The organism is Rhizobium sp. BG4, from assembly GCF_016864575.1.
Classification (GTDB): Bacteria; Pseudomonadota; Alphaproteobacteria; order Rhizobiales; family Rhizobiaceae; genus Rhizobium.
In genome coordinates, this window is the sequence record NZ_CP044126.1 from 803,412 (window position 1) to 859,151 (window position 55,740).

Annotated in this window: 53 protein-coding genes and 2 pseudogenes (2 of these 55 running past the window's edge); 29 read left to right on the top strand and 26 right to left on the bottom strand. The window is 63.1% G+C overall.

Annotation, left to right across the window (positions count from 1 at the left end):
• The 3 genes from F2982_RS23865 to F2982_RS23875 form a co-directional block, all read left to right on the top strand.
• Positions 1–93 carry the 3' portion of an ABC transporter permease gene (locus F2982_RS23865; RefSeq protein WP_112712492.1) on the top strand. It extends 708 nt beyond the left edge of the window, so only the last 93 of its 801 coding nucleotides appear in the window; its start codon lies off the left edge, out of view; the stop codon is at positions 91–93.
• Positions 94–109: 16 nt separating this feature from the next.
• On the top strand, positions 110–1,144 hold the full coding sequence (locus tag F2982_RS23870; protein ID WP_112712494.1) for an extracellular solute-binding protein: 1,035 nt from the start codon (positions 110–112) through the stop codon (positions 1,142–1,144).
• Between the two features lie 62 nt (positions 1,145–1,206).
• Positions 1,207–2,238, top strand: coding sequence for a histone deacetylase family protein (locus F2982_RS23875; protein WP_203430134.1), 1,032 nt, complete (start codon positions 1,207–1,209; stop codon positions 2,236–2,238).
• A 22-nt stretch (positions 2,239–2,260) separates the two neighbouring features.
• Here the strand turns inward: F2982_RS23875 and F2982_RS23880 are convergent, their stop codons facing one another.
• The 3 genes and pseudogenes from F2982_RS23880 to F2982_RS23890 all read right to left on the bottom strand — a co-directional run bounded on the left by F2982_RS23880 (position 2,261) and on the right by F2982_RS23890 (position 5,469).
• Positions 2,261–3,436 carry an MFS transporter gene (locus F2982_RS23880; RefSeq protein ID WP_203430135.1) on the bottom strand — a complete coding sequence of 392 codons (1,176 nt, stop codon included), beginning with the start codon at positions 3,434–3,436 and terminating at the stop codon, positions 2,261–2,263.
• A 149-nt stretch (positions 3,437–3,585) separates the two neighbouring features.
• Positions 3,586–4,221, bottom strand: a complete 636-nt coding sequence (locus tag F2982_RS23885; RefSeq protein ID WP_203430136.1) for a PQQ-binding-like beta-propeller repeat protein — start codon at positions 4,219–4,221, stop codon at positions 3,586–3,588.
• A gap of 28 nt (positions 4,222–4,249) precedes the next feature.
• Positions 4,250–5,469 (bottom strand): annotated as a pseudogene (locus F2982_RS23890) (helix-turn-helix domain-containing protein).
• 110 nt (positions 5,470–5,579) lie between these two features.
• Here F2982_RS23890 and F2982_RS23895 point away from each other — a divergent pair.
• Together F2982_RS23895 and F2982_RS23900 are read left to right on the top strand one after the other, a co-directional pair.
• Entirely contained in the window at positions 5,580–6,374 is a 795-nt protein-coding gene (locus tag F2982_RS23895) for a DUF899 family protein (RefSeq protein WP_203431160.1), read from the top strand.
• Between the two features lie 4 nt (positions 6,375–6,378).
• A complete protein-coding gene (locus tag F2982_RS23900) occupies positions 6,379–6,654 on the top strand; it encodes a hypothetical protein (protein WP_348652521.1) in 276 nt (91 codons plus the stop codon).
• A 14-nt stretch (positions 6,655–6,668) separates the two neighbouring features.
• Here the strand turns inward: F2982_RS23900 and F2982_RS23905 are convergent, their stop codons facing one another.
• Positions 6,669–7,370 (bottom strand): YafY family protein, encoded by a 702-nt coding sequence (locus F2982_RS23905; protein WP_203430137.1) that lies wholly within the window; start codon positions 7,368–7,370, stop codon positions 6,669–6,671.
• Between the two features lie 98 nt (positions 7,371–7,468).
• On the opposite strand from F2982_RS23905, the gene F2982_RS23910 reads away from it, so the two are divergent.
• From F2982_RS23910 to F2982_RS23925, 4 genes are all read left to right on the top strand, one after another.
• Entirely contained in the window at positions 7,469–7,867 is a 399-nt protein-coding gene (locus F2982_RS23910; protein WP_203430138.1) for a VOC family protein, read from the top strand.
• Positions 7,868–8,053: 186 nt separating this feature from the next.
• A complete protein-coding gene (locus F2982_RS23915; RefSeq protein ID WP_203430139.1) occupies positions 8,054–8,275 on the top strand; it encodes a hypothetical protein in 222 nt (73 codons plus the stop codon).
• A 139-nt stretch (positions 8,276–8,414) separates the two neighbouring features.
• Positions 8,415–9,458: a catalase family peroxidase gene (locus tag F2982_RS23920; protein ID WP_203430140.1), complete on the top strand. Its 1,044-nt coding sequence runs from the start codon at positions 8,415–8,417 to the stop codon at positions 9,456–9,458.
• Complete coding sequence (locus F2982_RS23925) at positions 9,455–9,991, top strand: cytochrome b (protein WP_203430141.1); 537 nt, start codon at positions 9,455–9,457, stop codon at positions 9,989–9,991. The genes F2982_RS23920 and F2982_RS23925 overlap by 4 nt, the downstream gene beginning before the upstream one ends.
• Positions 9,992–10,116: 125 nt before the next feature.
• Here the strand turns inward: F2982_RS23925 and F2982_RS23930 are convergent.
• From F2982_RS23930 to msrA, 4 genes and pseudogenes are all read right to left on the bottom strand, one after another.
• Positions 10,117–11,397: pseudogene (locus F2982_RS23930) on the bottom strand (methyl-accepting chemotaxis protein); the annotation flags it as partial.
• A gap of 510 nt (positions 11,398–11,907) precedes the next feature.
• Positions 11,908–12,141 (bottom strand): hypothetical protein, encoded by a 234-nt coding sequence (locus F2982_RS23935; protein ID WP_203430142.1) that lies wholly within the window; start codon positions 12,139–12,141, stop codon positions 11,908–11,910.
• Between the two features lie 591 nt (positions 12,142–12,732).
• The gene (locus F2982_RS23940; RefSeq protein ID WP_112712516.1) at positions 12,733–13,173 is read right to left on the bottom strand and encodes a response regulator; all 441 of its coding nucleotides are present in this window, start codon (positions 13,171–13,173) and stop codon (positions 12,733–12,735) included.
• Between the two features lie 229 nt (positions 13,174–13,402).
• Entirely contained in the window at positions 13,403–14,098 is a 696-nt protein-coding gene (msrA, locus tag F2982_RS23945) for a peptide-methionine (S)-S-oxide reductase MsrA (protein ID WP_203430143.1), read from the bottom strand.
• A gap of 202 nt (positions 14,099–14,300) precedes the next feature.
• Between msrA and F2982_RS23950 the strand changes: the two genes are divergently transcribed.
• The 6 genes from F2982_RS23950 to cueR all read left to right on the top strand — a co-directional run bounded on the left by F2982_RS23950 (position 14,301) and on the right by cueR (position 28,067).
• On the top strand, positions 14,301–19,775 hold the full coding sequence (locus tag F2982_RS23950; RefSeq protein WP_203430144.1) for an alpha-2-macroglobulin family protein: 5,475 nt from the start codon (positions 14,301–14,303) through the stop codon (positions 19,773–19,775).
• Positions 19,775–21,856: a penicillin-binding protein 1C gene (pbpC, locus tag F2982_RS23955; protein WP_203430145.1), complete on the top strand. Its 2,082-nt coding sequence runs from the start codon at positions 19,775–19,777 to the stop codon at positions 21,854–21,856. The genes F2982_RS23950 and pbpC overlap by 1 nt, the downstream gene beginning before the upstream one ends.
• Before the next feature lie 90 nt (positions 21,857–21,946).
• Positions 21,947–22,510 (top strand): dihydrofolate reductase family protein, encoded by a 564-nt coding sequence (locus tag F2982_RS23960; protein WP_203430146.1) that lies wholly within the window; start codon positions 21,947–21,949, stop codon positions 22,508–22,510.
• Between the two features lie 95 nt (positions 22,511–22,605).
• Positions 22,606–25,047, top strand: a complete 2,442-nt coding sequence (treY, locus tag F2982_RS23965) for a malto-oligosyltrehalose synthase (RefSeq protein WP_203430147.1) — start codon at positions 22,606–22,608, stop codon at positions 25,045–25,047.
• Positions 25,048–25,142: 95 nt separating this feature from the next.
• Positions 25,143–27,662 carry a heavy metal translocating P-type ATPase gene (locus tag F2982_RS23970; RefSeq protein ID WP_203430148.1) on the top strand — a complete coding sequence of 840 codons (2,520 nt, stop codon included), beginning with the start codon at positions 25,143–25,145 and terminating at the stop codon, positions 27,660–27,662.
• Positions 27,663–27,671: 9 nt separating this feature from the next.
• The gene (gene cueR, locus F2982_RS23975) at positions 27,672–28,067 is read left to right on the top strand and encodes a Cu(I)-responsive transcriptional regulator (RefSeq protein ID WP_130280131.1); all 396 of its coding nucleotides are present in this window, start codon (positions 27,672–27,674) and stop codon (positions 28,065–28,067) included.
• Here the strand turns inward: cueR and F2982_RS23980 are convergent.
• Positions 28,064–28,495, bottom strand: a complete 432-nt coding sequence (locus tag F2982_RS23980) for a type II toxin-antitoxin system VapC family toxin (RefSeq protein WP_203430149.1) — start codon at positions 28,493–28,495, stop codon at positions 28,064–28,066. The two genes, cueR and F2982_RS23980, sit on opposite strands and share 4 nt — an antisense overlap.
• Positions 28,495–28,734 carry a type II toxin-antitoxin system VapB family antitoxin gene (locus F2982_RS23985; RefSeq protein WP_112712534.1) on the bottom strand — a complete coding sequence of 80 codons (240 nt, stop codon included), beginning with the start codon at positions 28,732–28,734 and terminating at the stop codon, positions 28,495–28,497. Before F2982_RS23985 ends, F2982_RS23980 begins: the two co-directional genes overlap by 1 nt.
• A gap of 116 nt (positions 28,735–28,850) precedes the next feature.
• Between F2982_RS23985 and F2982_RS23990 the strand changes: the two genes are divergently transcribed.
• Genes F2982_RS23990 through F2982_RS24000 form a run of 3 tightly spaced genes read left to right on the top strand, consistent with a single transcriptional unit; the run spans position 28,851 to position 30,882 of the window.
• On the top strand, positions 28,851–29,390 hold the full coding sequence (locus F2982_RS23990) for a sigma-70 family RNA polymerase sigma factor (protein ID WP_203430150.1): 540 nt from the start codon (positions 28,851–28,853) through the stop codon (positions 29,388–29,390).
• The gene (locus F2982_RS23995; protein ID WP_130280139.1) at positions 29,377–30,144 is read left to right on the top strand and encodes an anti-sigma factor; all 768 of its coding nucleotides are present in this window, start codon (positions 29,377–29,379) and stop codon (positions 30,142–30,144) included. The genes F2982_RS23990 and F2982_RS23995 overlap by 14 nt, the downstream gene beginning before the upstream one ends.
• Before the next feature lie 21 nt (positions 30,145–30,165).
• Positions 30,166–30,882, top strand: a complete 717-nt coding sequence (locus tag F2982_RS24000) for a Bax inhibitor-1/YccA family protein (RefSeq protein ID WP_112712540.1) — start codon at positions 30,166–30,168, stop codon at positions 30,880–30,882.
• A gap of 148 nt (positions 30,883–31,030) precedes the next feature.
• On the opposite strand, the gene F2982_RS24005 is transcribed toward F2982_RS24000, so the two are convergent.
• The 3 genes from F2982_RS24005 to F2982_RS24015 all read right to left on the bottom strand — a co-directional run bounded on the left by F2982_RS24005 (position 31,031) and on the right by F2982_RS24015 (position 34,349).
• Entirely contained in the window at positions 31,031–32,149 is a 1,119-nt protein-coding gene (locus tag F2982_RS24005) for an RHE_PE00001 family protein (protein ID WP_203430151.1), read from the bottom strand.
• Between the two features lie 77 nt (positions 32,150–32,226).
• Positions 32,227–32,943, bottom strand: coding sequence for a histidine utilization repressor (gene hutC, locus F2982_RS24010; RefSeq protein WP_203430152.1), 717 nt, complete (start codon positions 32,941–32,943; stop codon positions 32,227–32,229).
• A gap of 59 nt (positions 32,944–33,002) precedes the next feature.
• A complete protein-coding gene (locus tag F2982_RS24015; RefSeq protein ID WP_203430153.1) occupies positions 33,003–34,349 on the bottom strand; it encodes a formimidoylglutamate deiminase in 1,347 nt (448 codons plus the stop codon).
• A 116-nt stretch (positions 34,350–34,465) separates the two neighbouring features.
• Here F2982_RS24015 and hutI point away from each other — a divergent pair, with 116 nt between their 5' ends.
• Genes hutI through hutU form a run of 3 tightly spaced genes read left to right on the top strand, consistent with a single transcriptional unit; the run spans position 34,466 to position 38,935 of the window.
• Positions 34,466–35,716, top strand: coding sequence for an imidazolonepropionase (gene hutI, locus F2982_RS24020; RefSeq protein ID WP_203430154.1), 1,251 nt, complete (start codon positions 34,466–34,468; stop codon positions 35,714–35,716).
• A complete protein-coding gene (gene hutH / locus F2982_RS24025) occupies positions 35,713–37,248 on the top strand; it encodes a histidine ammonia-lyase (protein ID WP_203430155.1) in 1,536 nt (511 codons plus the stop codon). The genes hutI and hutH overlap by 4 nt, the downstream gene beginning before the upstream one ends.
• A gap of 1 nt (position 37,249) precedes the next feature.
• Positions 37,250–38,935 carry a urocanate hydratase gene (gene hutU, locus F2982_RS24030; RefSeq protein ID WP_199625509.1) on the top strand — a complete coding sequence of 562 codons (1,686 nt, stop codon included), beginning with the start codon at positions 37,250–37,252 and terminating at the stop codon, positions 38,933–38,935.
• Positions 38,936–38,939: 4 nt separating this feature from the next.
• Here the strand turns inward: hutU and F2982_RS24035 are convergent, their stop codons facing one another.
• Together F2982_RS24035 and F2982_RS24040 are read right to left on the bottom strand one after the other, a co-directional pair.
• Positions 38,940–39,329 carry a type II toxin-antitoxin system VapC family toxin gene (locus tag F2982_RS24035; RefSeq protein ID WP_199625510.1) on the bottom strand — a complete coding sequence of 130 codons (390 nt, stop codon included), beginning with the start codon at positions 39,327–39,329 and terminating at the stop codon, positions 38,940–38,942.
• The gene (locus F2982_RS24040; protein WP_112712556.1) at positions 39,326–39,589 is read right to left on the bottom strand and encodes a type II toxin-antitoxin system Phd/YefM family antitoxin; all 264 of its coding nucleotides are present in this window, start codon (positions 39,587–39,589) and stop codon (positions 39,326–39,328) included. The genes F2982_RS24035 and F2982_RS24040 overlap by 4 nt, the downstream gene beginning before the upstream one ends.
• 81 nt (positions 39,590–39,670) lie before the next feature.
• On the opposite strand from F2982_RS24040, the gene F2982_RS24045 reads away from it, so the two are divergent.
• From F2982_RS24045 to hutC (F2982_RS24065), 5 genes are all read left to right on the top strand, one after another.
• On the top strand, positions 39,671–40,246 hold the full coding sequence (locus F2982_RS24045) for a HutD family protein (protein WP_203431163.1): 576 nt from the start codon (positions 39,671–39,673) through the stop codon (positions 40,244–40,246).
• 116 nt (positions 40,247–40,362) lie between these two features.
• Positions 40,363–41,310 carry an ABC transporter substrate-binding protein gene (locus F2982_RS24050; protein ID WP_203430156.1) on the top strand — a complete coding sequence of 316 codons (948 nt, stop codon included), beginning with the start codon at positions 40,363–40,365 and terminating at the stop codon, positions 41,308–41,310.
• 61 nt (positions 41,311–41,371) lie between these two features.
• Entirely contained in the window at positions 41,372–42,145 is a 774-nt protein-coding gene (locus F2982_RS24055) for an ABC transporter permease (protein ID WP_130280157.1), read from the top strand.
• Positions 42,142–42,927, top strand: a complete 786-nt coding sequence (locus F2982_RS24060; RefSeq protein ID WP_203430157.1) for an ABC transporter ATP-binding protein — start codon at positions 42,142–42,144, stop codon at positions 42,925–42,927. The genes F2982_RS24055 and F2982_RS24060 overlap by 4 nt, the downstream gene beginning before the upstream one ends.
• Positions 42,928–42,947: 20 nt before the next feature.
• Positions 42,948–43,649: a histidine utilization repressor gene (hutC, locus tag F2982_RS24065; RefSeq protein WP_203431164.1), complete on the top strand. Its 702-nt coding sequence runs from the start codon at positions 42,948–42,950 to the stop codon at positions 43,647–43,649.
• A 2-nt stretch (positions 43,650–43,651) separates the two neighbouring features.
• Here the strand turns inward: hutC (F2982_RS24065) and F2982_RS24070 are convergent, their stop codons facing one another.
• From F2982_RS24070 to F2982_RS24085, 4 genes are read right to left on the bottom strand one after another with little or no spacing between them, the layout of a single operon-like run.
• Positions 43,652–44,464: a 3-methyl-2-oxobutanoate hydroxymethyltransferase gene (locus tag F2982_RS24070; RefSeq protein WP_203430158.1), complete on the bottom strand. Its 813-nt coding sequence runs from the start codon at positions 44,462–44,464 to the stop codon at positions 43,652–43,654.
• Positions 44,465–44,476: 12 nt separating this feature from the next.
• Entirely contained in the window at positions 44,477–45,700 is a 1,224-nt protein-coding gene (locus tag F2982_RS24075) for an FAD-dependent oxidoreductase (RefSeq protein WP_203430159.1), read from the bottom strand.
• Positions 45,701–45,710: 10 nt separating this feature from the next.
• On the bottom strand, positions 45,711–46,025 hold the full coding sequence (locus tag F2982_RS24080; RefSeq protein WP_130280165.1) for a MocE family 2Fe-2S type ferredoxin: 315 nt from the start codon (positions 46,023–46,025) through the stop codon (positions 45,711–45,713).
• A 27-nt stretch (positions 46,026–46,052) separates the two neighbouring features.
• On the bottom strand, positions 46,053–47,138 hold the full coding sequence (locus F2982_RS24085; protein ID WP_203430160.1) for a fatty acid desaturase family protein: 1,086 nt from the start codon (positions 47,136–47,138) through the stop codon (positions 46,053–46,055).
• Between the two features lie 135 nt (positions 47,139–47,273).
• Between F2982_RS24085 and F2982_RS24090 the strand changes: the two genes are divergently transcribed.
• Together F2982_RS24090 and F2982_RS24095 are read left to right on the top strand one after the other, a co-directional pair.
• Complete coding sequence (locus tag F2982_RS24090; protein WP_203430161.1) at positions 47,274–48,302, top strand: LacI family DNA-binding transcriptional regulator; 1,029 nt, start codon at positions 47,274–47,276, stop codon at positions 48,300–48,302.
• Between the two features lie 153 nt (positions 48,303–48,455).
• A complete protein-coding gene (locus F2982_RS24095) occupies positions 48,456–49,268 on the top strand; it encodes a TIM barrel protein (RefSeq protein WP_203430162.1) in 813 nt (270 codons plus the stop codon).
• 1 nt (position 49,269) lies between these two features.
• On the opposite strand, the gene cobM is transcribed toward F2982_RS24095, so the two are convergent.
• Together cobM and cbiE are read right to left on the bottom strand one after the other, a co-directional pair.
• The gene (gene cobM / locus F2982_RS24100; RefSeq protein WP_203430163.1) at positions 49,270–50,028 is read right to left on the bottom strand and encodes a precorrin-4 C(11)-methyltransferase; all 759 of its coding nucleotides are present in this window, start codon (positions 50,026–50,028) and stop codon (positions 49,270–49,272) included.
• Positions 50,025–51,263: a precorrin-6y C5,15-methyltransferase (decarboxylating) subunit CbiE gene (cbiE, locus tag F2982_RS24105; RefSeq protein ID WP_203430164.1), complete on the bottom strand. Its 1,239-nt coding sequence runs from the start codon at positions 51,261–51,263 to the stop codon at positions 50,025–50,027. Before cbiE ends, cobM begins: the two co-directional genes overlap by 4 nt.
• Here cbiE and F2982_RS24110 point away from each other — a divergent pair.
• Positions 51,262–52,032, top strand: coding sequence for a cobalt-precorrin-6A reductase (locus F2982_RS24110; RefSeq protein WP_203430165.1), 771 nt, complete (start codon positions 51,262–51,264; stop codon positions 52,030–52,032). The two genes, cbiE and F2982_RS24110, sit on opposite strands and share 2 nt — an antisense overlap.
• On the opposite strand, the gene F2982_RS24115 is transcribed toward F2982_RS24110, so the two are convergent.
• The 5 genes in view from F2982_RS24115 to cobF are tightly spaced (at most 41 nt apart) and all read right to left on the bottom strand, a layout consistent with a single transcriptional unit that may run on beyond the window.
• Positions 51,996–52,760, bottom strand: a complete 765-nt coding sequence (locus tag F2982_RS24115) for a precorrin-3B C(17)-methyltransferase (RefSeq protein WP_203430166.1) — start codon at positions 52,758–52,760, stop codon at positions 51,996–51,998. The genes F2982_RS24110 and F2982_RS24115 overlap by 37 nt on opposite strands.
• Positions 52,757–53,488, bottom strand: coding sequence for a precorrin-2 C(20)-methyltransferase (locus F2982_RS24120; protein ID WP_203430167.1), 732 nt, complete (start codon positions 53,486–53,488; stop codon positions 52,757–52,759). Before F2982_RS24120 ends, F2982_RS24115 begins: the two co-directional genes overlap by 4 nt.
• The gene (locus tag F2982_RS24125) at positions 53,485–54,117 is read right to left on the bottom strand and encodes a precorrin-8X methylmutase (protein WP_203430168.1); all 633 of its coding nucleotides are present in this window, start codon (positions 54,115–54,117) and stop codon (positions 53,485–53,487) included. The genes F2982_RS24120 and F2982_RS24125 overlap by 4 nt, the downstream gene beginning before the upstream one ends.
• 2 nt (positions 54,118–54,119) lie before the next feature.
• The gene (cobG, locus tag F2982_RS24130) at positions 54,120–55,484 is read right to left on the bottom strand and encodes a precorrin-3B synthase (protein ID WP_246777577.1); all 1,365 of its coding nucleotides are present in this window, start codon (positions 55,482–55,484) and stop codon (positions 54,120–54,122) included.
• Positions 55,485–55,525: 41 nt separating this feature from the next.
• Positions 55,526–55,740: the end of a precorrin-6A synthase (deacetylating) gene (gene cobF, locus F2982_RS24135; protein ID WP_203430169.1), read on the bottom strand. It continues 544 nt past the right edge of the window; the window shows 215 of its 759 coding nt (coding positions 545–759); its start codon lies beyond the right edge, outside the window; its stop codon occupies positions 55,526–55,528.

Below are 55,740 nucleotides of genomic sequence, written 5' to 3' on the forward strand. Positions count from 1 at the left end.
ACCCCTGAAATGAATGCGATTTCGACGGTCTTCCTCGTTCTTTCGATCGCGGCGGTCACCGTCTTCTTTTTCGTCAGCAAGAAACGCGAATAACAAGAAAGGGAACAGCATGAAGATCATCAATTGCGGCCTCGTCGCCTTGGCCACGCTTTTTGCAACGACCTCGCTCGCTTCGGCGGAAGGGGTGCTGAACATCTACAACTGGGGCAACTATACGAGCCCCGACATGATCAAGAAATTCGAAGACAAGTACAAGGTGAAGGTCACCATCACCGATTACGATTCGAACGACACGGCGCTCGCCAAGGTTCGCCAGGGCGGATCCGGCTTCGACATGGCCGTGCCCTCGCAGAACTACCTGCCGATCTGGATCCAGGAAGGGCTGCTGCTCGAAACCGATCCGGGCAAGATGGAAAACTTCAAGAATGTCGCCCCGGAATGGGCAAACCCCGACTTCGATCCCGGCCGCAAATATTCGGTTCCGTGGGCGATGGGCATCGTCGGCACCGTCGTCAATACCGATGTCTATAACGGCGACATCAACACCTGGGCGATCATCTTCAATCCGCCGGAGGAGCTGAAGGGCAAGATCAACGTCGTGCCCGAGATGACCGACGTCATGGACGCCGCCATCCTCTATAACGGCGGCAAGAAGTGCACCGGCGACCTGACAGTGCTGAAGAAGGTGCGCGATACGCTGCTCGCCGCCAAGCCCTACTGGGTGGCGATGGAATACGGCACGATCCAGAAGATGGGCTCGGGCGACTTTGCCGCCTCGAGCGACTGGAACGGCTCGGCCTTCCGCCAGCGGCTCGCCAATCCGAAGATCCATTTCGGCTACCCGAAGGAAGGCTTCGTCAACTGGAGCGACAATCTCGTCGTGCTGAAAGAAGCCAAGAATGTCGAGAACGCCAAGCTCTTCCAGAACTTCATGATGGATCCGGAAAATGCCGGCATGAACTCGGGCTTCCACCGTTACGCCAACGGCATTGCCGGCTCGGAGAAATTCATGCCAGCCGACATGAAGGACGCGCCTGAAATCAAGGTACCGGACGAGTTCAAGTCGGTCGGCGTGCCCTCGCAGACCTGCCCGCCGGATGTTCAGGCACTTTACACCAAGATCTGGACGGAACTGCAGAAGTAAGATCGCCGGCAGCGCCATTCCCGCCGGAATGGCGCTGCATTTTTGTTCTCGCAGGTGTTTTCATGAAGACCGTCTTTTCTCCCCGCCATCTCGGCCATTCGAGCCAGCTGGAGCTTGTCGCCGGTGCGATCGTGCCGGGATTCGAACTGCCGTCACGGCCGAAATTCGTCGCCGAACGGATCGCGGCCGTCGGACTGGGGCCGATCCTTGGGCCTGATGACCATGACCTGTCGACTGCGGCCAAGATCCATCGTCGGGATTATCTCGATTTCCTGCCGACCGTCTGGGATCGCTGGACGGCGGAGGGACGCAGCGGCACCGCCCTCCCCTTCACCTGGCCGACGCGCGGCCTGCGCGGCGATGTCCCGCCGCGCTTTATCGACGGCTTGCTCGGCTACTACTCCTTCGATGCCGGTGCCGGTTTCGTCGAAGGCAGCTGGGATGCAATCAAGTCGTCGCATGACGTGGCGCTGAGCGCGGCCGCGATCGTGCAGGGTGGTGAGCGTGCCGCCTTCGCGCTCTGCCGCCCGCCCGGCCATCACGCCGGATCGGCTTTCGCCGGTGGCTATTGCTACATCAACAACGCCGCGGTCGCCGCCCAATGGCTGCGCGACAACGGCGCCAAGCGCGTTTCGATCCTCGATGTCGATTACCATCACGGCAACGGCACCCAGGAAATCTTCTATGCGCGTGCCGACGTTCAGGTGCTGAACCTCCACGCCGATCCGATGCAGGAATATCCCTACTTCCTCGGCCATGCCGACGAAAAAGGCGCAGGCGATGGCGAGGGCTTCAATCTCAATTATCCCATGCCCTTCGGAACCAGCTGGGCCGAGTGGAACGCCTCGCTCAAAGACGCCTGCAGCCGTCTCGCGGCCTATGCGCCGGATGTGGTGGTCGTGTCTCTCGGCGTCGATACCTTCGAGCGGGATCCGATCAGCAAGTTCAAGCTGACGACAGAAGACTTTCCGAAGATCGGTGCACGCATCGCCGCCTTGGGATTGCCGACGCTGTTCGTCATGGAAGGCGGCTATGCCGTCGAAGAGATCGGCGTCAATGCTGTTGGCGTCTTGACGGGCTTCGAGGGCGTGTAAGGCAGCTGCGGCATGCCAAAAGCTAGGGCCTCAGTGTTCCCAGTTTGCGACGGCTTGCGACCGCGACCAGCAACGTCGCGCAGACCATCAGTCCGGTCGTCGCAACGAGCGCCGTCGTGATCGAACTCATCGTCATCATCGCGCTCGCGAAGATGACGCCCATGGCGTTTGCAGTTCGTAGCAACGCAAATATCTCCGCCCTCTTCGAGGGTGGAGCGAGCTTGTCGAGCTCGAGAGAATAATGCGTGCTGAGCGGCGCCAGCACGAAGCCCATGAGGATGGCGCCGCCGATCGTCGTCGCGACCGAGATGGAGGTCGCAACAAGCGCCGAGCCGACCGACATCAACAGCAGCTTCAGGATGACCTCGGCGCGCGAGGCGCCCCGGTTTCGTACGCTTACCCAGACCCCGCCCGCGACCGAAGCCAGGCATAGTGGCACGGTGAACATGATCGCCAGGGCGGGCGCATGGCCGAATTCGAGTGCCAGCGCGACGGCGCCGATCTCGATAGCAGCGACGGCAGCGCCACCGGCCGTGGAACAGAGGAGCCAGATCATGATCTCAGGCGTGATCGTCGGCTCTGAGGATCGTGCCCCGGTTTTCTGAACCTTCGCCCCAACCGAAGGAACGAGCAGCGCCGGCAACGTGCCAAGCACCGCCATCGCGCAGACTGCAAAGAGCGGCGAGACGCTGCCGAGCGCGGAGGCAAGCACCGGTGAAAGAACGAACGTGGCTTCGCCGAGCGTCGCGGCGATCCCGAGCGCGCGCGGCAGCTTGGCGGCGGGCGTGAGCTCATTCAGGACCGTGCGCAGATAGCCGAAGGCCGCACCGTTCACCAGGCCCGCAGCCGCCGCAAGACCAACCAGGACTTCCAGCGGCATCTTCCAAAACGCCGACAGCGTCATCAGCGCCAGCGCGATCGCCCGGAAGATCAGCAGGAAACGCAGTGCGGTTGCCGGCGTCACCGAAGACCCAAGCCGCGTCAGCGGAACGGCACCGGCCACCTGTGCAATGGTCATAGCCAGGATCATCGCCGCCCCGCCGCTTGTCGCGCCTTCAAGCTGCAGCGCAAGCAGCGAAAAAGCCACCGGCCCTGCCGCCTGCGGGACGGACAGCGTTGCCGACGATATGAACCAGCGAAGCAAGCGCCCGCGAGCCGCTACCGGTGTGACGGCCTGGACGTCCAGATGATCTGTCATTCTCATTCCGATTTCGACCGCCCCTGGAGGAGCGGCGCGGATCCTGGTGGAGGTGGGGAAATGAACCTGCCCTCCTCTAGAGCAAAGCTAGCGGAAGGTCCATCGGGCGCTTGGCGATCGGAAAAATAGCGGAGTGGCAAACGATCTGCCTAGGACCGCGGCCTCCTCACCGCGCGCACCACAGAGCGCGTGCCGCCGCCGGCGAAGAAGCGGTCCTTGCCATCGGATTCCAGGCCGGAGACGCCGACGCCCTCGGGCATGTCGAGGCGCACCAGAACCTCGCCGGTTGCCGGATCGATGCGGCGGACGTCGCTTTCGTCGCCATCCCAGGTTCCATGCCAGAGTTCGCCATCGACCCAGGTCACGCCTGTCACGACGCGGTCGGATTCGATCGTGCGCCGGAGCGCGCCGGTTTCCGGATCGATCTCGAGGATCTTGCGGCCGCGATGCTGGCCGACCCAGAGGCTGCCTTCGCACCAGGCAAGGCCGGAATCGCCGCCGTTTCCGGGCGCCGGAATGGTCGAGAGAACAGTGCCGTCCTGAGGGTCGATCTTCATGATCCGGTCCTCGGCGATCTGGTAGAGGTAGCGGCCGTCGAAGGCGGTTCCCGCATGCGAGGCGACATCGATCGTGCGCAGCTCGCTGCCGGTTTCCGGATCCAGCGCGTGCAGCTTCTCGCCGGAGGCAAACCAGACATGCTGCCCGTCGAAGGTGACGCCGTTGACCCGCGGGGCGGTCTCGAAGGGGCCGTATTCGCGGATGATTTCAGCTGCGGATCGCTTCATGTCTTTCCTCCATCGTCATTTCATGACGCTAGTCGCTCGGGAGCGGTCCCGGGAGTAACAATGTTGTCGGGAAGCCGATTGCCGGCGTGATTATCCAGCGTCTCGCCCGGCCATTGCCGACGCTCTCGACCTTGCCCGATGCCAAGAGTGTTTCGAGCGCCCGCTGCACCGTTCGCGCGCTGATGCCGAGCGCGATCGACAGAGCCGAGCTCGACCAGCTTTCGCCATCGGCGAGCAGAGCGAGCACGGCACCGTTCTCATCCTCGATCGGTGGCGCCAGCACCGCGACAACGGCGCCATTGGCGGGCACGAGCACGAAACCCTCCTTCGTAGCCTCGATGGCCGCAAGCCCTTCGAGTTCGGCGCGCAGCCGGCCGATCTCGACCCGCAGCCGGGCGCGGTGAGAGTCGTCGGCATGGCGCGCGCCGAAGGCGCGGGCGAGCAGCAGGCCGCGCGGCACGTCGTCGGGCGCGGCCTCGGCAAGCGCCCGGGCAAGCGAAAACAAGACCGGCCGGTTTGCCAGATGCACGATCCGCGACCCGCGCCGGACGGCAAAACGGCAGGCATCGACAATGAGTGCATCGGAGGACAGCAGCGCATCGACATCCTCCAGGTGGAGCGCGCGTTCCCGGCCCGGACGACCTCCCTCCCCGCCGGAGCATCGAGGATGCCGGCTGCGTTGCGCACTTCTGCAATCAAAGCCGGGATACCCGCATTGTCCGCCGGTTTTGCCGCGCGCGCCAAAGCGTCGCGAGCGGGCTTGGTCTTCAAGCGGCGGATCGCGATCCCGGCCACTGTCAGTTCCAGGCTTGCGCGTGCGGCGGGCGGCAATGGCGATGGGTCGAGCATGGCAAGCAGCGTCTCCGCCTCATCGAGCCGGCCGACCAGCAGCAGGCGGCGGATTTGGAGATTGCGGGCGTGGGCGGCATTCAGCCCGTCCCCATGCCGCTCGAGCGTCTGGCGCGCCACCTCCAGAGCTTTCTCGGGCCAGCCGAGGTCGCGGCTGACAAGGGCGATCTCCGCTTCCGCCAGGGTGCAGCGGGCGCGAGCCAGCGTTTCACGGGATGTGAAGGCGCGGTGAGCGCTTTTCAGAAGCGCCTTGGCGCGTTCGAAGTCGCCGAGCTGGGCAAGCGCGATGCCTCTGAGGGCAAGGGCCGGAGCGTCGTCGCGCAGCGCGACGCGCTTCATGGCGCCGAGCACATCGCCGGCGGCAAGCGCCTGTGCGGCAGCCGTGATCATCGAGTCCATCGAAATCCCGTCACACTTGTAACTCCCACCCTCCGCTCAATCACACCTAGGGTAATGCCTACAGGCCGGCAACGTGAAGCGCCTGTTGAATGTCGATGAGGAGATGGATGATGACAACCCCGATGACAGGTACGCGTGAAGACTGGCTTTCGGCCCGGCTTGCCCTTCTGGAAGAAGAAAAGGAGTTGACGCGGCGCAGCGACGAAATCGCCGAGCACCGCCGCCAGCTTCCCTGGGTAAAGATCAGCAAACAGTACCAGCTGCAGACGGATCAAGGTACGGTGCCACTCTCGGCGCTCTTTCGCGGGCGCTCGCAGCTCCTGGTCTATCATTTCATGTTCGGCACGGATTATACGGCGGGCTGCCCCTCCTGCTCGTCGATCGCCGACGGCTTCAACGGCATTTTCGTCCATCTGGAAAACCACGACGTCGCCTTCTGGGCGGTGTCGCGCGGACCGCTCGCCAAGCTGCAGCAGTTCAAGAAGCGGATGGGATGGAGCTTCGACTGGGCGTCCTCGGCGGAGAGCGATTTCAACCACGACTTCAATGTCTGGTTCACGCCAAAAGAGCAGATCAATGGCGGCATCGAGTACAATTATCGCCGCGAGCCGCCGATGCCCGAGCCGCTCTCCGGCAAGACGGTGCAGCAATGGGAACTGAAGGGCAGCGAGGGGCCTGTCGCGCAGATCGCCTCGATGACCGGCACCGATGTGGCGACCTATACGCGCGACCGCCCAGGCGTCAGCGCCTTTGCGATGCGGGATGGCGAGATCTACCACACCTACTCCTCCTACGCCCGCGGGCTCGATGGTCTCTGGGGCATGTATCAGTGGCTGGACCGCGCACCGCTCGGGCGCAATGAGGAAGGGGTCTGGTGGCGCCATCACGATCGCTACGGGGTCTAGCGCCATGCGCGGTTCGCCCACCCCCGACGGCATGGCCGGCGTTTTCGCCGGCCATTACAGGACAACGGTGATCAGCCGCCTTCTGCACCTTGCCGCCGCGCCGACCTTCGGCATCATGGCCCTCCTCAACGCTGGCAACCAATCGGCGATGATGATCTGCGCCGGCGAAGGCGGCCCTATGCTGAGCGGGATGCCGGTGATGTATCTGCTGATGGCGATTGTCCATCTTGGGCCGTGGCTGGATCTGCTCGGTGGGCGGAGCCAGTCGTTCACTCGATGACACCTGGTCCGTTGTTACCTTGAAGCTGCGGGCTCCCGGGCATTTCGCCAGCTCTCCCAGCGGCGGCGCAGCTCGCCTTTCCGTAGGCCGATACGCTCGTCAAGCACCTCGGCAGCGATCATCCTGTCGGTGCGAAAATGGCGGAAATCGCTCCGTGTCTCGCACCATGCGATCAGCATGCGATAGGCCTCTGCGTAGCCGAGAATGATCGGCCAAACGATCCGCTCGGTCTCCTCGCCATGTTCGCTGCGATAGCGGAGCCTGATCTTCATGCCGGTGCGGATGGCGTTGCGAAGCTGCAATGCGTCGATGGTCTCCTGGGGATCGCCCGCGACCGGCTTGGTGCCAATGCTCGGTTCGGCAATATAGGGCCGCAGCCTCTCCGGTATGGCGACGGCGATCTTTGCAATCAGATCGCGGGCCGCGCCGGCAAGCGATGGGTCGGAATGCTGGGAAACCCATTGGGCGCCGAGCACGGCGGCCTCGATCTCATCGGGCGTCAGCATCAGCGGCGGCATGTCGTAGTCTGAATCGAGAATATAGCCCAAGCCTGCTTCGCCGGCGATCGGCACGCGCTGGCCGACCAGATCGGCCATATCCCGATAGACCGTGCGGATCGAGATCTCCAGCTCGCCGGCGAGCATCGCTGCCGTCACCGGACGGGAAGACCGGCGAAGGATCTGGATGATCTGGAAAAGACGGTCGGCTCGGCGCATGGGGTCACTCCTGCTGCCACCATGCTGTCAGGAGCCTCCGTTTACAAGGCCCGGATGCCGCACAAGCGGCAAAGCGTTTTGAACGGAGAGACGACATCATGAAACTTGCATCCACCCGCCTGATCGTCCGCGACATCAAGGCCACTGTCGCATTCTACGAACTGGTCACGGAAACCGCCGCCGACTGGCTGGCGCCGTTCTTCGCCGAGATCGTCACGCCCGGCGCGACACTGGCGATCGGCGCAGCCGAAACCGTTGCGCTCTTCAAAAAGGGAACCGCCGAACCGGGCGCCAACCGCTCCGCCATACTTGAATTCATGGTCGAGGATATCGACGCCGAATTCTCCCGCCTGAAGGACAAGGCCGACGTGGTCCACGAACCAAAACTGCTGCCCTGGGGCAACCGCACCTTCCAGCTTCGCGACACCGAAGGCACGCTCGTGTCGCTCTTCATGCCTGCGACGGAGGCCGCGAGAGAACGGTTTGGTGGCCGGTGACGTCTTGGCCCAGCCAAGAAAGCATGTGAACATCAGACGCAGAGAGCATCGCTTGTGCATAGAAACGCCCTGTGCACTCGACGTATCGACCTGGATCGACTAGCGACATCGACAGGTTCGCGGGCCGCAACAGGCGATGTTCGGCAGCTGGCAAGCCACGTTCGAGTTTTGCGATGGGAAGATCAGATGGGCAGATTTGAGGACACCGAAGCTGCGATTGCGCAGCGGCTTCGTGCGATGAAAGCCAAGCCCGAGATGACCATCAACCTTGTTGAGTTCAGCACTCCCCTCACCGCATCAGGATACACACAGGATGAGATCACCACTGTGCTCAACGCTTTGGCGCAGGATCGCATCATTGAGATCGCGCCCGGCAACAAGCTTCGCTTGATCAAGCCTTTGCCGTGACCGGGTTTGACCACGCCCGGCAACAATGCCATCTTCCGTGACCAGAGAGCGGGAAACGCATTCCGCCGCATCACTTGCCGCCGCACTGCCATTGATTTCCTAGCATCGCAGAGAAACTGATAACGACGGAGTGCCTTGTATGCCGGGCTCGCAGCGTTCCGCCCTCGGATCCCTCGTGCTGATTGCCGCCGTGGTCGGCTTCAGCGTCGGGGCTTTCGCCTATACGGCCGGATGGCTCACGCCTGGCCGCCTGACCTCCACCGAACTTGTCAGCGCTCTCGCGCCTCCTGGCGGAGCCGCCCTTGGACATCGGCGCAATCATGCGAAGGGCGTGTGTTTTACGGGCAGCTTCGAAGCGAATGGAAACGCTGTGGCGCTTTCGAAGGCGCCGTTGTTCATCGCGGGGCAATATCCGGTTCTCGGGCGCTTCAATCTGGCAACGCCCGATCCTGATGCCGCCGATCCGACAGTCAGGGTGCGCGGCATCGGCGTGCAGATCACAGCGCCCGGCGGCGTCTGGCGCATGGCGCTGATCGACCCGCCCGTCTTCGCGGTCTCGACGCCGCAAGGGTTTTACGAATTGCTCGAAGCTTCGAAGAGCAAGAACCCCGACGCGATGAAGGGCTTCGTCGGCGCACATCCGGAATTCGCGGCATTCGGCGAATGGGCGACCAAGGCACCCTGGACGGCGAGCTATGCCGAAGTGACCTTCAACAGTCTCAATGCCTTCATCTTCACCGACGCCGCCGGCAGCAGGAATGCGGTGCGATGGTCGCTCCGCCCGGAGGCGCAGGCCGTGACGATCTCAGCCGAGGATTTCGCGAAACTCGGCCCCAATCATCTCGAAGAGGACATAACGGAGCGCGTCTCCAAGGCGCCGCAGCGCTGGACGCTGGTGCTGACGGTCGCCGATCCCTCCGATCCGACATCCGATCCGACAAAGGCCTGGCCGGCCGAGCGCCGCACGGTCGAGGCCGGAACGCTTGTGGTGGAGAAGATCGAGCCGGAGGCCGACGGTCCCTGCCGGGATATCAATTTCGACCCGACGATCCTGCCGGATGGCATCGCGGTATCCGACGATCCGTTCCCGGCAGCCCGCTCGGCGGCCTATGCCAAGTCCTACGATCTCAGAACCAGCGAGGCGAGCCACTATCCTCGAACAGCAGCGAGCGCAAAGCCATGACAGAGATGAAAACACGCTTCTCCGCCGCCCAGCGTCTGTTGCACTGGCTGATGGCGATCGCGATTATCGCCATGCTGTTCATCGGCGTCGGGATGGTCTCGACCATCGGCAGGCAGTACGTGCCCTTGCTGATAACCCACAAGACTCTGGGTATCGCCATTCTGGCACTTGCCCTGGTTCGTCTCGTGGTTCGCTTCATCTCGGGCGCCCCGGCGCTGCCGCCGGATCTTCCGGGGCCGATGAAGCTCGCCGCGCATCTATCGCATGTCGCGCTCTACGCGCTGATGATCGGTATGCCGCTCATCGGCTGGGCGATGATGTCCGCGGCCGCCTATCCGATCGTGCTTTATGGCGGAATCCACCTTCCGCCGATCCTGCCTCAGAGCGCGAGCCTGCACGCTCTCCTCTGGAGCGCGCATTTCTATCTCGCCTTCGCGTTCTTTGGGCTGGTGGTGATGCATCTCGCGGCGGCGCTGTTTCATGGGCTCGTTCGCCGCGACGGCGTGCTCCAGACGATGCTGCCGGGCAAGTAACGCTCCGGCGCGCTTCATCCTGATCTTCGCCGGCTCCTCGCTGAGGAGCCATGTGAAGACCCGCCGGCTGCGACAGCATTGCGTGTAGCATTGATGCCGAAACCGACGGGCTTTGAGGCGTGTGACTAGAACTCGCTCCACTGGGCGCTTCGCGTATCCAGTGCCGCATTGCCGAAGGACGCCGCGACCTTGCGGCCGATGGCACGCGCCGGAGAAGCGTGTGCGACATCCGTGGACTGGGCAGGACGCAGCGTTCTCGACGCGGCCGATGGGGTCTCGGCAAGGCTGAAGCGGTTGACCAGTTCGCGCAGGCGCACGGCCTCGTTCGCGAGCGTATTGGATGCCGCGTTCGATTGCTCGACCATTGCAGCATTCTGCTGCGTCGTCTGGTCCATCGCGTTGACGGCGGTGTTGACCTCGGCAAGGCCGACCGACTGTTCCTTTGCCGATGTCGCAATCGATTCCATATGGGTGTTGATCTCGACGATGAAGCCGCTGATCGTCTTCAAGGCAGAGCCGGTGTCACGCACCAGCTTGACGCCGTTCTCGACCTCGCTCGAGGAATTCTGGATCAGCCCCTTGATCTCCTTGGCGGCCTGGGCAGAGCGCTGCGCCAGTTCGCGGACTTCCTGGGCAACGACCGCAAATCCCTTGCCTGCCTCTCCGGCACGCGCCGCTTCGACACCGGCATTGAGCGCCAGCAGATTGGTCTGGAACGCAATCTCGTCGATGACGCCGATGATGTTGGAGATCTGCTGCGAGCTCTCCTCGATCTTGCGCATAGCCTCCTCGGCATGGGAGACGACCTGAGCCGATTCCGCAGCCGACTGATCGGCCTGTCCGGCAACGCTTCTGGCTTCTTCCGTCCGCTTCGAGGAGTTCGTGACGTTGACGGTGATCTCGTCGAGTGCTGCTGCAGTCTGCTCGAGGGAGGCCGCCTGCTGCTCGGTCCGTCTCGAAAGATCGTCGGTTCCTGCGGCGATTTCGCGAGTGCCGGTGTCGACGGTCGAAATCGAATTCGAAATCTCCGAGAGAGTCGCGCCGAGTTTGCTGACGGAGCCGTTGAAATCGTGGCGCAGGGCCTCGAAGTCGGGTGCGAAGACCTCATTGATCTGGAAGGCGAGATCGCCACTAGCCAGGCGTTTCAGGCCTGCTGCCAGACCTGACGTTGCGAGACGCAACCGCTCTGCAGCATCCCGCTCGGCGCGTTCCTGAACGGTGAGACGCTCGGCTTCTGCGCGTTTGCGGTTGTCGTCGGCTTCCTGTTCGAGGCGCCGGTTCGAAATTGCCGCCTGACGGAAGACTTCGAGGGCCTTTGCCATCTCGCCGATCTCGTCGTCGTTGCGGGCGAGGCTGATGTCGGTATCGAGGCGGCCATCGGCGACTTGCGCCATGGAACTGCTCAGCTTGTACATCCCGCCGATAATGCGCTTGAAGGTGACAAACCCGACGAGAGCCAGCATCAGGACCAGCACCGACAGGGCGCTCAACGTCAGCGTCCAGTAGAAGCTCGCCCGTGCGGCCGCTCCGTCGATGGCGCTTTGCGTGCGCTGCTCGAGTTTCACGAAGAACGCATCGACCGGCTTCATGATCTCGGCCTTGGCCTTGTGATATTCCGGCGAATTCAACATCGCCGCCGCCTTCTGCCGCGCCTGCGGGCCAAGCGTTGCGGCATTGTCGACGAGATCCATGTCCTCGGTTTCGAGCTTGACGAGCGCATCCGAGCGCTTGGCGGCTTCGTCCAGAAGCGCAAACTCCTCATCGGTAAAGCCGGCAGCCTTCATCTCGTCGCGCGAAGAGATGGTCGGGCCGTCCGGGCGAGGTTTGGCATCGCCGCCGGCCACGAAATCCCAGTAAATTCGCTGGTATTCCTCGGGGCGAGGACGCGTGCCGTTGCGGATCTCGATGACGGCGTTCTACTGATCCTTGAAGGACTTGTCGCCGGTCTCCGCATAGGTGCGGACCATGCGCGTCAGATCATCGGACGACTGCCGGAAATTGTCGGCAAGAATGTAGGATTTATACTTTTGATTATAGGCGCCGCTGATGTCCTCGGCGGCCTTGTCATAACTCCAGAGACTGGCCATCAGGCCAGCCATGGCGAGGCCGGTGACGGCGGCCAGGCCAATAAATTGCGTCTTGATTTTCATGATGACGATTTCCTGGCGTAGATGTGCCTTTGCGCCGCAATCATCGCGGACGCGGGAAGTCATTCTGCGCTGACGTTGTGTCTCGACCTCATTGTCGGGGGCAGCGAAAACGTAAGTTAATGATGGTTAGCGAATGGATAATTACGAATATAAGAAATGATCTTCTATTAATGCTAACGACACCGGCAATAGTATTACTGATTGAACTTTAAATATATATCCAATCTAATTCAGTTGTTATTAATATGCTGGGAAGCACTTCTGAATAATCAATCTTAAGTAGAATTTGCGCAGAATTTTCCGGACAAGAAACTCTCTGCGATAACTTTTCCGAACCTTCAGCCTTGGCTCACCGGGTGCTGGCCGCAGTCAGAGAGGACTCGTCGCGGATCGCGCTCGGGTGTAGATTCTCGCGATCGGTGTCGTAGCGCGCCGGAGAGCGTGCAGCACCGTTGAATCGTAAACAGATTTATGGAGATGCTCTCTTCACCGAGAGCATTTCAGCGCGCGCGCCTGCTTCATTTCTGGGGCGCACCCAATCCACCTCACAACCGCACAAGGCCGCAGCTCGCGGCCCGCGGCTATGTCAGCTCACGCAAACACCATCATCTGCGGCGGAACAGCCGCGAGCATGCCGGCGCGGCGCGCGACGGCGTATTTGAGGGACTGCTCGACGACGGCGGGCATGACGGGTTTGCTGACGACGCCGAGGGCGCCCTTGACGCCGTCGGCGACGGTTTCGGGGTTGCCGGTCATGAAGACCACGGTGATGCCGTGCTCTTCAGCAAGGCGGCGGCCGATCTCGGGGCCGGTTGCGCCATCGGACAGGTTGACATCGACGAAGGCAACATCGGCAAGCGGCGCAAGCTGCAGCGCCTGCTCCTTGTTGGTCGCGAGGCCCGCGACTTCCATACCCATGTTTTCGACCGTCGCTTCCAGATCGAGCGCGATCAGGAACTCGTCTTCTACAATCAATACTCTCTGGTTCATAACGTTATCCCGCAGCCATTTACGCACAACATTGATGGCCATGACGCCCTCTTCCGTTAACCCAAGCACGCGAAAGAACTTCGTTTCAAAGGGTTGTGGCCCGCGAAACTTGACGAGATAACGAGGTCGAAAAGGATATGTTCCGGCCCGGGACGTATTTTTTGAACTTAACCCATTGTTAACGTTGATAAAACACTAACATCGCTTAAGTCTTTGAAATAAAAGGCGGCTCGAGCGGCCGCCTCTATGCTTATCCACAGGCCGGCGTTACTCAGCCCTTGGCCTTCAGCACCAGCACGGGATCTTCCCTGTATGCTGCCGGAAAGACCTGCTTCAGATTTTCGATCTTCGACAGATCGTTATAGACGATATAGGGATAGGTCGGGTTCAGCGTCAGGAAATCCTGGTGATAGCGCTCGGCCGGGTAGAAGCCGTTGAACTCCGAAACCTTGGTGACGATCAGGTGCGGGAAGACCTTCGCCTGATTGAGCTGCGAGATATAGCTCTCGGCGACCTTGCGCTGTTCCGGGCTCTCGACGAACAGTGCCGAGCGGTATTGCGTGCCGCGATCCGGCCCCTGGAAATTCAGCTGCGTCGGGTTGTGCGCCACGGAGAAGAAGATCTGCAGCAGCTGGCCGTAGCTGACCTGCTTGGGATCGAAGGTGACCTCGACGGATTCGGCATGGCCGGTCGAGCCGGTGCTGACGGTCTCATAGTCGGCCGTCGCCTTGTCGCCGCCGGAATAGCCCGAGACCGCGCTCTTCACGCCCTTCACATGCTGGAAGACACCCTGCACACCCCAGAAGCAGCCGCCGGCAAAGACCGCCTTCTCGGTGGCGGGTGCGGCCGTCTCGTCGACGGTCGGTTTTGGAATGACGACGGCATCTTCCGCGGCGATTGCCGAGCCACAGGCAAAGAGCGAAATGGCCGCCAGTGCAGCGAGCCTTCCTGTCGAAAATACGCTCATGAGAACACCTCTACGAATGGGCTGTTCCCATCGTGTCGAAAGCTGCAAAAAGGCGCAATTCAAAAGGACTTATCTCACGCGGAAGTGACAATGGGATGGCGGCCTCTGTACGAAAGCGGGACACCGCATAAGTTGTGTTGACAATGGCGGCGGCCCGGCCAAAAGTGCACGCCGATCAGCGCCAGCCGACCGGGGGGACTTGATGTCTGTACGCTCGTTTTTCGCCTTCGCCGCCATCGCCTTGTCTGCATTTGCAATCAGCATTCCGGCCACGGCCGCAGACAAGAAGCGCGATATCCAGACGATCAAGGACGCCGATTTCTTCGGCTTCGATCTGAGGACCGAGCAGAATGTCTCGCTCGACCAGTGCAAGGCTTCCTGCATCGGCGACAAGAGCTGCAAGGCCTTCACCTATAATCCGAAGGTCCAGTGGTGCTTTCTGAAATCCGACTTCAAGACGATGAACGCCTTCCCGGGTGCGATCGCCGGGCGCATCGTCGAGACGACGGCCGCAGCCATTCCGCAGGAGCCGGATCTCGGCGCTGCCCCGCGCCTCAATTTCCTCTCCGCTGACGTCATCCAGCAGGCCCGCGACTACAAGACCAACAACGAGCTGACCGAGGCCCAGGAGGGCCAGTCGGTCGACAACCTGACGGCAACCGCCCGTCTCGACCTGACCGCCAACAATCTCGCGGCTGCGCTGGAATCCTTCCACGGCGCGCTGGCGCTCACCCCTGACGATGGCGATCTCTGGCTGGAGACGGCGCGCGCCGCGAATTCGCTCGGCGGCACGGACAGCCAGGTCTTCGGCCAGGCGCAGCTCGATGCGCTGAACGCCTATAATCTGACGCGCACCGCGACCAAGCGCGCCGATGCGCTGGCAGTGCTCGCGACCTCGCTCGCCAAGAACTCCAACTATCGCGCAGCCCTCAACGCCTACAAGGCAAGCCTGGCGCTCGTCAGCGCCAAGGATGTCAACGACGCCTATCTGAAGCTGAAGGCCGAGCAGGGTTTCCGCATCACCGAGCATAATGTCGATGCCGACAGCGCCACGCCGCGCGCCTGCGTCACCTTCTCGGAATCGCTGGTGAAGACCACCGACTATACGCCCTTCGTGACGCTGAACGGCCAGGCGCCGAAGGCGCTCGAAGCCAAGGACAAGCAGATCTGCGTCGAAGGCCTCGTCCACGGCGAGAATTACAAGCTGGTCTTCCGCTCCGGCCTGCCGTCCTCGGTCGACGAGGTGCTGGAAGCGCCTGTCAGCCTCGACATCTATGTCAAGGATCGCAGCCAGACCGTGCGCTTCACCGGCGACAGCTTCGTGCTGCCGTCGACGGCGCGCCGCGGCATTCCGCTGGTCTCCGTCAACATCCAGTCGGCGGCCCTGAAGCTTTACCGCATCGGCGATCGCGGCATCGCACCGCTGCTGACCAGCTCGCAGTTCCTGACCCAGCTCGACGGCTACAGCGCCCAGCGCATCGAGGATGAAAGCGGCGAACTCGTCTGGCAGGGTTCGATTGATATCGCCAACGACCTCAACAAGGATGTGGTGACAAGCTTCCCGGTCGATGAAGCGCTACCGCAGCGGAAGCCGGGCGTCTACGTGCTGATCGCTTCGCCGGCCAATGCGCCCGCGAACGAGTGGGACAGCAAGGCGACGCAGTGGTTCGTCGTCTCCGATGTCGGCATCACCACCTATGCCGGAACCGACGGCCTCAACGTCTTCACCCGCTCGCTGGCATCGGCCAAGCCGATCGCGGGCGTCGAACTGACGCTGCTTGCCAAGAACAACGAGGTGCTCGGCACCGCGAAGACTGACGATAACGGCCGCGCCACCTTCACCGCCGGCCTGATGCGCGGCACGGCGGCGCTGACGCCCGCCGTCATTACCGCCAAGAACGGCGATTCCGATTACGTCTTCCTCGACATGACGCGTGCAGGCTTCGATCTCTCGGATCGCGGCGTCACCGGCCGCGCCTCGCCGGGCGCAATCGACATCATGACCTTCACCGAGCGCGGCATCTATCGCGCCGGCGAGACCGTGCATGCCTCGGCGCTGGCCCGCGATACCGACGGCAAGGCGATCGAAAACCTGCCGCTCACCTTCGTCTTCCTGCGTCCTGACGGCGTCGAGGATCGCCGGATCATCAAGGAGACCAGCGATCTCGGCGGCTATACCGTCGATCTGCCGGTGCAGCAGAACGCCATGCGCGGCACCTGGACGATGAACATCTATACCGATCCCAAGGGCGAGGCGATCGGCACCAAGAGCTTCCTGGTGGATGATTTCGTGCCTGACCGGACCGACATGGAGCTGAAGACAGAGGCCAAGGAGATCGGCCCGGATACGCCGGCGACGATCGAGATCAACGGCAAATATCTCTATGGCGCACCGGCCGCAGGCCTGACGCTCGAAGGCGATGTCGTCATCAAGCCGACCCGCGAGAGCGCCGCCTTCCCCGGCTATTTCTTCGGCCTTGCCGATGAGGAAGCCTCGGAAGAGAACCGCCAGACGATCGAGGGCCTGCCTGAGCTCGACGAGAACGGGCAAGCATCGACGGATCTGACCGTCGGCGATCTACCGGCCACGACGCAGCTTTTGAATGCCACCGTCTATATCCGCATGCAGGAACAGGGCGGTCGGGCGCTGGAGCGTTCGCTGGTCATCCCGGTCAAGAACCAGGGACCGATGATCGGCATCAAGCCGGAATTCTCCGGTGACGTCGCCGAGAATTCGACCGCCTCCTTCAACATCATCGGCACCACTGCCGAGGGCCAGAAGCAGGACATGAAGGGCCTGCGCTGGAAATTCTACAATCTCGAGCGCGAGTACCAGTGGTACCGCGACGGCACCGCCTGGAAATACGAGCCCGCCTATAACGCCCGCCAGGTCGCCGACGGCGTGATCGATGCGGGAGCTGATGGCGGGAAGATTTCCGTGCCGGTCGGCTGGGGCCGCTATCGCCTCGAAGTCGAAAGCCCGGATGCCGACGGCCCGACCTCGAGCTTCGAATTCGATGCCGGCTGGTTCGTCGAGACGACCTCGACGGAAACGCCGGATGGCCTCGAAATCGCCCTCGACAAGGACAGCTACAAGGTCGGCGAAACCGCCAAGCTGAAGGTCACCTCGCGCTACGGCGGCGAGCTGATGGTCGCGGCCGGCACCGAAAATCTCGTTGCCGTGCAGAATGCCACGATGGGCGAGACCGGTGGTGAAGTCGATATTCCCGTCACCGCCGAATGGGGTGCGGGCGCCTATGTCACCGCGACTCTCTTCCGCCCCGGCGACAGCCAGGACAATCACATGCCGATGCGCTCCATCGGCATCAAATGGCTGAAGGTCGATCCCGAGCAGCGGGCGCTGCAGGTCAAGGTCGATGCACCCGAGAAGATGCTGCCGCGCGGACCGCTGAATATCAGCCTCGCCGTTGCGGGAGCGGGTGCCAACGAGGACGCCTATGTGACGGTTGCCGCCGTCGATGTCGGCATTCTCAACCTGACGCGCTATGAGGCGCCGAACCCCGAGGACTGGTATTTCGGCCAGCGCCAGCTCGGCCTTGAAATCCGTGACCTCTACGGCCGTCTGATCGACGGCTCGCTCGGCGCGACCGGCAAGCTACGCACCGGCGGCGACGGCGGCGCGGTGGCGCTCTCGGCCAGCCCGCCGACGCAGAAGCTCGTCGCCTTCTTCTCCGGTCCGGTGAAGCTCGATGCCGAAGGCAAGGCGAATGTCAGCTTCGACATTCCGCAATTCAACGGCACGGCGCGCATCATGGCCGTCGCCTGGTCGAAGGACGGTGTGGGTCACGGAGTCAAAGATGTCATCATCCGCGACCCCGTCGTCGTCACCGCCAGCCTGCCGAAATTCCTGGCACCGGGAGACAAGGCGGAACTGCGTCTCGACATCGCCAATACCGACGCGCCTGCAGGCGATTTCAAGGTGGCGATATCCGGCAATGATGCCGTCGGCGTCGATGCCGCCTCGGCTTCCAAGGCGATCCATCTCGATGCAGGCGCCAAGTCCGATCTGACGCTTGCCGTCATCGGCAAGCGGCCGGGACAGGGATCCGTGTCGATCAACCTTTCGGATGCTTCCGGCCTGTCGCTCGACCAGACTGTCGACGTGCCGGTTCGCCCGGCGGCCCTGCCGGTCACCGAACGGCGCGTCATCGCGCTGAAGCCCGGTGCATCGCTGACGATCGACAAGGAACTGCTGGCCGACAGCGTGCTGCCGGGTGCTTCCGTCAGCGTCAATGTCACCCGCTCGGCCGCCTTCGACATTCCGGCGATGCTGATGACGCTCGACCGCTATCCGTTCGGCTGCGCCGAGCAGACGACGAGCCGCGCCATGCCCCTTCTCTATCTCGGCGAACTCGCGAAGCAGAATGGGCTGAAAGACGATGCGGAGATCAAGAAGCGCGTACAGGATGCGATCTACCGCGTGCTCTCCTATCAGGCATCGGCCGGCAGCTTCGGTCTCTGGGGACCGGATTCCGGCGATCTCTGGCTCGATTCCTACGTCACCGACTTCCTGACGCGGGCCCGCGAAGAGAAGTATGACGTGCCGGATCGCGCTCTCGTGCAGGCGCTCGAAAATCTGCAGAATGCTCTCAGCTACGACGTCAACGTCAAGACGCAGGGCGACGAGATCGCCTACGCGCTCTACGTTCTCGCCCGCAACAAGAAGGCGGCGATCAGCGATCTGCGTTACTACGCCGACACGATGATCAACGACTTCCCGACGCCGCTCGCCAAGGCCCATATCGCCGCAGCGCTGGCGCTCTATGGCGATGCGACGCGCTCGAAGAACATCTTCGTCGACGCGCTGCAGATGACCGAGACGTCGATGATTCAGCGGGTCAATCTCTCGCGCACGGACTACGGCTCGATCCTGCGTGACGGCGCGGCGATCCTGGCGCTGGCGGCCGAAAGCCGTCCGGTTCCTCCTGTCATTCCGGAACTCGCCAAGGCCGTTGCAAAGGAGTTCAACCGCTCGAAATGGACCAGCACCCAGGAACAGGCCTGGATGTTGCTCGCCGCCCGCGCGATCCAGAGCGGTGACGACGCGCTGAAGGTCGATGTCAACGGCGCCGAGCATAGCGGTGCCTATATGGCGACGATGACCGGCGATACGTTGATGACCAATCCGCTGACGCTGAAGAGCGCTACCAGCGATGCGGTCTCCGCGGTGGTGACGACGGTCGCCGCGCCCGTTTCGCCGCTGCCTGCGGGCGGTGATGGATTTGCTATCGAGCGCAGCTATTACACGCTCGACGGCGAAGAGGCGAATGTCAGCGAGGCCAAGCAGAACGAGCGTTATGTCGTCGTGCTGCATGTCACCGAAAGCAACGATTGGCCGTCGCGGATCGTCATCACCGATCTCCTGCCCGCCGGTTTCCAGATCGACAATCCGAGCCTGGTCGACAGCGCCCAGCTGACGAATTTCGACTGGATCGGCGAGCAGACGGCCGCCCATACCGAATTCCGTGACGACCGTTTCGTGGCGGCCTTCAACCGCTCGGAAGGCGATAACCGCGAGATCAACGTCGCCTATGTGGTGCGTGCCGTGACGCCCGGCACCTACGATCATCCGGCTGCCGTCGTCGAGGACATGTACCGTCCGCAGCTTTCGGCACGCACGGCCATGGGCAAAATGGAGGTTGTCGCAGCACAATAATGCGGCTCTGGCACAGGCTCACCATTGCATCGGCCGCCGGCGTGATCTTCGCCGGCGTGCTGGCGCTTGGCCTCGACGCGCTCGACAAGGCCTATCCGCCGCCGCTTGATGCTGCCCGGCAGGTTTCCGCCGAAGTGCTGGACGCGGACGGCCAGTTGCTGCGCGCCTTCGCAACGCCCGAGGGACGTTGGCGGCTAAAGACCGATGTTTCCGACGTCGATCCGCAGTTCCTGCGCATGCTGGTCGCCTACGAGGATCGGCGCTTCTACGATCACCATGGCATAGACGCGCTGGCTATCGGCCGCGCCGCCCTGCAGCTCGTCACCAGCGGCCGCATCGTTTCGGGCGCCTCGACGCTGTCGATGCAGGTGGCACGGCTGATCGAGCCGCGCAGCGGCCGCTCGCTGTCGGCCAAGCTGCTGCAGGTGGCCCGCGCGATCCAGATCGAACGGCGGCTGTCGAAGGAGCAGATCCTCGATCTCTATCTGACCCACGCCCCCTATGGCGGCAATCTGGAAGGTGTGCGAGCAGCAAGCCTTGCCTATTTCGGGAAGGAGCCGAAGCGGCTGACCGTGGCACAGGCCGCCCTGCTCGTCGCCTTGCCGCAGCTTCCCGAAAAACGCCGTCCTGATCGCAATCTCGCCGCAGCCGAAGCCGCCCGCAAGCGCGTGCTGGAGCGTGTCGCAGTTGCCGACGCCGTCGGTGATGGCGAAGCCGGGCGCGCCGAGGCGACGCTGGTGCCAGCGCGACGCATAAAGCTGCCGGCGCTTGCAGCGCACGTCGCCGAAGCGGCGCTGCGCAAGGCGCCCAAAGAGCGCGAGCACAAAACGACGCTGAAGAAACAGGTCCAGGAAGGACTGGAGCTGACCGCCAGGAATGCCGCCATGCGGCTCGGCCCGAAGCTGTCGATTGCCATGGTGATGGCCGATGCCCGCTCCGGCGAGATCGTCGGCGAGGTCGGTTCGGCCGACTATTTCGATGCCAGCCGCTCCGGCTGGATCGACATGACGCGTATCAGCCGCTCACCGGGCTCGACGCTGAAGCCCTTCATCTATGGTCTCGCCTTCGAACAGGGCCTCGTCAGCCAGGAGACCATCATCGAGGACCGCCCCTCCGATTTCTTCGGCTACCGGCCCCGCAATTTCGATATGAGCTATCAGGGCGACGTGACGATCCGCGAAGCGCTGCAGCTATCGCTGAATGTCCCCGCTGTGAAGCTGCTCGATGCCGTCAATCCGACGCGGCTGATGGTGCGCTTCCGCCGCGCCGAGGTGCACCCCAGTCTGCCGCCGAACGAGACGCCGGGTCTGGCTATCGGTCTCGGCGGCGTCGGCGTGACGTTGAAAGATCTCGTGCAACTTTACACGGCTCTCGCCAACAAGGGCCAGCCGGTGCGCATCGGCGACGGCGTGACCGGCATGCCGGGCAAGATCGACGGCGAGCCGCTGCTGGAGCCGGTCGCTGTCTGGAACATCGCCGATATCCTCTCCGGCGTGATACCGCCAGCCGGCGCCCCGCAACGCGGCATCGCCTACAAGACTGGCACGAGCTATGGTTACCGCGATGCCTGGTCGGTCGGCTATGACGGCCGCTACGTACTCGGTGTCTGGGTCGGACGACCCGATAATGGCGCCGTTCCGGGCTTGACGGGCTACGGCACAGCAGCGCCGATTCTCTTCGAAGCCTTTACCAAGTCGGGTATCGCCACCACGCCTCTGCCACGCCCGCCGTCCGGCGCAGTGCGTATCGCCAAGGCCGACCTGCCGGTCAGCCAGCGCCGTTTTGCGCTGAACGCCAGCGGCCTCCTCGTCAATTCCATACGTGAATCCGCTCCGCAGATCGTCTATCCGCCCGAAGGCGCACATGTCGATCTCGGCGCCAGAAACGGCCAACTCTCGCCGCTGATGCTGAAGCTGCAGGGCGGCCGGGCTCCGTTCCGCTGGCTCGCCAACGGCAAGCCGCTGCCCGATCTCTCCCGCCGCCGCACCAACCAATGGTTGCCCGATGGCGCCGGCTATTCGAAGCTGACGGTGATCGATGCCATGGGCCGCGCCGCCAGCGTCGGCATCTTCGTCGATTGAGGCGACGCCGTTTCACGAATTTTCGGCCGCGCCTGTCGGAACCTGCGCCCTCGCTGCGTCCTTGGATCAGAACAGCGCAAGGAGAGAGCAATGCGAGACCTGATCCTCACCATGGCCATGTCCCTCGACGGCTTCGTCTGCGGCCCCAACGGCGAGCTCGACTGGATCTTCAACGGCGACCAGGAAGCGATCGCCTGGAAGGTGGAGACCGTCTCGAGCGCCGGTCTGCACATCATGGGCAGCCGCACCTTCAAGAGCATGGCCGGCTTCTGGCCGACGGCGGCGGGACCGTTTGCCGCGCCGATGAATGAGATCGCGAAGGCGGTCTTTTCGCAGCAGGGAACCTCGATTCTCGAAGCCGCAAAGACCGGGAACTGGCAGGACGCCTATGTCGCGAGCGGTGACTTGCGCGATGACATCGCAAAGCTGAAAGCCACCGGCGGCAAGCCGATCGTTGCCCACGGCGGCGCGGCCTTCGCCCGCAGCCTGATCGCCGACGATGTTGTCGATGAATACCGGCTGATGGTCTACCCGATCGCGCTCGGCAACGGCCTGCCGATCTTCTCCGGCGTCAGGCCGCTGCGCCGCCTCGAATTGGCGGGGTCGAAGACCTTTCCGAAGGGCACACAGGCGCAGGTCTACCGCCGCGCTTGATGACCTCGTCCTGAAGCCTGCAAGAGCTCAGTTGGCGGGAACAAAAGCCCGCCGCCGCCGTTCCGGATCGTTGCAATCCCGAACAAAGGCGGCTCATGACGCTTCCCACATCCACCTACAGACTGCAGTTCCGCGACGGCATGACCTTCGACCGGGCGGCCGAACTCGTGCCTTATCTCAAGGCGCTCGGCATCAGCCATCTCTATGCCTCGCCGATCTTCACGGCGGCATCCGGCTCGACCCATGGCTATGACGTCACCGACGCCGGTGAAATCGACCCTGCGATCGGCGGGCGGGAAGCTTTCGAGCGGCTCTGTGCCGAGCTTAAGGAAGCCGGTCTCGGCTTGATCCTCGATATCGTGCCGAACCATATGGCGGCTTCGGTGGAAAACGCCTGGTGGCGGGATGTGCTGAGATACGGGAAGCAGAGCCGCTACGCCGGCTATTTCGACATCGACTGGTCCGAACCGCTGACACTTCCCATTCTCGGCAAGCCATTCGAGGAGGCGCTGGCCGACGGCGAACTGCAGATCGTTACTGATCAGAACACTGGCGAGCGCTCGCTCGCCTATTTCGAGACGCATCTGCCGCTGCACCCGGATAGCCTAGCCGAAACCGGCGACATCGCCCGTCTCCACGAAGTCCAGCATTGGCGCCTGACGCACTGGAAAACAGCCGCCGCTCACCTGAGCTACCGCCGCTTCTTCGAGGTCACCGGCCTTGTCGGCCTGCGCGTCGAGGACGAGGCGGTCTTCGAAGACAGCCATCGCGTGGTTCTGGATCTCGTCCGCTCCGGTCAGGTCCAGGGTCTGCGGCTCGACCATATCGACGGTCTTGCCGACCCCAAGGCCTATCTCGACCGGTTGCGGCAGGCGACCGGGCCGGAAACCTATATCATCGTCGAAAAGATCCTCGGCCATGGCGAGACTCTGCCCGCCGATTGGCCGATTTCCGGCACGACGGGGTACGAGTTCATCTCGGCGCTTACCGATCTTTTCATCGATCCCAAGGGCATGGCAGAGCTGCAGAAGGCCTATGCCACCATCGCCCCCGGTACTGCGGATTTTCAGGAAGGGCTGCGGGCAGCCAAGACGCTGATGGTCGAGCGGAATTTTGCAGGCGAAGTCAACCGCCTGACCGGGCTCGCGAGCGCGACGCTTCCCGATACATCCGAGGCGGAAATCAAGAAGGCCATTCGCGAAATGCTGATCGCCTTTCCCGTCTATCGCACGTACGGTCAGGACGCTGCCATGGACGCGCGCGAAACCGTGATGCTGGATAAGGTCAAGCAAGAGGCTGGCAGGCATCTCAAAGACCGCAGGGCGCTCGAAGCCATCTGCGGACTGCTGAGGAGTGGACGCGCGGAGGAATTCCAGCGGCGCTTCCAGCAATTGAGCGGCCCCGTGATGGCGAAGGCGATGGAGGACACGCTCTTTTATCGCCACAACCGGCTGCTGGCGGCCAACGAAGTCGGCGGCGAGCCGGATGCCACGCCCGGCGGCATCGAGGCCTTTCACCGCTTCATGCAAGACCGCGCCGCAGAACAGCCGCACGGGCTGTCGGCCACCTCGACCCACGACACCAAACGCGGCGAAGACGCCCGCGCCCGCCTCTATGCCCTCAGCGAAGAGCCGGATCTCTGGCGGCGCGGCGTCGAGCGCTGGCGGCAGATGAACCGTGAGCACCTGACGGAACTGCCCGGCGGCCTGACACCCGAAGGCAATGTCGAATGGATGCTCTATCAGGCGCTCGCCGGCATCTGGCCGGAAGATTTCAGCGAGGGACGCGCGGAAAAGCTGACGGAGCGATTTGCGGCCTATGCCGAGAAGGCAATCCGCGAGGCCAAGCTCGGCACCAGCTGGGACGAGCCGCACGCGGGCTATGAGGCTGCTGTCCGCACATACGCATCGGCGCTGACTGCCTCTTCCAGCCTCACCTTCCACGAGGATTTCGCCGAGACGCTGCGGCCGGTTCTCTCCGCCGGCTATCTCAACAGCCTGTCGCAAACGCTGATCAAGCTGACCGCCCCCGGCATTCCCGATATCTATCAGGGTGCGGAGGGCTTCGACTTCAGCCTTGTCGATCCTGACAATCGCCGCCCGGTGTATTTCAAGGCATTGCGCAAGACGCTCTCGGCCCATGGCGAGATCGGCGAGCTCACGGTGCCGGTGCTGAAACAGCGGATCGTCGAGATCGGCCTGCATCTGCGCCGCCGCCAGCCGAAGCTGTTTGCCGAGGGCCGCTATCTGCCGCTCAGCATCACCGGAAGCCGGCGGGATCATGCCGTCGCCTTCGCCCGCGCGCTCGACGGCGACTATGCGATCACGGTCGTGCCCCGGCTGATGCTCGGCTGGCTGGATCCCGGCGTGTTGTTTTCAGGGCCTGAATTCTGGGCCGATACGGCGATCGAAATCCCGCCAGGTCTACAGGGCATCAAATGCGATCTGCTGACAGGACGCCATCTCGATCCTGGGCCGAGGCTGCCGCTTGGCGACATTCTCGGCGTTCAGCCGGTCGCCCTGATCGAGCCGGATTGATGATTTTCAGATGGGATGAAAATTCCAGCTTGACCTTCCAGTTGCTGGAAGGTTCATAAGCTTATCCACTGCCCGCTTGGGCAAAGGAGAAGCCTATGGATAATCACGACCATTCCCACCATCACGGCCACGGAGCGCATGATTGCTGCTCCGGCCATAGCCACGGCACTGGTGCCGAGGCTCCGGTTACGCGCGATCCCGTCTGCGGCATGACAGTCGATCCGAACGCCGGCAAGCCGAGCCTCGTCCACGAAGGACACACCTACCATTTCTGCTGCGACGGCTGCCGCACGAAGTTTGAAGCGGCGCCGCAGGATTATCTGACTGCCAAGGATCCTGTCTGCGGCATGTCGGTCGACCGCTCGACGGCAAAGCACTTTCTGAAGCATGAGGGCGAGAAGTTCTATTTCTGCTCCGCGGGCTGCAAGGCGAAATTCGAGGCGAACCCGGCGGATTACCGCGACGGCAACCGCCCGGCACCGAAGCCCATGCCGAAAGGCACGCAGTATACCTGCCCGATGCATCCCGAGGTGATCAGCGATCATCCCGGCGACTGCCCGAAATGCGGCATGGCGCTGGAGCCGATGGGCATCCCCCCGGCAGACGAAGGCCCGAACCCGGAGCTTGTCGATTTCACCCGCCGCTTCTGGGTGAGCGCCGTGCTCGCCTTTCCGCTGCTGGCGCTGACCATGGGGCCGATGATCGGCCTGCCACTGCGCGACATGATCGGCGAGGCGCGTGCCGTCTGGCTGGAGCTTGCGCTGGCGACGCCCGTCGTGCTCTGGGCCGCCATTCCCTTCTTCCGCCGCGCCTGGGCATCCCTCGTCAACCGCAGCCCGAACATGTGGACGCTGATCGGCCTCGGCGTCGGCACCGCCTATCTCTACAGCGTCGTCGCGACATTGGCGCCCGGCCTGTTCCCGATGAGCATTCGCGGCCATGGCGATACGGTCCCTGTCTATTTCGAGGCTGCTGCCGTCATCGTGGCGCTGGTCTTTGTCGGCCAGCTTCTTGAACTGAAGGCACGCGAGCGCACGGGATCGGCGATCCGCGCCCTGCTCGACCTTGCCCCGAAGACCGCCCGGCGGATCAATGCCGATGGCAGCGAGATCGATATCGAGGTCGACGACATCGCCAAGGGCGACCGCCTGCGGGTGCGCCTCGGCGAGCGCGTGCCGGTCGATGGACTGGTGAGCGAAGGACAATCGACCATCGATGAATCGATGATCACAGGCGAGCCGCTGCCAGTCGAAAAGACCAGCGGCGATGCCGTCACCGGCGGCACGATGAACCGCAACGGCAGCTTCATCATGACCGCCGAGCGAGTCGGCGCCGAGACGACCCTGTCGCAGATCGTCGACATGGTCGCCAAGGCGCAGCGCTCCCGCGCGCCGATCCAGGGCGCCGTCGATCGCGTCTCGGCCGTGTTCGTGCCCGCCGTCGTCGCCGTCGCGATCATCGCCTTCGGCGCCTGGATGATCGTCGGGCCGGAGCCGCGCCTCGCCCATGCACTGATCGCAGCCGTCGCCGTGCTGATCATCGCCTGCCCCTGCGCCCTCGGTCTTGCAACGCCGATGTCGATCATGATCGCCACGGGACGCGGCGCCCAGGAAGGCGTGCTGATCAAGGACGCGGAAGCGCTGGAGCGCTTCTCCAAGGTCGATACGTTGATCGTCGACAAGACGGGCACCCTGACCGAGGGAAAACCGCGCCTCACCGACGTCGTTGCTCTCGGCGGCATCGGCGAAAGCCGACTGCTCGCCGCTGCGGCCAGTCTCGAACGCGGCTCGGAACATCCGCTCGCCGAGGCAATAGTTGCCGGTGCAGAAGAGCACGGCATTGGAACCACCGACGTCGCCTCCTTCGAAGCAGTCACCGGCAAGGGTGTGTCCGGCCTCGTCGGCGGCGCGAAAGTCGCGCTCGGAAATGCCGCGATGATGAAGGATCTCGGGATCGACACCTCGGCGCTCTATCAACAGATCATCGCGCTGCGCGATGAGGGCAAGACCGTGATGTTCGTCACCATCGACGGCAGCCTCGCCGGCTTCGTCGCCGTCGCCGACCGGATCAAGCCGACAACGGCCGCTGCCATCAGCGCATTGCACGAAAGCGGCCTGCGGATCATCATGGCGACCGGTGACAACGAGCGGACCGCCAAGGCCGTGGCAAGGCAACTCGGTATCGACGAAGTGCGCGCCGACGTCCTGCCGGAGGGCAAGAAGGCGCTGATCGACGAGCTGCATGCCAAGGGCGCCGTCGTCGCCATGGCCGGTGACGGCGTCAACGACGCTCCCGCGCTGGCAGCGGCCGATGTCGGCATTGCCATGGGCACCGGCGCCGATGTGGCGATGGAAAGCGCCGGGATTACCCTGGTGAAGGGCGATCTCAACGGCATCGTCCGCGCCCGCCGTCTGGCGGAAGCGACGATGCGCAATATCCGCCAGAACCTCGGCTTCGCCTTCGGCTATAATGCGCTCGGCGTTCCCGTTGCAGCAGGCATCCTCTATCCGGTGCTCGGCCTGCTGCTCTCGCCGATGATCGCTGCCGCGGCGATGAGCCTGTCCTCGGTCTCGGTCATCGCCAACGCGCTGCGACTGCGCGTGCAGAAACTTTAGGAGACTTCGATGAATATCGGCGAAGCATCCGATCGCTCCGGCCTTCCGGCAAAGACGATCCGCTATTACGAGGATATCGGCCTGATCCGCCCCGAAAGGGGCGGAAACGGCTATCGCGACTACGATATCTCTGACGTCCACAAGCTGCGCTTCCTGCAGCGCTCCCGCGGCCTCGGCTTTTCCGTCGAGGAATGCCGCCAGCTGCTTGCGCTCTATGAAGACAAGAGCCGCGCCAGCGCCGACGTCAAGGACATCGCCCAGACCAAGCTTACCGAGATCGACCAGAAGATCCGCGAGATGATGGAGCTGCGCCGCACGCTGGAACATCTCGTTCACGCCTGCCACGGTAACGACCGGCCGGATTGCCCGATACTGGAGGAGCTTTCGGAGGGGGCGAAGGTCTAGAAATCCGGGCCGATCGCCCTGATATCCGTCAACGCGAAACCGGCATCCTTGGTGAGGATCGGCAGGTTCCGGCTTTTCGCGACGGCATAATGAAAGCAATCCGCAAGATTGAGCGCATCGTTGCGCTTGTCATCGACATGACGGTGCCTGCCATGGAGGTCGAAGGCTCTCAGCGCGAGGTCGTTGTCATCAGGCGTGACAGGCAGCACGACGATATCCGCCAGCCGGATAAAGGCACCCAGTCTTTCTTGAGCTTCAGCCATCGAGCCTTGGGATTTCTTGCGATAGAGCGCCGCGGCGGCTTCCCAGACCGCGATAACGGATGTGCAAAGCGATCCCGGGGCGGCTTCTTCGAGCGCAGTGATGAAGCGATCTGACTGCGGCTCCTGCAACAAGATAGCCAGCATTACCGATGCATCGACGAACATCAGTAACCGCCGCTCAGTTCGTCGAAGAAGGCCTTGTCCAGCACCACGTCATTATCAGGCAGAGCAGCAATCTGCGCCTGCAGCGGCTTTAGCCGCGCGGCAAGAGGCAGTTTCTCATCGTGACGGCGAAGTTCACCTTCCAGCGCAAGGAGAACAGCCTCGGTTTTATTGACGTGCATCTTGGCCGCCAGCTCTTCAGCCAGCTGATTGACGCGCTCATTTCTGATATTCAGCGGCATGTCAGCATCCTTGTGTAGACATACACAATATAGCGTCTACACAGGCTCGCGCCAAGAACTCGAAAAATTTGATGAGGCCGTGGAATAAATCCCGGCCAGCATCCGTATACTCAATCATGGAACGGAAAGAACGCCCATTCGATGTCATCGGACAGCTCGCAGCGCTCAGGCGCTATGCGCGTGCCCTGGTGCGCAATTCGGATGAGGCCGAGGATCTGGTGCATGATGCGCTGGTGCGCGCCTACGAGAAGCGTCAGAGCTTCCGCGGCGGCGGCAATCTTCGGACGTGGCTGCTTTCCATCGTTCACAACGCTCATATCGATCGCGTTCGCCAGAACCGGTCGCTGACACGCAGGCATGACGAAGCGGCCCTCGAGGCGGACCAGTCGCTGCCGGCAGGGCAGGAGCACGCCGTGCGCCTCCAGCAGGTTCGCGACGCCTTCTTCAACCTGCCGGAGGAACAGCGAGAGGCGCTGCATCTCGTCGCCATCGAAGACCTGTCCTATCACGAAGCCGCGGCATCGCTCGGCATTCCCGTGGGTACGCTGATGTCGCGCATTTCGCGTGCCCGCGCTCAGCTTCGGGAATTCGAGGAGAAGACGCCGCGCGTTTCGCACCTGCGCTTAATCGGAGGGAACGGCAATGAAAGCAGTTGATCCGATCATCGATACCGATCTCGACGCCTATGTTGACGGCGAGCTGGATGTTGCGCGCCGCATTCAGGTGGAATCCTACCTCTCTGAGAACCCTGACATCGCCGCCAAGGTGATGGCCGATCTCAGCATGAAGGGTGAACTGCGCCTGGCGCTTGCCGGCGAGGATACATTCGGCCGGATCGAGACGCGCGATGCCGCACGCCGCCTGGAGCGTGGCCTTTCCTACGGCCGCATCCTGCATACGGTTCAGCGGATTGCCGCCGTCGCCGTGCTCGTAGCCGCTGGCTGGGTCGCTCATACCTCGTTCGGCGCCTTCACGGCAACGGAAGTGGCTGCTTCTACACCGGCCCCGGCCTATGTCGAAGACGCCGTTCGCGCCTACCAGACGGCGCAGTTGCGCCAGACCATGCCGTCGCAGACGGCACCGCATTACAACGCCGACGAAATTCGTGCGGCGACCGCAATTACCATGCCCGAGCTGCCGAAGGGCTGGAAGGTCTCTGATGTTCAGATCTTCCCGTCGGAATTCGGCCCGAGCGTTGAGATGGCTATCCAGGAAGCGGACGGGAAGCAGCTTTCGCTGTTTGCCGTCAGGCCGGGGGCGTTTGCCGTGCAACCGGTTGGTCATCTCGCGCTCGACAATGCAGAAGCCGCCTACTGGCAAATCGGCGAAGTGGCCTATGCCCTCGTTGCCGGTGACGGTGGTTCCAACCTCGATAGGGCGGCCGAAGGCCTTGCCCGTTCGCTGTACTAGTTTGAAACCGAGGAGATCAGAATGAACCAGATCAACCCGCGTTACGGCTACGGCTCTGCCGCCGGCTCGCAGGCCCTCTTCGACGAGGGACTCCGCCAGCATATGCTGCGCGTTTACAATTACATGGGCATCGGCCTTGTCATCACCGGCATCGTCGCCTTCATCGTCGGCTCGACGCCGGCTCTGTACGTGCCGATCTTCCAGTCGCCGCTGAAGTGGGTGGTGATGCTGGCTCCGCTCGCCTTCGTCTTCTTCTTCTCGTTCAAGATCCAGACGATGTCGGCAAGTGCCGCGCAGATGACCTTCTGGGCCTTCTGTGCCGTCATGGGCCTGTCGCTTGCCTCGGTGTTCCTGGTGTTTACCGGCACGAGCATCGCCCGCACCTTCTTCATCGCCGCAACGATGTTCGGCGCGACCAGCCTCTACGGCTATGTCACCAAGCGTGACCTGGCGAAGGTCGGCTCGTTCCTGATGATGGGGCTGATCGGCGTCGTCATCGCCAGCATCGTCAACATCTTCCTTGGCTCGTCTGCACTGCAGTTCGCCATCTCGGTCATCGGTATCGTCGTCTTCGTCGGCCTGACCGCTTGGGACACGCAGAACATCAAGGAACAGTATTCCGAAAACCATGATCAGGAATCGAACCAGAAGCTTGCCGTCTTCGGCGCTCTGTCTCTCTACCTGAACTTCGTCAACATCTTCCAGCTGCTGCTCAACTTCACGGGCGAGCGGGAATAGGACTGCGCTTCTGGGGGCAATGGAAGCGCTAGAGCGCCCGGTCCGCAATCTGTGACAGGATGGCGGGCCGGGCGTTCACCCTTTAAATGAAAAGGCCGGAGCGAAAGCTTCGGCCTTTTTGCATTCCGGGTGGACTTTATAGTGCAGATCAGATGATGCCCCAAGCGCGGTAGCGGCCGCGGCCGGTGATCTCGCGAATGCCGATCTCGTTCAGCAGATTGAGCGCGCCGCGGCTGGTCACCTTCAGCTGCTTGGCGACCATCGCCGACGATACCATCGGCCGCGATAGCACGAACTCCGCCAGTTGCGGCAGGCTGCTGTTCGAGCGGCGATCCCTGAAGCGCAGCTCCATCTGCGTGCGGGCGAGCAGCAGGCGGTCCATCTCCTTGAGGCCGGTGGCAGCACTGTCGCTCATCGCTTCCAGGAAGGCGAGAAGCCGGGTCAGCCGGTCACGCGAGCGGCGCCGCTCGTGGCGGACGCTCTTCAAACCGGCGTAGAAGGAAAAGAGGTGCGAGGACACCTTGCCCCGCGCCCGCAGATGGCTGGAAACCAGCAAACCGCCGAGCCAGGACTGGCGCCGCAGCGGCTCGATCCGCTCCCAGGCGTCGAACAGAACGGCGGCGGCGAGAACCGGCGGCAGCTCGCCCGCGAGCGGCAGCACACCGCGCCAATCGGCAAGCCGCTGCCCCTCATCCCATTCGTCATCGCCGAAAAGGCCGAGCGGATCGTCGCTGCGCTTCTCCTTCGGCCGCTCTTCCTCGGCCTCGACGGGCTTGCCCATATGGGCATCAAGCAGTCGCTGCGAGCGGGCGAGTACCGCGTCGATTTCCGCAAGCTCGGCCGAAAGCAGCTGATCGGGCTCATCCGCCTCTTCTGTAGCAGCGGCAAAACCCTTGGTCTCAGGTGCCGTGCCCTCGTCCAGCCCCGCCCCTGCCAGTGCGTTGAGACCGGCAGCGCTCAGCGCCCAGGCGGGGTCGGCGGTCCAGATGCGGCGCCGCGCGCGCAGCACGGCATGGGCGATCGTCAGCTCGTGGCTCGGCGTGCGGCTGTCCATATGCGCGTCGTGGAGCACGAGATCCTCGACATGCACGAGCTCGCCCGCCACCCAAAGGGCGCCTGCTGCATCGAAGAAGTGGCCACGTTCGGCAAAGCCTTCGCCAACCGGCGAGCGCGCCGCCCGTTCATCGACGCGCGCCAGCATGTCCTCCGCCTGCACCACGGCAGGGAGAAGGCTTTTCAGAAGGGCATTGTCGATCTCGTGGCGCACGTCATTTTCCGGAAGTCATTTCGACCTTTACTTCCGCTATTTGACCGATGATTCGCAACCGGCGCGCCGATCAAATCTCAGGAAGCCGGGCTGAAACGGGCAACGAGCGCATGACGGTCACCAGGATAGGTAAAGCGCACATGGGTGACGGGACCGGCATTGCTCCAGGTCCGGCGTTCGACGACGAGGCAGGCGGTGCCGCGGGGAATGTCCAGCGCATCCGCCGCATTGCTGCTGGCGGGCGAGGCATGGATCTTGTGCTCGGCGGTCGTCCAGGGCACCTGTTTCACCAGCCACGGACCGGGCGCGGTTTCGGCGAAATCCGCGGTCGCCGCATCCGGCACTGTTTCGAGGTTGATCAGGCGCTCCTCGAGGCAGAAGGGGAGCGCGCCTGCGAAGTGGACGCAGGTGATTTCGCGAAGCGGCGTGCCGGGCGCAACGTCGGGAAGCTGACCCTCGCCGGCCTTCGCCTTGCGAGTTTTCTGGGCGATGACCCGATAGCTGTAGGCCACGTTCAGCGACTGAACCTCGGCCTTGATATCGTGGATCTCGAGAACCGCGGACTGCGCCTGCGGTTGGGTGACGAAGCTGCCGGATTTCTTGCGGCGTTCGATCAGTCCGGCCTTGGCAAGCTGGGTCAGCACCTTGTTGACCGTCATTCGCGAGCAGCCATATTGGGTGGCGAGATCGACCTCGAACGGAATGCGGTGGCCCGGCGGCCACTCGCCCGAAACGATGCGGCCTTCGATCTCGCTCAAGATGCTCTGATGCAGCGTGGCATCCTTGCTTGCCATATCAGGCTCCGGTTGACGTCCCTTCCCGCTCTATTGCGGATGCCGCAGAAGCGAAAGCCCTAGGCGGAAAGAAGTTCGCCCATTGCCGCCAGGAAACGGCGATTGATCGCCTCGCGCTTGCGATGGCGCCCGCCCTCGACCTGCTTGCGGCCGAGCGACCAGACGCTGTCGACACGCACGCCGCCTGCGAAGATCCAGTGGTCGAGGAGCTGATCGCCGGCGAGATAGGGCACTGCGCTGCAATCCAGAGAGACGATATCGGCATCATTGCCTTCGCCTAGCCCCGGGTTGGAAGCCAGTGCGGCACTGCCGCCGTTGACGGCATTGTCGAACAGGTTGCGGCCGGTCGAGCCGCCGGTTTCGGCGATGACATTGCGGGCGCGGCGGCCGAGACGCTGCGAATATTCCAGCTGGCAGAGCTCGCCCGGCAGCGAGATCATCACATTCGAATCCGAACCGACGCCATACCGGCCACCCTCTTCCAGGAAGAGCGGCGCTGCGAACATGCCGTCACCAAGATTGGCCTCGGTAATCGGGCAGAGACCGGCGATCACGCCGCTTTTCGCCATGCCGCGCGTCTCATCATTGGTCATATGCGTCGCATGGATCAGGCACCAGCGGCCATCGACCGGGGCATTTGCCAGCAACCACTCGACCGGCCTCGCGCCGGACCAGGAGATGCAGTCCTCGACCTCCTTCACCTGTTCGGCGACATGGATATGAACAGGGCCATCGCCGGCCAGCGGCAGGATTGCCTTCAGCTCATCCGGCGTCGTGGCGCGCAGGCTGTGCGGCGCGATCCCAAGATGCGCACCGTCGAGCTTACCGGTGATCGACGCACAACGTTCCATCAGGCGGCCGAAGCCATCGACGGAGTTGATGAAACGGCGCTGGCCATCGATAGGAGCTGCGCCGCCGAAGCCGGAATGGGCATAGAAAACCGGCAGCAGCGTCAGGCCGATCCCCGTCTCCGCGCTTGCCGCGCCGATCCGGCTGGCAAGCTCGGCGATATCGCCATAAGGGCTGCCGTCCTTATCGTGGTGCAGATAGTGGAACTCGCCGACCCGCGAGAAACCCGCTTCCAGCATCTCCATATAAAGCTGCGCCGCAACCGCCTCGACATGCTCGGGCGTCATCGACAAAGCGAACTTGTACATGACGGTGCGCCAGCTCCAGAAGCTGTCATCCGCGGGGCCGCGAACCTCGGCCAGTCCAGCCATTGCGCGCTGAAACGCGTGGCTGTGCAGGTTCGGCATTGCCGGGATCAGCACCGCGTGGCGCTCGTCAGCGGCGTCAGCCGCCACGTCGGTCTCGATCTTGGCAATCCGGCCGCCTTCCAGCGTCAGCCGCACATCGCTCTGCCAGCCGTTTTGCAGCAGGACATTCTTTGCATGGAGGGTCGTCATCGCTTGCTCCCTTTGAAGGCGTCCATCTTTCTTTTCCATGGAAGCGCCCAAAATTCCACTTGTCACCCGGTTATTATGTATATACATGTTTCGACATAAGGAAAGGCGTAAAGCTGATGACAGGGGATAATCTTCATAGCGAAATGGAGCGGCCGAGCCTTTGGCGCAATGCCAGACTGGCAACGCTCAATCCGGCGCAATCCGGTCTCGGGATCATCGAGAAGGGCGCCATCGTCACCGAAAACGGCCGGATCACTTATGCCGGCCCGGAAGGCGAACTGCCGGTTTCGATGATCGAACGCGCCGAGATCACCGATCTTGAGGGCCGCTGGGTCACCCCCGGCCTCGTCGATTGCCACACGCACATCGTCTATGGCGGCAATCGCGCTCGCGAATTTGAAATGCGTCTGGAAGGCGCCACCTACGAAGAGATCGCCCGCGCCGGCGGCGGCATCGTTTCCTCGGTCACGGCGACCAATGCGCTCTCCATCGACGGCCTCGTTCAGGCCTCGATCCGGCGGCTGGACACGCTGCTCTCAGAAGGTGTGACGACGATCGAGATCAAGTCCGGCTACGGGCTGACGAGCGACGGCGAACTGAAGATGCTGGAAGCCGCCCGCGCGCTCGGCACCATCAGACCCGTTCGTGTCAAGACCAGCTATCTCGGCGCCCATGCGACGCCCGCCCACTACAAGGGCCGCAACGGCGATTATATCAGCGAAGTCGTGCTGCCGACGCTTGATGAAGCGCACAAGCGCGGCCTTGCCGACGCCGTCGATGGTTTCTGCGAAGGCATCGCCTTTTCGACCGAGGAAATCTCCCGCGTTTTCGATCGCGCCAAGGCGCTTGGTCTGCCGGTCAAGCTCCACGCCGAGCAGCTTTCCAATCTCGGCGGCGCCAAACTCGCCGCCGGTTACGGCGCCCTCTCCGCCGACCATCTCGAATATCTCGATGACGAAGGCATTGCGGCCATGGCTGCGGCCGGAACCGTCTCTGTGCTGCTTCCCGGCGCCTTCTACGCCATCAACGAGAAGCAGAAGCCGCCGGTCAAGGCGCTGCGCGCCGCAGGCGTGCCGATCGCTATCGCGACCGACTGCAACCCCGGCACCTCGCCGCTGACCTCGCTGCTTTTGACGATGAACATGTCGGCGACGCTCTTCGGCCTGACCGTCGAGGAATGCATTGCCGGTGCGACGCGCGAAGGCGCGCGTGCCCTTGGTCTTCTCGGCGAAACCGGAACGCTGGAAGCCGGAAAGGCCGCCGACATGGCGGTTTGGGATATCGAGAGCCCCGCCGAGCTCGTCTACCGCATCGGCTTCAACCCACTTCACGCACGCATCTACAAGGGCGAAAGGATCGGCCGTTGACCATCACCCTCCATCCAGGCTCCGTTTCTCTGAAGCAGCTGGAAACCATCTACTGGACCGGCGAACCGGCCAGGCTCGATGCGTCCTTTGACGCAGGGATCAACAAGGCTGCGGCCCGCATCGCGGAGATCGCAGCCGGCAATGCGCCCGTTTACGGCATCAATACCGGCTTCGGAAAGCTCGCCTCGATCAAGATCGACGCCGCTGATGTCGCAACGCTGCAGCGCAATCTCATCCTGTCGCATTGCTGCGGCATCGGCGCGCCGCTGCCTGAGAATGTCGTTCGGCTGATCATGGCCCTCAAGCTGGTCTCGCTCGGCCGCGGCGCTTCCGGCGTGCGCATCGAGCTGGTGCGGCTGATCGAAGGCATGCTCAAAAAGGGCGTTATCCCGGTGGTCCCGGAAAAGGGTTCCGTTGGCGCATCCGGCGACCTCGCGCCGCTGGCGCATATGGCTGCGGTGATGATGGGCGAGGCTGAAGCCTTCTTCGCCGGTGAACGTCTCTCCGGCGCCGATGCACTGAAGAAGGCGGGGCTTGAGCCTGTCGTGCTCGCCGCCAAGGAAGGCCTGGCGCTGATCAACGGCACGCAGACCTCCACGGCACTGGCGCTGGCAGGCCTCTTCCGCGCTCACCGGGCAGCACAATCGGCGCTGATCACCGGCGCGATGTCGACGGATGCGGCCATGGGCTCCTCGGCTCCGTTCCATCCTGATATTCACACCCTACGCGGCCATCGCGGCCAGATCGATACGGCAGCGGCGCTGCGCGCCCTGCTCGACAACTCGGTCATCCGCCAGAGCCATATCGAGGGCGACGAGCGCGTGCAGGACCCCTATTGCATCCGCTGCCAGCCACAGGTCGATGGCGCCTGCCTCGATCTTCTGCGCTCCGTTGCCCGCACGCTTGAGATCGAAGCCAACGCAGTGACCGACAATCCGCTGGTTCTCTCCGACAACTCTGTCGTCTCAGGGGGCAATTTCCACGCCGAGCCAGTCGCCTTCGCTGCCGATCAGATCGCCATCGCCGTCTGCGAAATCGGCGCGATCGCCCAGCGCCGCATCGCGCTTCTGGTCGACCCTGCCCTCTCCTACGGCCTTCCGGCCTTCCTCGCCAAGAAGCCCGGCCTGAATTCTGGCCTGATGATCGCCGAGGTCACCTCTGCGGCGCTGATGAGCGAAAACAAGCAGATGTCGCACCCGGCATCGGTCGACTCGACACCGACGTCGGCCAACCAGGAAGACCATGTTTCCATGGCCTGCCACGGCGCCCGCCGCCTGCTGCAGATGACCGAAAACCTCTTCGGCATCATCGGCATCGAGGCGCTGACCGCCGCCCAGGGCGTCGAATTCCGCGCCCCGCTTGCCACCAGCCCCGAGCTGCAGAAGGCGATCGATGCGATCCGCACCGTCGTGCCGACGCTCGAAATCGACCGCTACATGGCCAATGACCTTGAGGCTGCCAGCAGCCTGATCGCTACCGGCGCGCTGAACGCGTCCGTATCCGCCAACATCCTTCCTTCCCTGGAGATCTGAGATGAGCAATCCGCGTCACAACATCCGCGAAATCCGTGCGCCGCGCGGCGACCAGCTGAATACCAAGAGCTGGATGACCGAAGCGCCGCTGCGCATGCTGATGAACAATCTCGATCCCGATGTGGCCGAGAACCCGAACGAGCTCGTCGTCTACGGCGGCATCGGCCGCGCCACCCGCACCTGGGACGATTTCGACCGCATCACCGCGACGCTGAAGACGCTGAACGAGGACGAGACGCTGCTGGTTCAGTCCGGCAAGCCGGTCGGCGTATTCCGCACTCACAAGGATGCGCCGCGCGTTCTGATCGCCAACTCCAACCTCGTGCCGCATTGGGCGACCTGGGATCACTTCAACGAACTCGACAAGAAGGGCCTTGCGATGTACGGCCAGATGACGGCCGGTTCGTGGATCTATATCGGCACCCAGGGCATCGTGCAGGGCACCTACGAAACCTTCGTGGAAGCCGGCCGCCAGCACTATGACGGCAATCTCAAGGGTAAGTGGATTCTTACCGGCGGCCTCGGCGGCATGGGCGGCGCGCAGCCGCTCGCGGCCGTCATGGCCGGCGCATGCTGCCTTGCCGTCGAATGCGACGAAACCCGCATCGATTTCCGTATCCGCACCCGCTATGTCGATGAAAAGGCAAAGACGCTGGATGAGGCGCTGGCGCTGATCGACAAGTGGACCAAGGCCGGCGAAGCCAAGTCCGTCGGCTTGCTCGGCAATGCCGCCGAAATCTTCCCCGAGCTCGTCAAGCGCATGAAGGCCGGCGGCGCACGCCCCGACATCGTCACCGACCAGACCTCGGCACACGACCCGCGCAACGGCTACCTGCCGGTTGGCTGGAGCGTCGAGGAAGCCAAGGCGAAGCGCGAAACCGATCCGAAGGCCGTCGAAGATGCCGCCCGCGCCTCGATGCGCCAGCATGTCGAAGCCATGGTCGCCTTCTGGGATGCCGGCGTTCCGACTCTCGACTACGGCAACAACATCCGCCAGGTCGCCAAGGACGAAGGCTTCGAAAACGCCTTCGCCTTCCCGGGCTTCGTACCTGCTTACATCCGCCCGCTCTTCTGCCGCGGCATCGGTCCGTTCCGCTGGGCAGCCCTCTCCGGTGATCCCGAGGATATCTACAAGACCGACGCCAAAGTGAAGGAGCTGCTGCCTGACAACAAGCACCTGCACAACTGGCTGGATATGGCCAGGGAGCGCATCGCCTTCCAGGGTCTGCCGGCACGCATCTGCTGGGTGGGCCTCGGCGATCGCCACAAGCTCGGCCTCGCCTTCAACGAGATGGTGAAGAACGGCGAGCTCAAGGCTCCGATCGTCATCGGCCGCGACCACCTGGATTCCGGCTCCGTTGCCTCGCCGAACCGCGAGACGGAAGCGATGAAGGACGGCTCGGACGCCGTTTCCGACTGGCCGCTGCTCAACGCGCTGCTGAACACCGCATCGGGCGCCACCTGGGTGTCGCTCCACCACGGCGGCGGCGTCGGCATGGGCTTCTCGCAGCATTCCGGCATGGTCATCTGCGCCGACGGCACCGATGACGCCGCCCGCCGCCTCGGAAACGTCCTCTGGAACGACCCGGCCACCGGCGTCATGCGCCACGCCGATGCGGGCTACGACATCGCGATCGATTGCGCCAAGGAAAAGGGCCTGCGGTTGCCGGGGATTTTGGGGAACTGAGGAATCACACCAATTGGATAAGGCCGCCGTATCGTGCGACGGTCTTGTCCACGGTGATCAGCGAAAGGCCCTCGACGAGCGATTGCGCGATGAGGATGCGGTCGAAAGGATCCCCATGAATATGGGGAAGTCCGCCGACGGCAACGGCATGTTCCCCCATTAGCGGAAGCTCACGGTAACTGTGATCTATCAGCGTTCGCCTCAGCCTCTCGGCATCAACAGAGAAATCGGGAAATCGCTTCAGCGACGACTTGATCGCAATTTCCCAAATGCTGACCGTTGAGAAAAAGACATCGTTCTCGACATCTTCGAGAAGTTCACGCGCTTTGTGCGGCAGCTTCCAAGACATGCCGCTCATCCAGAGAAGAATATGCGTATCAACAAGGAGCTTCATCGGTCGTTGAACTTGTCGGGATTGCCGTAGAACATCTCTTCAATCTCTTCGGCCATCATCGTGTCGAAGTCGTCGGGGACCTTGATCTGACCGTCCATGAACCCAATGCGGCGCTTCTTCGGCTTCTCGGCTTCATCAATCGGTACGACCTTGCCGATCGGCTTGCCTGCCTTGGCGATGATAAAGGACTCGCCCTTGGCGACCTTCTCCATCAGGCGCGACAGATTGGTCTTGGCTTCATGGATATTGACGATTTCCATGGCGTAAACCTCGTTGAACTTAGTCCACTAAACTTAGTCCACTTGCCCGCAATTTTCAATCCGGAGCCCGGCATGTCCAGCATGACCCATTTAAAAGCCGCCAATCACCGCCGCATGCCGTGGAAGAACGGCGGCGGGGAGACCGTCGAGATCGCCGTCTTTCCCGAGAATGCCGCGCTTGGCGATTTCGATTGGCGGGTGAGCATGGCAACAGTCGCGACCGACGGGCCGTTCTCGATTTTCGAAGGCATCGACCGGACGCTGTCGATCCTGTCGGGCGACGGCATGGGGCTCGCCATCGACGGACGGGAGCCTGTGCTTTTGACCCGGGAGAGCACGCCGCTCGCCTTCCCGGCCGATGTGCCTGTCATGGCGACGCTTGCCGGTGGAACGATCACCGATCTCAACGTCATGACGCGGCGCGGGCGCCTTGAGCACAGCGTCAAACGCTTTACCGTCGATGGCATGCTTGCGGAAATCGTCCAGGTCGGGACAGTTCTGCTTGTCTGCCGTGATGGAACCGTCAGCTGCACATATAATGGCGCGCAGATCGCTCTTGATCATGACGATGCGCTGTTATTACCGCTGGATTCTCCTTCCGCGCTCCAGCTTCAGGGCTCGGGAACTGCCTATCTGATCCATATCCACGCGCTGTGACGCCCGTCTGAAATTCCCTCTACTTTTGTATAGACAAGACAAAATCGGCGTGCCTAATATGCCAATAAACAGGCACACCGAACGCATGCCTAAACAAAGAGCAGGGAACGTCAGACATGAAAAAAGCATCTGTTATTGCTGCGGCTCTTGCCGCGCTTCTCGCCGGTAGCGCGGCTCATGCCGCTGAAACCAAGGTTTCGATCGGCATCTCGGGCTGGACCGGCTTTGCGCCGCTGACGCTGGCCAAGGAAGCCGGCATCTTCAAGAAGCACGGCCTCGACGTGTCGATCGTCAAGGTGCCACAGGCGAGCCGCCATCTGGCGCTGGCATCCGGCGACATCCAGTGCGCGGCAACGACCGTCGAGACCTGGATCGTCTGGAATGCCGCCGGCGTTGCGACGACGCAGATCTTCCAGCTCGACGTTTCGCATGGCGCTGATGGCATTGCCGCGAAGCCCGGCATCGAAAAGATCACCGATCTCAAGGGCAAGTCGGTTGCCGCTTCGGCGCCGGGCACCTCGCCCTACTTCCTGCTCGCTTTCATCCTCGCCAAGAACGGCATGAGCATGAAGGACGTCAAGGTCGTCAACATGGAGCCGGGCCCGGCGGCTCAGGCGCTGCTCGCCGGCCAGAACGACGCAGCCGTGACCTACGAGCCTTATCTTTCCAGCGTCCGCGCTGCGCCTGACAAGGGCAAGATCATCGCCACGACCCTCGATTATCCGGCCGTGATGGACACATTCGGCTGCACCACCGCCTTCCTGAAGGACAATCCGGAAGCCGCCAAGGCGCTGGCGGCCAGCTATTACGATGCGCTGGAGATGATCAAGACTGACAGGGACAAGTCCTTCGAGATCATGGGCAAGGACGTGAAGCAGTCGGGCAAGGAATTCGGCGAATCCGCCGCCTATCTCGAATGGCAGGACAAGGCAGCCGCCCAGAAATTCTTCGAAACCACCTTCAAGAGCTTCAACGAAGAAGCTGCCGACCTGCTTCTGCAGGCAGGCGTGATCAAGAAGAAGCCGGATCTGACGACGCTCGCCGATCCGTCCTTCATCAAGTAATCCCTGGACACCAACGGCGCGCGGTCAGCCCGCGCGCCCGAGACCATCGAGAAGGCGCGGCATGCATCCACTACAACCCATCGGAGCCCGCAGCAGACTGCTTTACGGCCTGCTGTTTTTCGTGATTTTCTTTGCGGGCTGGGGTTATGCGACGCTCGGCGGCTTCGTCTCCAAGACCTTCCTCGCCGATCCGATCACCATGGTGCAGGATGGCTATGACCTCCTGGTCAACCAGGGCTTCCTCTTCGATATCGGTATGACCATCTGGCGTGTCGTCGGCGGCTTTATCCTGTCGGCGCTGGTCGCCGTTCCGCTCGGCATCCTGATGGGCGCCTACAAGCCGGTCGAGGCCCTGCTCGAACCCTTCGTCTCCTTCGCCCGCTATCTGCCTGCCTCCGCCTTCGTGCCGCTCTTGATCCTCTGGGCCGGCATCGGCGAAACGCAGAAGCTGCTGGTCATCTTCATCGGCGCCGTCTTCCAGATCGTGCTGATGGTCGCCGTTTCGGTTTCCAACACGCGCCGCGACCTGGTCGAGGCCGCCTATACGCTGGGTGCCGGAGACAGTGGCGTCGTGCGCCGTGTCCTCATTCCCGCCAATGCACCCGATATCGCCGAGACGCTGCGCCTCGTTCTCGGCTGGGCCTGGACCTATGTCATCGTCGCCGAGCTGATCGGCGCGTCCTCGGGCATCGGCTATATGATCATCAACAGCCAGGCGCTGCTCGCCACCGGCCAGATCATCTTCGGCATCATCGTCATCGGCCTGATCGGCCTCGTCTCGGATTTCGCCTTCAAGTGGGCCAATCGCCGGCTCTTTGCCTGGAGGCTCGCATGAGCGAACTCGTCATCAAGGGCGTCAGCCGCACCTTTCCGGGTGTTCACGGCGGTCAGCCGACGCTGGCGCTGCAGCCGACGGATCTCGATATTCCCCGCAACGACTTCGTGACGATCCTGGGACCCTCGGGCTGCGGAAAGTCGACGCTGCTGCGCATCATCGCCGGCCTCGACAAGCCGACGGCCGGGACCGTTACGCTCGAAGGCAAGGCCGTGACCGGACCGGGCGCCGACCGCGGCATGGTCTTCCAGTCCTACACGCTGTTTCCCTGGCTGACGATCCGCGACAACGTCGCCTTCGGCCTGCGCGAAAAGGGCGTGCCAGAAAAGGAGAAGAACGAGATTGTCGCCAGCTACATCGACAAGGTCGGGTTGCGCGGCTTCGAGAACCACTGGCCGAAGCAGCTTTCCGGGGGCATGCAGCAGCGCACGGCGATTGCCCGCGCGCTCGCCAACAATCCGAAGATCCTGCTGCTCGACGAACCCTTCGGCGCGCTGGACAACCAGACCCGCGGCCTGATGCAGGAACTGCTGCTCGGCATCTGGGAACGTGAGCAGAAGACCGTCATCTTCGTCACCCATGATATCGAGGAGGCCGTGTTCATGGCCTCGCGCGTAGTGACGATGACGGCACGGCCCGGGCGTATCAAGTCGATCACGCCGGTCGATCTGCCGCATCCCCGGCATTACACGGTCAAGGCCAGCCCGGAATTTTCGGCGCTGCGCCTGAAGCTCACCGAAGAAATCCGCAACGAGGCGATCGCGGCGGCAGCGCACGGATAGGGAAGCTGGCCATGGGGGACATGCCGCTTCACCTTCGCATCCAGAACGACGTCGAGCGCAGCATTCTTTCCGGAGAATGGCCGCCCGGCCATCGCATTCCCTTCGAACACGAGCTGACTGTGCAATATGGCTGCTCTCGAATGACGGTGAACAAGGCGCTGACCGATCTCGTCAAGCGCGGGCTGATCGAGCGGCGGCGCAAGGCGGGCACCTATGTCCGCTTCCCGCATGCGCAATCGGCCGTGATGGAAATCCACGATCTCCGGCGCGAGGTGCAGGCCCTCGGCCTCCCCTACCGCTACACGATCGCCAGCCTGAAGGTCCGCCGCGTGAAGCGTGAGGACAGCACGCGCCTCAACCTCGAGGCAGGGACATCGGTGCTCGACATCGTTTGCGATCACTTTGCCGGCGACCGCCCCTTCTGCCACGAACAGCGCCTAATCAATCTTTCCGCCGTTCCCGAGGCTGCCGAGGAGCCCTTCAAGGATAGCCCGCCCGGCACATGGCTGCTCGGCAAGGTGCCCTGGAGTTCAGCCGAACACCGCATCCGCGCCGAACCTGCCAAGGCCGATATCGCCGCAGCGCTGGCTATCCCGGCGGGCAGCGCCTGCCTGGTGATCGAGCGCAAGACGCAGAGCGGCGATGTGCATGTCACCCATGTGAAGCTCACCTACCCGGGCGACAGCCACGAACTCGTGGCGCAATTCGCCCATGGTGGATAGCCTTAAGCCTGATCCAGTTCGCTCCTCAGCCGCTGCAGGAACAGCTTCAGCTGCTCCTCGTCGATGCCGACGAGATGCCGCTTTTCGGGATAGGCGCCGTTTTTCACGTCATCGGCGAATTCGGTGAAGGCAGCGATCCGTTCGCGCTGCAGCCGGTCATATTCGGCGGCGAAGTTGCGGTAGACCTTGGCGTGGCGCGGGTAGTGATCGCGGTTGGCGCCGAGCACGTCGTCGGCGAAGAGATATTGCGCATCGCAGCCGGTACCGGCGCCCATCGAGATCATCAGCATCGAGGTGTTCTGGCTGATCGCTGCGGCGACTTCGCCGGGGACCACTTCAATCTCGGCTGCGAAGGCGCCTGCCTCCTCCAGCGCCTTGGTCTGCCGCCAGATTTCGAAGGCGCTGGCGGCCGTCTTGCCGACAGCGCGGAAACCGCCGGTCCAGGTCGCCTTGGAAGGGATGAGGCCGACATGGCCGCAGACCGGAATGCCCTCTTCGCGCATGCGGCGGATGGTCGAGAGACCCGCAGCGCAATAGACGGCGTCACCGCCGGCTTTCAGCGCCTTGAAGGCTTCGCGCAGATATTCCTCGGCGCTGACATAATCGCCATATTCAAGGCCGGGAACGGCAAACGGGCTCGGCGCCGCCTCACGGAAAACCGGGCCGAGCAGCGCCGGGGGAACGGAGACCATGTCGATCTTCGCCTTTTCCGCGGCTTCCGCCTCCTCAAGCGTGGTGACGCGCAGCATCGTAAGCTGACGCTTACCTTTTATCGATAGGAGGTCGGCAACGGTCGGCCGGCTATGCTTCTTCATCTTGTTCTCCGTTCACGCCGCGAGCAGCGACTTCAGTTTGACATTGCTGGCGGTCAGCGCCGCCGGATCGGGATGGGCACGCGCGGCGATCAGCATTTCCGCAAGGCGGATATCGCGGGCGACGGCATTGCCGGTGCCGATGCCGCTTGCGGCCAGCAACCGTCCCTTGCCATCGAGATGGAAGAGGATGAAGGCGCCATCGCCGAGGTCGCGCCGCAGATGCGTGACGGCTCCATCGGCAAGCCCGGCGATCTGCAGCGTCAGGTCATATTGATCCGACCAGAACCACGGAACGGCCGAAACGGCCTCGTTCGCGCCCATCATGTTGGCCGCGGCGAGGTTGCCCTGCTCCTGGGCATTGCGCCACGACTCAAGCCGCACGCGTTTACCGCCGTAAATTTCAAGGGGAAAAGAGCAGCAGTCCCCGGCGGCATAAATGTCCGGCGATGAGGTCTGCAAATGCCCGTCGACGGCGATGCCGTTCTCGATCGCCAGGCCTGCGGCTTGCGCCAATTCCACATTCGGCTGCGCGCCAATTCCGACCAGGATAAGATCGGCCTCCAGCCTCTCGCTGGCAATCTTGATGAAGGCGTGGCCGGTCTCTTCGCCGACGGCCTCGATGGCGGCGCCGCAGCGCAGATCGATGCCTTCGCCGCGATGACGCTCGGAAAGCGCCAGCGCGATCTCCTCCGGAACGCCGCGTTTCAGGACGCGTTCCAGCCCCTCGACGAGGGTGACGCGGGCGCCGAGCTTGATCGCGGTGGCGGCTACCTCGAGGCCGATAAAGCCACCGCCGATGATGGCGATGTGCCTGCCGGGCTTCATGACATCGCGGAGCGAAACGGCGTCGTGATGCGTGCGCAATGCCCGAATCCGGGCGCTGACGGCCGGTGCACCCGGAAAGGCACGCGGGCTGGCGCCCGTTGCAAGCAGCAGCTTGTCATAGGAGAGGACCGAGCCATCGGAGAGAACGACGCGCTTGGCTTCCGCATCGAGGCTCTTTGCCGATACGCCGGTCATCAGGCGGATGCCAACTTCCGCATAGCGCTCGGAGGCGGCAATCAGCTTCGGCTCGAGGGCTTCGCTGATGCTCGCTTTCGACAAAGGCGGGCGCTCGTAAGGCAACAGCGTCTCGGTGCCGACAAGGGTGATCTCGCCGTCAAAGCCCTTTTCACGCAAAGCAAAGGCGGCCCGGGCGCCGCATTCGCCGGCCCCGATAATGACGAAGTGAGACATGGAAGCCTCCTCAGATGGAGATGAAGACAGAGCCGCCTTCGACCTTGACCGGATAGGTCTTCAGGTTGACGCAGACGGGTGCGCCCTTGGCCTCGCCGGTTTTGTAGTTGAAGCGGCCGTTATGTTTCGGACATTCGATGATGTCTTCCATCACCAGGCCATCGGCGAGATGGATGCGCTCGTGGGTGCAGAGCCCGTCGGTTGCGAAGAATTCATCGTCGGGGCTGCGATAGACGGCGAAGGTCTTGCCGTCATGGTCAAAGCGCATGACATCCTCTTCGTCGATATCATCCTTGGCGCAGACTTCGATCCAGTTTCCGCTCATATCTTCCTCCCAGAATTATCGTTGGTCTTACTGAGCCGCCGGGGCGAGCTCGGCGTGGAACTCCTCGCGATACGGCCGCGCCGTCTGCGGCAGTTCGCGCTTCAGGAAATAGTCCTCGTTTCGCAACTGGCGAAGAAAAGCCGGGATCATTTCCTTGTAGCCCGACCACATCGACGGGTTCGGCGCCGGAAGGTCGTGCTTGATCATCGCATGCAGCTGCGGCAGCGCATGGTACGGCACCATCGGGAACATGTGATGCTCGACGTGGTAGTTCATGTTCCAGTAGATGAAGCGGCTGATCGGGTTCATGTAGACCGTGCGGCTGTTCAGCCGGTGGTCGATGACGTTGTCGGCGAGGCCGCCATGCTGCAGCAGGCCGGTCATGACATGGTGCCAGGCGCCGTAGAGGCGCGGCAGGCCGATCAACATCAGCGGCAGGAACGAGCCCATATAGATCGCTAGCGCGATGGTCGCGACATAGATCGCCAGCCAGATGCGGGCGACGCGGATCGTCTTTGGCTGCTCCATCTCGGGAATGAAGGTCTTCTCGGCCTCGCTGACGACGCCGGAGGCGTTGCGCAGCATGTCGATCACAGCATAGCCGGCATCGAGGATGCCGAAGAAATTGAGGATCAGCCGGAAGAGGTCCGGCGGGCGCATGACGGCAATTTCCGGATCGCGGCCGACAATGACGGTGTCCGTGTGATGACGGGTATGGCTCCAGCGCCAGGTCACCGGGTTGCGCATGATCATGAAGCAGGCGATCTGATAGACGGCATCGTTCATCCAGCGCGTCTTGAAGGCCGTGCCGTGGCCGCATTCGTGCCAGCGGCTATCGGACGCCGAGCCGTAGAGAACACCATAGGCGAGGAAGAACGGAACGCAGATCCACGAACCCCAGAAATAGATACCGAGACCGGCGAAAACCAGCATGCTGCCGAGCCAGATGATCGTGTCGCGGATCGCAGGCGCATCCGAGCGCTGCATCAGCGCCTTCATCTCCTTGCGCGCTACGTCGGTGTGATACCATTGCGCTGCCGCAAGCCCGGTCTCAACCGCCCGGCGGCTGCTCTCCCCCAGCAGGCTGTAGTCGCGTTTCATCGTCTCGGTCATCTTTGCCTCCCGCCAATCCCTGGCTGATATGAAGGTTAAGTTGACTTTGCCCAGGGCTCAATGCAGTCTTGATATATTCTATCAAAAACCATCACATGTGGCTTTCATCTGTGATGGATTATATCAGGAACCGTCATGCGCCGACCGACGATATCAGACCTTGCCCATGCGTCCGGCGTCAGTGTGGCGACTGTCGACCGCGTGCTCAACGGGCGCCATAAGGTGCGCGAGGAAACGGCGCGGCGTGTCTATGACGCGGCGCAATCGATCGGCTACCACGCTGTCGGCCTGATCCGGCAGCGCGTCTTCGAGGATCTGCCGCGCTATCAGCTGGCCTTCCTGCTGCAGAAGCCGATGCAATCCTTCTACCAGGCCTTTAGCCGCGAAATCGAGATTGCGGCGGCGGCCTGCACCACCGCGCGTCTGCAGATCCAGATCGATTATCCGGCGGCCTCCACGCCTGCCGCCATTACCGAGAAGCTCCGGACGCTGACGGCCCGCAACCAGGCGGTGGCCATGGTGGCCCCGGATTATCCGGCCGTCACCGCAGCCGTGGAAGAGCTGAAACACAAGGGCATCCCGGTCTTTTCCGTGCTGTCGGATTTCGCCGAGGGAACGCGCGCCGGCTATATCGGCCTCGATAACCGAAAGGTCGGCCGTTCCGCGGCCTGGACGATCGCCCGCACGGCCCGCAAGCCCGGCAAGGTCGCCTGTTTCGTCGGTAGCCATCGCTTCCATGGGCATGAGCTGCGCGAAGTCGGCTTCCGTTCCTATTTCCGCGAGGAAGCGCCGGATTTCGATGTGCTGGAAACGCTCATCAATCTCGACACCGTGGAGATCACCCATGAGGCGACGTCGACGCTGCTGCAGAAACACCCTGATCTCGTCGGCCTCTATGTCTGCGGTGGCGGCATGGAGGGGGCGATCGCTGCGATCCAGGAGGAGAAACGCACCGGCGAGGTCGCCCTGATCGTCAATGAGCTGGTGCCAGAGAGCAAGGCCGCGCTGATGGACGGAACGGTGACCATGGCACTCAGCACCCCGCTGCCGGCGATCTGCCGCGAGCTGGTCGCCCAGATGATCGCCGCCATCGGCAACGGTGAGGCGGCAGTTCCCGGCCAGACCTTCCTGCCGTTCGAAATCTATATTCCGGAGAATATCTAGAATGATGGATTTCCATCATTCATCACAAAAATCTGTCACGGATGATAGGATGGACAGGCGTCTGCCTGCTGTCGCCTTTGCAATTTTCGGATAGAGATTCCCCGGGCTAGATTTGCGCTCCAGGACCGGAGCGCCCTTGGGAGGACTTTTGAAATGGCATCTGTTCGCTACGCGCTGAACCACATGGCAGCGCCCGCACTGAAGATTGACAGCTTCTTCGCGCTCGCAAAGTCGCTCGGCATCGACTCCGTCGAAATCCGCAACGACCTCAGCGGCAACGCGATCCTCGACGGCACCAAGCCGGCGGAGATCAAGGCGGCCGCCGAGCGCCATGGCGTGACGATTATCTCGATCAACGCCCTGCAGCGTTTCAACGAGTGGAACGAGACCCGCGCCGCCGAAGCCAAGGAACTGATCGACTACGCCGCCGCCTGCGGCGCCAAGGCGCTGGTGCTGGTTCCGAAGAACGACGGCACCGGCCGTGAAGACGGCGCGCGCCAAGCCAATCTGCGTCAGTCGCTGACCGCCCTGAAGCCGATGCTCGATGCTGCCGGCATCACCGGTCTGGTCGAGCCACTCGGGTTCGAAATCTGCTCGCTGAGCTCCAAGACGGAAGCGGCCGATGCGATCCGTGAACTCGGCGCTGAAGGCACATTCAAGCTCGTCCACGACACGTTCCACCACCATCTCGCCGGCGAGGCCGCGATCTTCCCTGATATGACCGGCCTGATCCACATTTCCGGCGTCGACGACAAGGACGTTTCCGTCTCTGATATGCGTGACCCGCACCGCGTTCTCGTCACGTCAGCCGACCGCCTCGACAATGCCGGCCAAGTGCGCGCGCTGCTGCAGGCGGGCTACAAGGGTCCCGCCTCCTTCGAGCCGTTCTCGGCCGAAGTCCATGCGCTGAAAGATCCGGCAGCGGCGCTGCGCCAGAGCATGGATTATCTCTCTTCGGCGATCTGAGCTATTCGCGGCCGCGGAAGCGGCGCTGATAGGCAGGATCGTAAAGCGAGCTTTCGCGGAAATCGCTGGCAGCAAGGGACGGACCGACGAAGATGATCGCGGTCCGTTCGATCGGTTCTGCGGCAACCTTCGCCTCGATATCACCGAGCGTGCCGCGGACGATCCGCTCATCCGGCCACGAGGCCTTGACGACGATGGCAACCGGGCAGTCAGCGCCGTAAAGCGGCGTCAGCTCGCTGACCACCTGGCCGAGCGCATGGATCGCCAGATGAATGGCAAGCGTCGAGCCGGTCGCGCCGAATTTCTCCAGCGTCTCTTCATTCGGCATCGGCGATGCCCGGCCGGAAACACGGGTCAGCACCAGGCTCTGCGCCACGGCCGGGATCGTCAGTTCGCGACCGAGCGCCGAGGCCGCGGCTGCAAAGGCCGGAACGCCGGGGGTCATGGTAAAATCGATGCCATGCTTTTCGAGGCGGCGGATCTGCTCGGCGACCGCGCTCCAGACCGAGAGATCGCCGGAATGCAGCCGCGCCACATCCTGACCGGCATTGGCGGCCTTCAGGTACTCGGCTTCGATCTCATCGAGCGACATCGGCGCGGTATCGACGATGCGGGCGCCCGGCGGGCAATATTGCAGGAGCTCCGGCGAAACGATCGAGCCGGCATAGAGGCAGACCTGGCACTTCGCGATCAGATCGCGGCCGCGAACGGTGATGAGGTCGGCAGCGCCCGGGCCGGCGCCGATGAAATGTACGGTCATGTCAGGTCCTTGATCCAGCGCCATTGCGTCACCGGCATTGCCGGCCGCCAGCCGCTCATCGTGCCGACGGGGGCGGCACGGGAAACTTCGAGGCGCGTCAGCGTTCCGCCGCGCTTGGCATATTCGGAAAGCAGCAGCGCTTCCATTTCCAGCGTCACGGCATTGGCGACGAGACGCCCGCCCGGCTTGAGCGCGGCGATAGCCGCCTCGAGTACGCCGGGCTCGCTGCCGCCACCGCCGATGAAGATCGCGTCCGGCTGCGCGAGATCGCGGAACGCCGAGGGCGCGGTGCCTTCGACCAGTGCGAGGCTTGGCACACCGAGAGCGGTTGCATTGCGGGCGATGCGCGCGGCGCGCTCCGGCGATTGCTCGATGGCGATCGCCTTCAGCGAGGGGTCGCAGAGCATCCATTCGATGCCGATGGAGCCGGAGCCTGCGCCGATATCCCAAAGCAACTCGCCATAGCGCGGCGACAGCGCCGACAGCGTCAGAGCACGGATTTCGCGCTTGGTGATCTGCCCGTCATGCTCGAAGAACCCGTCGTCCAGACCATTGGTGAAGGGCAGGATGCGGGCCTTTTCGTCAGCAACGACTTCGACGGCGCAGACATTGAGCGGATCGATAGCGCCGAGCGCGAACTCCGCCGCGAGCGCTGAGCGAACCTTCTCGCGCTCGCCGCCCAGTGCCTCCAGTACCGTCAGGCGCGAACGGCCAAAACCGTAGTTGGTCAGCAGCCTGGCGAGTTCCGCCGGTCCCTTCTCATCCGATGTCAGCGCAATGATGCGCCGTCCATCATGCAGGTGCGGCATGATCAGTTCTGTCGGGCGCCCGTGCAGCGATATAGTTGCAGTGTCCTGCAGCGGCCAGCCGAGGCGCGAGGCGGCGAGGCTGAAGGCCGAGGGAGCCGGAATCGTGCGCATCTCGTCCGCCGCGATCCGCCGCGAGAGCGTGGCGCCGACGCCATAGAGGAAGGGATCGCCGGAGGCGAGAACCACGACAGGCGTGCCGCGACGGGAAACGATGTCATCCACCGACGTCTCGAACGGGCTTTGCCATATCAGCCGCTCGCCCGAAATGAGACGATCGAGCAGCGCATGATGCCGGGCGCCGCCGAACACGACCGGGGCCGAAGCAATCAGCCGTCGCGCCTCTTCGCCGAGACCGTCTGGACCATCTTCACCGATGCCGATAATGGTCAGCCAGGTTTTTTCGGATCGGGACGGCAGATCAGACATGGCAGAATTCCGCGTTCTGATACTGGGCGGCACGAGCGAGGCGCGCCAGCTGGCGGCCGCGCTGCGGAAGCGCTCCGACGCAGATATCCTGCTGTCGCTTGCCGGACGTACGGAAAAACCGTCCGAACAGCCGGTTTCCGTGAGGATTGGTGGTTTCGGCGGCGTCGAAGGACTTTCGCGTTTCCTTCGCGAAGGCGAATTTGACCTGCTCGTCGATGCCACGCATCCCTTTGCCGCCAGAATTTCCGCGAATGCCGCGGAGGCTGCAGAAATGACCGGCATTCGGTCCATCGCCTTGCGCCGCCCGCTCTGGAGCGAGGAACACGGCGACCGCTGGACGCATGCCGCGACCATTCCCGAAGCGATAGAGGCACTTGGAGCTGCGCCGCGCCGCGTCTTCCTGGCGACCGGCCGGCAGGAGGCGCATGCGGCAGAGGCGGCTCCGCAGAATTTCTATCTGGTCCGCAGTGTCGATCCCGTCACGCCGCCATTGAAGCTCGATCATGCTGTTTTCATTCTCGACCGCGGCCCCTTCGCGCTGGATGCCGAGCTGTCGCTCCTGCGGGACCATCGCATCGACGCCGTGATCGCCAAGAACAGCGGCGGCGACGCCACTTATGCTAAGATCGAAGCGGCGCGCATGCTCGGCATCGAGGTTTTCATGATCGGCCGCGCCGTGGCGCCCGCCATGAAAACGGTCGAGACTGTCGAGGACGCTCTGGCGGCGATCGATCACCTCGTCCCTCCGGCGATGAAACGCGGCGTATAGATCAGATCCGGCTTGCCATCCCGCGCCACGATGCGGGTTTCCGGCGAGCCGATGATGACACAGGTCGCCATATCCGCAACGGCGGCATCGGCCGTCTCCAGCGGCTGTACCGTGATGCGCTCGTCCTGACGGCCAGCGGCACGGCCGAAGATGACGGGCGTCGCGCCCGGCAATTCATTGCGCAAAAGCTCGAAGGCACGGCCGAGCTGCCAGGGCCTTGCCTTGCTGATCGGATTATAGAGCGCGATGACGAAACCCGCCTGCGCTGCAAGGGCCAGCCGCTTCTCGATCACATCCCAGGGCTTCAGATTGTCCGACAGCGAAATGGCGCAGAAATCGTGGCCCAGCGGCGCGCCGGTGCGGGCGGCAACCGCGAGCATCGCCGTGATGCCGGGCAGCACGACGAGATCGACACCGCGCCATCCGGCAGGTCCCTTGTCAATCGCCTCGCAGATCGCCGCCGCCATGGCAAAGACGCCGGGATCGCCGCCGGAGACGACGCAGACAGTGCGTCCTTCGGCAGCCATCTTCAGCGCCGCATTGGCACGGTCCAGTTCCTCGCGATTATCGGAGGCATGACGGCTCTGGTATGGCTGAAAATCGATCCGGTCGAGATAGGGGCCGTAGCCGAAGAAATCGGTCGACGCGGAAACGGCGCGCGCCGCTTCCGGCGTCATCTGGTCGGGATTGCCCGGGCCGGTGCCGATGACATAGAGCGTGCCGCTCATCGGCTCGCCTCCCAGCCGGGAACGAGCACCAGCGAGAAATAAGGCGCATCGCCATCCGGCCGCTCGGCGAGCTTGATCATCGCCGCATTCGCCATCGTGCCGCGCTCGACATAGACGGCCTCCTTCAGGCGTCCCGCGCCTTCCAGCGCCCGGCGGATCTTCGGCAGATTGCGGCCAACCTTCATGATCACGGCCGCCTGGGTATCCGCCAGCCGGCGGGTCAGCTCGGCTTCCGCCATCGTGCCCGGCAGCACGGAGAGCACGTCGTCCCCTTGGACGATCGGCATTCCCGCAACCGACCAGCAGCCGGACATGGCGCTGATGCCTGGGATGACTTCGGTCGGATAGCGATGCGCAAGACGGACATGCAGATGCATGTAGGAACCGTAGAACATCGGATCGCCCTCGCTGAGGATCGCGACCGTCTTTCCGGCGTCGAGATGCGCAGCAACCGCAGCGGCCGACGCATCGTAGAAACCGGTGATCTGGCTCTGATAGGCCATTTCGCCCTTATCGATCTCCGTCGTCACCGGATAATAGAGCGGCAGCAGCTCGGCGCGGTCAGAAATCAGATGCTGGACGATGGCGCGGCCATTGCCGCTGCGCCCCTGCTTGGCGAAGAACGCGATGACCTCGGCGTTCTCGATCGCCTTCGCTGCCTTGATGGTCAGAAGCTCAGGATCACCCGGGCCGGTGCCGACGCCGATCAGACGGCCTTGCGTACTCATAGACCCGGCCTCGCAAGTGCATTGACCGCGGCCGCCGTCATCGCGCTGCCGCCGAGGCGGCCGCGGACGATGGCATAGGGAACGCCGTAGGAATTCTCCGCCAGAGCATCCTTGGATTCCGCCGCGCCGACAAAGCCGACGGGCATGCCGAGGATCGCCGCAGGCTTGGGACCACCATCGCGCAGCAGTTCGAGCAGATAGAAGAGCGCGGTCGGCGCATTGCCGATAGCCACGACGCTGCCGGCCAGCCGCTCGCGCCAGAGCTCGATTGCCGCCGCAGAGCGTGTATTGCCCTTCGCCTTGGCGAGCTCGGGCGTGCGCGGATCGCGCAGCGTGCAGATCACGTCATTTCCGGCCGGGAGCCGTGCGCGGGTGATGCCATGCGAGACCATCTCGGCATCGCAGAAAACAGGCGCGCCCGATTTCAGCGCCTCACGCGCCGCCGTGACGACACCGGGAGCGAATTCGAAGTGAGCAGCAGCCTCGACAAGACCGCAGGCATGGATCATGCGCACGGCGACATCGGCCGCTTCAGGCGAGAAGCGCGAAAGATCGGCTTCGCTGCGGATGATCGCAAAGGAGCGCTCGTAGATGGCGTCGCCTTCGCGGATGTAATCGTAGTCTGGCATCCCTAGTCCTGTCGCAGCGCTTTCGCGATCGTTGCGGCGCCAAGCCGTTTCAGACAGGCGGCCGCCGATTCACCAGCCTGACGCTGCGGTCCGGCAAGCTGGGCGAGCTTCTCTATAGCGGATTCGATCCCGCCGCCAGCAATCGTTGCGTCAGGCGCGTCACCGGCCTTGCCTTCAAGCGAAAATCCGTAGCCGTCGGCCGATCCCACGAGCGTCAGCGCTGGTGGTGGATGGGCGCAGCCCTTGGCGCAGCCGGAGAGATGGACGGTCAGCGAGCCGTCCAGCAATTCAGGCGCATGCTCGATAATCCGGGCGGCGAGCCGCCGTGTTTCATAGAAGCCCGACATGCAGAAACCGGCACCGGCACAGGCGGCGATATTGGCTGCAGGATCGTGCGGATCGGCGCTCAGGCCGTAGCCGCCGGCGATCATCGTCAGGCGTTCCGCCTCCGAGGGGGACAGGCCGGTGACCAGAAACTGGCGATCGGGCGCGAGCCGGATCTCCGCTGACACATCGAGATTGGCAAGAAACGCGATCAACTCGCTCGACTGCATCTGGCCGAATTGCGGGCGGAGACCGAGCGCGGCCTTTTGTGTGGAAAGCGTCAATGTGCCGGGTTGTGGCTTTGAGGAGATAGAGAACGACAGGGGGGCGATAGATTGGGGGAAGGCCTTTGCCAGTGCTTGATCATCAAGCTCCCTCGCCCGGCTGTGCTTGCCTCTGGCAAGCAACAGATCGAGAACGCGGCCAACGGCGGCAACGGCCTCTCCGGCATCGCCGCAGAAAAGCGGATGCGCGGTTTTCGCCGTCCCTGCGATCGCCACCATCCAGCGCGTGTCATCGACCGCCACGATGCGGATATCGGCGCTCATGTCGTCAAGGCAAAAATGCCCGCGGCCATCGACGAGGATCGCCAGTTTCGGCGCCAGCAGGGGCGACGCGAGCGTCTCGTGCAGGTGTCCGCGCAGCATCTGCTCGAAAGCGGATGGATCCGCCACCTCGGCCGGATCGAGACCATGCAGCGGCGAAAGCTCGATGGCCGGATTGGCCGGGACAATGATACCGGCGGTATCGATATCGGCCGCCAGAGCCTCGACGCTCTCTGCCCGCAAGCCACGGACCTGCAGATTGCCGCGCGCCGTGATCTCGAGGATGCCGTTGCCATGCGCCAGTGCGGAGACAGCGAGCGCCCGCAATTGCCCCACAGTCAGTGCGCCGCCGGCAGGGCGCAGGCGCACCAGCAATCCGTCGCCTGTCGGCATCGGTGCGGCAAGCGTCGGGCAGGCGCCGCGGCGCAGGCCCGGTACGCAATGATCGCCCGTCTTGATCTGTCTGTCAGTGGCCGCGGCCATGGCTGAACCTTTCATGCCCTGTCCTTACAGGATGACGGCACGCTCGGCAAAGGCGGCTATTCCTGGAAATCGCGGCCCTTGCGCAGCAGGTAGATATCCATGATCCAGCCATGCCGCTCGCGGGCTTCGGCCCGCATCTTCACGATGTCATCGGCGACGTCGCCGAGGCGGCCGGAATGGGTGATCTCGTCTTCGGTACCAAGATAGGCGCCCCAGAAGATCTCGGCATCGGGATCGTCGATCTTCGAGAATGCCTGGATGCCGTCGAGCA

Excerpts from the sequence above, each read along its gene's own strand:
- F2982_RS23920 (WP_203430140.1), top strand. The coding sequence starts at position 8,415 with ATGCCGGGCTCGCAGCGTTCCGCCCTCGGATCCCTCGTGCTGATTGCC.
- F2982_RS23915 (WP_203430139.1), top strand. The coding sequence starts at position 8,054 with ATGGGCAGATTTGAGGACACCGAAGCTGCGATTGCGCAGCGGCTTCGT.
- F2982_RS23970 (WP_203430148.1), top strand. The coding sequence starts at position 25,143 with ATGGATAATCACGACCATTCCCACCATCACGGCCACGGAGCGCATGAT.
- F2982_RS23980 (WP_203430149.1), bottom strand. The coding sequence starts at position 28,495 with ATGTTCGTCGATGCATCGGTAATGCTGGCTATCTTGTTGCAGGAGCCG.
- F2982_RS23935 (WP_203430142.1), bottom strand. The coding sequence starts at position 12,141 with ATGAAAATCAAGACGCAATTTATTGGCCTGGCCGCCGTCACCGGCCTC.
- F2982_RS24015 (WP_203430153.1), bottom strand. The coding sequence starts at position 34,349 with ATGACGACCCTCCATGCAAAGAATGTCCTGCTGCAAAACGGCTGGCAG.
- F2982_RS24085 (WP_203430160.1), bottom strand. The coding sequence starts at position 47,138 with ATGACCGAGACGATGAAACGCGACTACAGCCTGCTGGGGGAGAGCAGC.
- F2982_RS23960 (WP_203430146.1), top strand. The coding sequence starts at position 21,947 with ATGCGAGACCTGATCCTCACCATGGCCATGTCCCTCGACGGCTTCGTC.
- F2982_RS23995 (WP_130280139.1), top strand. The coding sequence starts at position 29,377 with ATGAAAGCAGTTGATCCGATCATCGATACCGATCTCGACGCCTATGTT.
- F2982_RS23950 (WP_203430144.1), top strand. The coding sequence starts at position 14,301 with ATGTCTGTACGCTCGTTTTTCGCCTTCGCCGCCATCGCCTTGTCTGCA.
- F2982_RS23880 (WP_203430135.1), bottom strand. The coding sequence starts at position 3,436 with ATGACAGATCATCTGGACGTCCAGGCCGTCACACCGGTAGCGGCTCGC.
- F2982_RS23870 (WP_112712494.1), top strand. The coding sequence starts at position 110 with ATGAAGATCATCAATTGCGGCCTCGTCGCCTTGGCCACGCTTTTTGCA.
- msrA (WP_203430143.1), bottom strand. The coding sequence starts at position 14,098 with ATGAGCGTATTTTCGACAGGAAGGCTCGCTGCACTGGCGGCCATTTCG.
- F2982_RS23990 (WP_203430150.1), top strand. The coding sequence starts at position 28,851 with ATGGAACGGAAAGAACGCCCATTCGATGTCATCGGACAGCTCGCAGCG.
- F2982_RS24115 (WP_203430166.1), bottom strand. The coding sequence starts at position 52,760 with ATGAGCGGCACGCTCTATGTCATCGGCACCGGCCCGGGCAATCCCGAC.
- F2982_RS24055 (WP_130280157.1), top strand. The coding sequence starts at position 41,372 with ATGCATCCACTACAACCCATCGGAGCCCGCAGCAGACTGCTTTACGGC.
- treY (WP_203430147.1), top strand. The coding sequence starts at position 22,606 with ATGACGCTTCCCACATCCACCTACAGACTGCAGTTCCGCGACGGCATG.
- pbpC (WP_203430145.1), top strand. The coding sequence starts at position 19,775 with ATGCGGCTCTGGCACAGGCTCACCATTGCATCGGCCGCCGGCGTGATC.
- F2982_RS24075 (WP_203430159.1), bottom strand. The coding sequence starts at position 45,700 with ATGTCTCACTTCGTCATTATCGGGGCCGGCGAATGCGGCGCCCGGGCC.
- F2982_RS24125 (WP_203430168.1), bottom strand. The coding sequence starts at position 54,117 with ATGCCAGACTACGATTACATCCGCGAAGGCGACGCCATCTACGAGCGC.
- F2982_RS23905 (WP_203430137.1), bottom strand. The coding sequence starts at position 7,370 with ATGCGCCGAGCCGACCGTCTTTTCCAGATCATCCAGATCCTTCGCCGG.
- cobM (WP_203430163.1), bottom strand. The coding sequence starts at position 50,028 with ATGACCGTACATTTCATCGGCGCCGGCCCGGGCGCTGCCGACCTCATC.
- F2982_RS23900 (WP_348652521.1), top strand. The coding sequence starts at position 6,379 with ATGCGCGGTTCGCCCACCCCCGACGGCATGGCCGGCGTTTTCGCCGGC.
- F2982_RS23885 (WP_203430136.1), bottom strand. The coding sequence starts at position 4,221 with ATGAAGCGATCCGCAGCTGAAATCATCCGCGAATACGGCCCCTTCGAG.
- F2982_RS23925 (WP_203430141.1), top strand. The coding sequence starts at position 9,455 with ATGACAGAGATGAAAACACGCTTCTCCGCCGCCCAGCGTCTGTTGCAC.
- F2982_RS24035 (WP_199625510.1), bottom strand. The coding sequence starts at position 39,329 with ATGAAGCTCCTTGTTGATACGCATATTCTTCTCTGGATGAGCGGCATG.
- hutC (WP_203430152.1), bottom strand. The coding sequence starts at position 32,943 with ATGGCAAGCAAGGATGCCACGCTGCATCAGAGCATCTTGAGCGAGATC.
- F2982_RS23985 (WP_112712534.1), bottom strand. The coding sequence starts at position 28,734 with ATGCCGCTGAATATCAGAAATGAGCGCGTCAATCAGCTGGCTGAAGAG.
- F2982_RS24095 (WP_203430162.1), top strand. The coding sequence starts at position 48,456 with ATGGCATCTGTTCGCTACGCGCTGAACCACATGGCAGCGCCCGCACTG.
- hutI (WP_203430154.1), top strand. The coding sequence starts at position 34,466 with ATGACAGGGGATAATCTTCATAGCGAAATGGAGCGGCCGAGCCTTTGG.
- F2982_RS24080 (WP_130280165.1), bottom strand. The coding sequence starts at position 46,025 with ATGAGCGGAAACTGGATCGAAGTCTGCGCCAAGGATGATATCGACGAA.
- F2982_RS24050 (WP_203430156.1), top strand. The coding sequence starts at position 40,363 with ATGAAAAAAGCATCTGTTATTGCTGCGGCTCTTGCCGCGCTTCTCGCC.
- F2982_RS24070 (WP_203430158.1), bottom strand. The coding sequence starts at position 44,464 with ATGAAGAAGCATAGCCGGCCGACCGTTGCCGACCTCCTATCGATAAAA.
- F2982_RS24110 (WP_203430165.1), top strand. The coding sequence starts at position 51,262 with ATGGCAGAATTCCGCGTTCTGATACTGGGCGGCACGAGCGAGGCGCGC.
- cobG (WP_246777577.1), bottom strand. The coding sequence starts at position 55,484 with ATGAAAGGTTCAGCCATGGCCGCGGCCACTGACAGACAGATCAAGACG.
- F2982_RS24120 (WP_203430167.1), bottom strand. The coding sequence starts at position 53,488 with ATGAGTACGCAAGGCCGTCTGATCGGCGTCGGCACCGGCCCGGGTGAT.
- hutU (WP_199625509.1), top strand. The coding sequence starts at position 37,250 with ATGAGCAATCCGCGTCACAACATCCGCGAAATCCGTGCGCCGCGCGGC.
- F2982_RS24045 (WP_203431163.1), top strand. The coding sequence starts at position 39,671 with ATGACCCATTTAAAAGCCGCCAATCACCGCCGCATGCCGTGGAAGAAC.
- F2982_RS24060 (WP_203430157.1), top strand. The coding sequence starts at position 42,142 with ATGAGCGAACTCGTCATCAAGGGCGTCAGCCGCACCTTTCCGGGTGTT.
- F2982_RS23895 (WP_203431160.1), top strand. The coding sequence starts at position 5,580 with ATGACAACCCCGATGACAGGTACGCGTGAAGACTGGCTTTCGGCCCGG.
- F2982_RS23875 (WP_203430134.1), top strand. The coding sequence starts at position 1,207 with ATGAAGACCGTCTTTTCTCCCCGCCATCTCGGCCATTCGAGCCAGCTG.
- F2982_RS24040 (WP_112712556.1), bottom strand. The coding sequence starts at position 39,589 with ATGGAAATCGTCAATATCCATGAAGCCAAGACCAATCTGTCGCGCCTG.
- F2982_RS24000 (WP_112712540.1), top strand. The coding sequence starts at position 30,166 with ATGAACCAGATCAACCCGCGTTACGGCTACGGCTCTGCCGCCGGCTCG.
- F2982_RS24090 (WP_203430161.1), top strand. The coding sequence starts at position 47,274 with ATGCGCCGACCGACGATATCAGACCTTGCCCATGCGTCCGGCGTCAGT.
- cbiE (WP_203430164.1), bottom strand. The coding sequence starts at position 51,263 with ATGTCTGATCTGCCGTCCCGATCCGAAAAAACCTGGCTGACCATTATC.
- cueR (WP_130280131.1), top strand. The coding sequence starts at position 27,672 with ATGAATATCGGCGAAGCATCCGATCGCTCCGGCCTTCCGGCAAAGACG.
- hutC (WP_203431164.1), top strand. The coding sequence starts at position 42,948 with ATGCCGCTTCACCTTCGCATCCAGAACGACGTCGAGCGCAGCATTCTT.
- F2982_RS23940 (WP_112712516.1), bottom strand. The coding sequence starts at position 13,173 with ATGGCCATCAATGTTGTGCGTAAATGGCTGCGGGATAACGTTATGAAC.
- F2982_RS23910 (WP_203430138.1), top strand. The coding sequence starts at position 7,469 with ATGAAACTTGCATCCACCCGCCTGATCGTCCGCGACATCAAGGCCACT.